Consider the following 51,040-nt stretch of genomic DNA (forward strand, 5'->3'; position numbering starts at 1 on the left):
CACTCGAATCCGGCGTCGTCAGCGACCCGGTTCGACCCAGCACGACGCCAGGTGATCGTCGACCATCCCGGTGGCCTGCATGAGCGCATATGCCGTGGTAGGACCCACGAAACGGAACCCTCGACGCTTCAGTTCCTTCGCCATCGCCGTGGACTCGGGTGTGACCGCCGGAACGTCGTCGACTCGGTCCAAGCGCCTGGCGCGCCGCGGCGGCGCGAAAGACCAGAGCAGCGTGTCGAGGTCCGTCCCGGACAGGTCGAGTACGGCGCGGGCGTTCCCGATCACCGCCTCGATCTTCGCGCGGTTGCGGACGATCCCGGCGTCATCCAACAACCGTTCGACGTCGGCGTCGGTGTAGGCGGCCACCCTCTCGGGGTCGAACCCCTCGAAGGCCTTTCGGAACGCTTCTCGCTTGCGCAGGATCGTGATCCACGACAACCCCGACTGGAACGCCTCGAGGCACAGGCGCTCGAACAGTTCGTCGCGGCCGTGCAGCGGCTGCCCCCACTCGAGGTCGTGGTAGTCCGTGTAGAGCCGCGAGCCGTCGGAGTCGACCGCCCACGGGCAGCGCGTCCGGTCGTCGGGCATCATCGTGACGCCTCCGAATCCCCGGGTGCGCCGGCGGCGCCGGCGCCCGCATCACGGACCGCCAATTGCGCTCGCAGCGAGTCGATTTCGCGCCCGAGCCGGTCGAGCGCCCAGTCGACCTCGCTGGCCTTGTAGCCGCGCAACGTCTGCTGGAACCGCAACGCCTTGACGTCCGCTCCGGTGACGTCCTCGGCAGGTAACTCCGTCGCGGTGGTTCCCGGCGGCAGCGGCGGCAATTCCTCGGAACGACCGAACACGGCGCTCGCGCCGAGGAACAGCAGGCCACCGACGAGCACCATGACCAACAGGTAGATCAGGACCGTCAGCATGCCCCGATCCTGTCACGAACCTCCGACAGCGGCCGTCAGGAGTGAGCGGTCAGGGCCGGACGGTGTTCATCGGCGGCCGGTCCGCCAGCGAGACGTCGGTGTGCGCGGGCACGAACGAGTCGCCGTCCACCAGGAACTGGGTCAGTCCGGCACCGGTGTCGTCGACGCCGCAGCGCCGCAGCATCGTGCCGATGATCTGCCGGCTCATCACCCCGAGTTCGGACAGCGGCCGGTTGCGGTGCTTGCGCACGCCGAGGTTGACCTGGCCGATCGCCCCGAGGCCGAGTCGGTCGTAGGTGTCGAGCAGCAGTCCGATCTCGACGCCGTAGCCGGGCGCGAACGGCACCGACGACAGCAGTTCCCGGGTGCCGGCGTACTCGCCGCCGAGCGGCTGCAGGACGCAGGTCAGTTCGGGGCGCAATGCCGCCAGCATGGGCCGCGCCACCAGTTCGGTGACGCGTCCGCCGCCGTTGGCGTCCTCGGTCCCGCTGACCCGCAGCGGCCGCCGGTAGTAGCCCTTGACCAGGTGGATGCCGTCGACCGTGAGCAGCGGACCCAGCAGCTTGGGCACGAACGCGGGATCGGGTTCGACGAGGTCGGAGTCGACGAACGCGATCAGGTCTCCGGTGCTCGCGGCGATCGACCGCCACAGCACCTCCCCCTTGCCGGCGACCGGGGACAGCCCGGGCACGGCGTCCTCGCGGCTGATCACGGTGGCACCTGCCGCGGCGGCGCGCTCGGCCGTCGCGTCGCACGAGCCGGAATCGAGCACGATCAGCTCGTCGACCAGTCCGCCCAGCAGCGGGTGGATGGTGTCGACGACACCGGCAACCGTCTTCTCCTCGTTGAGCGCGGGCAGCACCACCGAGACGGTGCGGCCGGCCTTCGCGCGCTCGAGTTCGGCGATGCTCCAGTCGGGGTGATCCCAACTGTTCGCGTCCGTCCAGGTGCGTGACGCTTCGGTGATGCTCATGCCAACCCCCGTACGGTGCGGACGGGCTGCCGTGTGCCCATGATCGCGGCGACCATGTCGACCACCCGACGGGTCGAGGCAACCTCGTGGACGCGGAACACGCGGGCGCCCCCGGCTGCCGCTAGTGCGGTAGCCGCCAGAGTGCCCTCCAACCTGTCGGCCAGTTCCACACCTAGAGTCTCCCCGACGAAATCCTTGTTGCTCAGGGCCATCAGCACAGGCCACCCGGTGTTAACGAGATCTTCCACACGGCGCAACAATTCGAGCCCGTGGAAGGTGTTCTTCCCGAAATCGTGGGTCGGATCGACCAGGATCGAGTCGGGCTTCACCCCCAGAGCGGTCGCGTGCTCGGCCGCCCGCATCACCTCGTCGACCACGTCGGCGACCACGTCGGCGTACCGGACCCGGTGCGGCCGCGTGCGCGGCACCGCTCCGCCGGTGTGCGAGCAGACGATCCCGGCGCCCAGTTCCGCGGCGACCTCCACCAGACCCGGATCGGCACCCGCCCAGGTGTCGTTGATCAGGTCGGCGCCCTCACCGCACGCGAGCCTCGCGACCTCGCTGCGCCACGTGTCGACACTGATGATGACGTCCGGGTACCGCGCCCGGATCGCCTCCACGAACGGAACCACCCGACGGGTCTCCTCGGCGGCGTCCACCAGCGTGCCCGGTCCCGCCTTCACCCCACCGATGTCGACGACATCGGCGCCCTCGGCGACCGCCCGGTCGACGGCCGCCATCGCTGCCTCGTCGGAGAAGGTCGCACCCTGGTCGTAGAAGGAGTCGGGGGTGCGGTTGACGATCGCCATCACGAGCGCACGATCGGTCGCGACGGGCCTGCCGCACAACGTGGGCAGGACGTGACCGGGTGCCCAGGGGGCCGAGGTCACCGAATCGTTGTCGGAGGCGGGGCGCGGTGCCATGCCCCCATGTTCGCATGACCGACGTCTCACTACGCTCCGGGAGCAGTCCCGTCGGCCACCGCGCGCGCGTAGCCGTCGTAGGCGGGCAGGTACCCGTCCCCGCGGCCGGCCAGCACGTACAGCCGGTCGACGTCGGAGGAGTAGGCCTCCTCCCGCAGTTCCACCTTGCGACTCTTGAACGTCGAGGTCGTCTCGAGCGAGTCGACGACCCGCACGAACAGCGGTACCGCGTACGACGGCAGCCTGCCGAACAGGTCCGCGGCCAGCTGAGCGCCGTCGAACTCGTGGCCCTCGCGAACCGTCACCGCAGCCATTCCGGCCTTGCCGTCGGCGCCCGGAACGGCGACGCCGTAGACCACCGACTGCTCGATCGCCGGGTGCGCCGACATCGCGCCCTCGACCTCGGTGGTCGCGACGTTCTCCCCCTTCCACCGGAAGGTGTCGCCCAACCGGTCGACGAACGCGACGTGCATGTAGCCCTGGTCCCGGACGAGGTCACCGGTGTCGAACCAGCAGTCGCCGTCCTTGAAAGCGTCTCGGACGAGCTTGCTTTCGCTGGCCTCGGGATCGGTGTAACCGTCGAACGGCGCCCGGTCGGTGACCTTGGACAGCAGCAGACCCACCCCGCCGACACCCACCCGGCGCAGCCGCCCGTCCGCCGCACGACGAGCCCGTCCGGTGTCGGGGTCGTACTCGACCACCGCGTACGGCAGCGGACACACGCCGGCGGTGCGCTCGACACCCAGCGCGTTGACGAACGCGATGTTGCACTCGCTGGCCCCGTAGAACTCGGCCACGCGGTCGATCCCGAAGCGCTCGGTGAACTCGGTCCAGATCTCCGGCCGCAGACCGTTTCCGACCATGAGCCGAATCCCGTTGTCGCGGTCCGACGGTCGCGCGGGCTGATTGAGCAGGTAGCGGCACACCTCGCCGATGTAGACGAAGGCGGTGGCACCGTTGAGCTTCGCGTCGTCCCAGAATCGCGACGCCGAGAAGCTGCGGGCGATCGCGAAGGTGGCCCCGGACGAGAGTACCGACGACAGCGAGACCGTCAGCGCGTTGTTGTGGTAGAGCGGCAGCGCGCAGTACAGGGTGTCGTTGCGGCGCAGCCGAACTCCCATCGCGCCGAGCCCGGACATGCTCTTGAGCCAGCGGAAGTGGCTCATCAGGCTCGCTTTGGGCAGCCCGGTTGTGCCGGACGTGAAGATGTAGAACGCCCGCTCCTTGGCCTGAATGCGCTCGCACACAGCCGGATTCGACGCGCTTGCACCCTCGGCGAGCTCGTCCAGCTTGCTTCCGGACAGCACGGTATCCGCGTGCGGCGCGCCGGGCAGCGACGCGATCGCCTCGTCGCACTCCTCCCCCACCACCAGGACGCGACTGCCGAGCAGTGACAGGCTGTGCGCGAGCACGTCGCCGCGCTGATTGTGGTTGAGCATGCCGGCGACGGCACCGAGTTTGACGGTCGCCAGCGTCAGCAACAGCGACTCCGGACGGTTCTTCATGAGGATCCCGACCACGTCGCCGCGCCGGACTCCCTGCTGGGCGAGCACGTCGGCGTACCGGTTCACCCGCGCGTTCGCTTCCCCGTAGCCGATCGAGGCTCCGTCGAACCGGATGAACGGCCGGTCCGGCTGCCGCCGTGCCAGTTCCTGGAAGACGCGGCCAATGGACTCGCGCGCCTCGGGCTTCCGGGCGAGGCCGAGCGCCCCGCGGGCCAGGCCCGGAATCTCCGTCGCCATGCGCGGCAGTTGCAGCGCCAACTGCACCAGACCGATCGTCGAAGCAGCGGCGTCAGAACTCATCGGCATCCTTGTCGGGAGGGGACGGGTCGTTTCTTACTCCACAGTAACCTTTGCGACCCGTCCCCGGAACCCCTAGAGCGGAACCGCTTTCACCCCGTGCACGCGTCCAGCGCCGCCTCGACGTCACCCGTGACGGTCAGCCCGTCCAGCGCGCGCTGCGCCACGAATCCCTGTGCCTTCAGACCCTCGAGCCAGTGCAGCAGACCACGGAAGTGGTCGACGGGGTCGAGCATCACCACCGGCTTCTCGTGCATCCCGAGGTAGCCGGCCGTCCACGTCTCGAACAGTTCCTCGAGCGTGCCGATGCCACCGGGCAGCGTGATGAACGCATCCGCCCGGTCCTCCATGATCTTCTTGCGCTCGCGCATCGTGTCGGTGACGATCAGTTCGTCGGCGTCGACGTCCGCAACCTCCTTGTGCACGAGCGCCTTCGGGATCACGCCGACGGTCCACGCCCCGGCCTCGCGCGCCGCCGTCGCGACCGCGCCCATCATCGAGACGTTGCCTCCGCCGGACACCAGTTGCCAGCCGCGACGACCGATCGCGGTGCCGACCTGGGACGCCAACTGCAGGAACTGCTCGTCCACCGGCCCCGACGCGCAGTACACGCACACGGCGAACTTCCCAGCGTTCTTCTCTTCGTTCACCATTCGTCCTCGTCTCCCAGAAGTGCCGCCTCGTCCACGCCCTGCTGCGACTCGACGACGATGCGGACCACCTCGTCGATGTCGTCGGTGACGTGGATGAGATCGATGTCGCCGGGCGAGATCTTGCCGGACTGCTCGAGGACGCCGTGCAGCCAGTCCAGCAGCCCGGACCAGAACTCCGTCCCGACCAGAATGATCGGGAACCGGGTGATCTTGCGTGTCTGGACCAGGGTGAGCGCCTCGAACAACTCGTCGAGGGTGCCGAACCCGCCCGGCAGGCAGATGAACGCCTGCGAGTACTTCACGAACATCGTCTTGCGTGCGAAGAAGTACCGGAAGTTGATGCCGAGGTCGACCCAGTCGTTGAGCCGCTGCTCGAACGGCAACTCGATGCCCAGCCCGATCGAATAGCCGCCGCTCTCGCTGGCCCCGCGATTGGCGGCCTCCATGACACCGGGGCCGCCGCCCGTGATGACCGCGAAGCCGGCCTCCACCAGCGCGGCGGCCAGATCGTGCGCCATCGCGTACTCGGTCGACTCCTCGGGCGTGCGGGCCGACCCGAACACCGTGACCGCACGCGGAACCTCCGCGAGCGCCCCGAAACCCTCGATGAACTCGCTCTGGATGCGCAGCACCCGCCATGGGTCGGTGTGCACCCAGTCGGTGGGCCCACGCTGATCGAGCAGCCTCCGGTCGGCGTTCGTCGACTCAGCCTTGCGATCGCGCCGCAGCATGACCGGACCGCGGTGCTTCACCGACGAACTGTTGGGCCGGGCGGAACCGGTCTTCCTGTCAGGTGCCATGCGGCCCAGGCTAGGCGCTCACGCGCTCAGGTACCCACGCAGCACGCGGGCCACCTCGGTGATCTGCTGCACCGGCACGTGCTCGTCGCGCTTGTGCGCCAGGTTCGGGTCGCCCGGGCCGTAGTTGACCGCCGGGATGCCCAGCGCCGAGAACCGGGAGACGTCGGTCCACCCGTACTTGGCACGGAACTGCCCGCCCGCTGCGGCGATGAGTGCGGCCGCGGCTGGGTTCGCCAGCCCCGGCAGCGCGCCGGGCGAGCTGTCGGTCACCTCGAACCCGAGTTCGAGACCACCCAGCGCCGACGGATCGAACACCTCACGCACGTGCGCGATCGCCTGCTCGACGCTGCGGTCGGGCGCGAACCGGAAGTTGACGTCCATCTCCGCGGCGTCGGGCACGACGTTGCCGGCCACCCCGCCCGAGATCCGCACCGCCGACAGTCCCTCGCGGTAGACGCAGCCGTCGATGTCCACGGACCGGGCCTCGTACGACGACAGTCTCTCGAGTACGGGGGCGAACTTGTGAATCGCGTTGTCGCCCAGCCACGACCGGGCCGAGTGTGCCCGCACGCCGGACGTGCTCAGCCGAACCCGGAGAGTGCCCTGGCAGCCCGCCTCGATGAGGCCACCGGTCGGCTCGCCGAGGATCGCGACGTCGGCGCGCAGCCACTCCGGGAGTTCCCGTTCGATCCGGCCGAGTCCGTTGTACTGCGCGGCGATCTCCTCGCAGTCGTAGAACACCAGTGTCAGGTCGTGCGCCGGATCGGAGACGGTCGCCGCGAGGTGCAGGAACACCGCGTCACCCGACTTCATGTCGACGGTGCCGCAGCCGTGGAGCAGATCACCGCGCTCGTCGACGGTGCGCCGGCTCGGGACGTTGTCGGCGATCGGCACGGTGTCCAGGTGCCCGGCGAGCATCACCCGGCTGGGCAGACCGCGATTCGTGCGTGCGAGGACGGCGTCGCCGTTGCGGATCACCTCGAACCCCGTCGTCTGCTCCCGTAGCGCCTCCTCGACCGCGTCGGCGATCGCGCGCTCGTCGTGCGACACGCTCGGAATGTCCACGAGCGCCGCGGTGAGGTCGATGGGGTCGGCATGCAGATCGAGGAGACTCACGTCTCCAGGTTAGGCGCTGCACTCCCCCGTCCCCCGACCGGTCGGAACGCGCGCGCGGTCACAATCGGACTCACCGGACAGGAAGGCTCGCCGTGACTCGCGTAACCTGTGCACCCGTGAGTGCACAGGGAGCATCTGCAGTAGGCGTCGCCAACGTGACCGAGTCGGGCACGGTCCTCGACACCTGGTACCCGGCCCCCGAACTGGGCGAGTACCAGGACAACGGAACCGTCGCGCTCGAGGGCACCGACATTCCGTCGGACCTCGCGCTGCTGGCGGGCCACGACGAGGCCCGCGAGGTCAAGCAGGTCGTGGTGCGCACCACGATCACCGATCTGTCCGCGCCGCCGGTCGACGCGCACGACGCCTACCTGCGCCTGCACCTGCTGTCGCACCGTCTGGTGCAGCCGCACGGCGTGAACCTGGACGGCGTCTTCGGACTGCTGGCCAACGTCGTGTGGACCAGCTACGGCCCCTGCGCCGTCGACGGCTTCGAGCTGGTCCGCTCGCGCCTGCGCATCCGCGGCCCGGTCACCGTCTTCGGTGTGGACAAGTTCCCCCGCATGGTCGACTACGTCGTCCCGTCGGGCGTGCGCATCGCGGACGCCGACCGTGTCCGCCTCGGCGCCCACCTGGCGAGCGGCACCACCGTCATGCACGAGGGCTTCGTGAACTTCAACGCCGGCACGCTGGGCTCCTCGATGGTCGAGGGCCGCATCTCGGCCGGTGTCGTCGTCGGTGACGGCTCCGACGTCGGCGGCGGCGCGTCGATCATGGGCACGCTGTCCGGTGGCGGCAAGCAGGTCATCTCCGTCGGTGAGCGCTGCCTGCTCGGCGCCAACGCCGGCCTCGGCATCTCCCTCGGGAACGACTGCGTCGTCGAGGCGGGTCTCTACATCACCGCCGGCACCAAGGTCACCGGACCGGACGGCACCGTCGTCAAGGCCGCCGATCTGAGCGGCCAGTCGAACATCCTGTTCCGCCGCAACTCCGTCTCCGGCGCCGTCGAGGTGGTGCCGTGGAAGGGCACCGGTGTGGAACTGAACGCCGCCCTGCACGCCAACGACTGATTCCAGGTTCTGTGAGCTCCACCGAAACTCCCGTTCGATTAGGCCACGGCCTCAAGGTCCGTCATCTCACGATGATGGGCCTGGGGTCGGCCATCGGCGCCGGCCTCTTCCTGGGGACCGGCGTCGGGATCGCGAAGGCAGGCCCCGCGGTCCTCATCTCCTACGTGATCGCCGGTTTCGTCGTCGTGTGCGTCATGCGCATGCTCGGCGAGATGGGTGCCGCTCTGCCTGCCAGCGGATCCTTCTCGCACTACGCGCGCATCGGTATCGGCGAATGGGCCGGCTTCGTCATGGGCTGGCTGTACTGGTTCATGCTGATCATGGTGCTCGGCGCCGAGATCACCGGCGCGTCCGCGATCGTCAACGACTGGCTACCCGGCGTCCCCCAATGGGTGATCGCGCTGGTGTTCGTCACCTTCTTCGCCGTCGTCAACCTCGCGAAGGTCAGCAACTTCGGCGAGTTCGAGTTCTGGTTCGCGGCCCTCAAGGTCGCCGCGATCATCGGCTTCCTCGTCGTCGGTGTCCTCCTGGTCTTCGGCCTCCTCCCGGACACCGACCCCGTCGGATTCACGAACCTGCTCGGTGAGGGCGGGTTCATGCCCAACGGGTTCAGCGGTATCGCGGCGGGCCTGCTGGTGGTCGCGTTCGCGTTCGGCGGCATCGAGATCGTCACCATCGCCGCGGCCGAGTCCGAGGATCCCGAGCGATCGATCGCCACCGCCGTCCGCACCGTCATGTGGCGGATCAGCGTCTTCTACATCGGCGCCATCGGCATCATGGTCCTGGTCCTGCCGTGGAACGATCCCGAACTGCAGGACGGACCGTTCGTCTCGGTGCTGGAGAAGGCGAACCTCCCGTACGTCTCCGGGCTGATGGAACTGGTCGTGGTGATCGCGCTGCTGTCCGCGTTCAACGCCAACGTCTACGGCACGTCGCGGATGGCGTTCTCCCTCGCCCGCCGCAACGACGGCCCGAAGGCCCTCGCGACGCTGTCCAAGACGGGCGTGCCGACCAATGCGGTGCTGCTGTCGGTGTTCTTCGGTTTCGTCAGCGTGCTGCTGAACTGGCTACTGCCCGACGACCTGCTCGGCATCCTGCTCAACGCCGTCGGCGCGGCCCTGCTGGTGATCTGGGTGTTCATCGTGATCGCGCACCTGCGGCTCCGCCCGAAGCTCGAGCGCGAGGGCAAGCTGACGGTCCGGATGTGGCTGTTCCCCTATCTGAGCTACCTGACGCTGGCGCTGCTGGCCGGGTTCGTGGTGCTGATGGCGTTCGACGCGGACGCGCGGGAACAGCTGATCTCGACCGCGGTGCTGTTCCTCGTGATCCTCGCCCTCGGGCTGATCACCTCGCGACGTCGGGCCCGCAAGACCGCGGCCGCGGTGGAGCCGGGCGCCAAGCCGTAGCCCCCCCGGAATCCATGGGCGAGGCCACCGTGGCGTCCCGCAAGAACGGGCACATCGGGCGCTCCTGCGGCGTAATGTCGGCGAAAATCGACCCGCACCGGTAGGAGATCCGTTGAGCTTCATCGTCGTCGAACGGCCGCGCGAGAACGTCGCGTTGGTGACCCTCAATCGTCCGGAACGGATGAACGCGATGGCGTTCGACGTCATGATTCCGTTCCGGGAAGCACTCGAGGCCATCAGCAACGACACCTCGGTACGCGCCGTCGTGATCACCGGCGCGGGCCGGGGCTTCTGCTCGGGCGCCGATCAGCGATCAGCCGGCCCGATCCCGCACATCGAGGGGCTCACCCGTCCGTCGATCGCGCTGCGCTCGATGGAACTGCTCGACGACGTCATCCTCACGCTGCGCCGCATGCACCAGCCGGTGATCGCGGCGGTCAACGGTGCCGCGATCGGCGGCGGACTGTGCCTGTCGCTGGCCGCGGACATCCGCCTCGCCGCCCCCGAGGCCTACTTCCGCGCGGCCGGGATCAACAACGGCCTGACGGCGAGCGAACTCGGCCTGAGCTACCTGCTGCCGCGGGCGATCGGATCGTCACGGGCGTTCGAGATCATGCTCACCGGCCGCGACGTCGACGCCGACGAGGCCGCACGCATCGGTCTGGTGTCCCGCGTCGTGGCGCAGGAGGATCTCCTCGATGAGGCGTTCGACATGGCGCAGCGGATCGCGATGTTCTCGCGGCCCGGTGTCGAACTCACCAAGCGCACCCTGTGGTCGAGCCTCGACGCATCGTCGATGGCGCAGCACATGAACCAGGAGGGACTCGGCCAGTTGATGATTCGACTGATGACCGACAACTTCGAGGAGGCCACCCTCGCGCGCAAGGAGAAGCGCGACCCGGTCTTCCGCGACGCCCGCTAGCCGGCCGCCCACACACAACCCGACCCACCCCCGCCCCACCTCTCTCGCGATAAGTGCGCGAAACGCGGGCGGGGGTGCCGGATTCTCGCGATAAGTGCGCAAAACGCGAGGGGACGGAAATCCGGGAAACCGTTGACAGCATTAAGGCCACGGCCTTAATGTCACCGATGTGATCCAGAACACGGCGCGACACGCGATGCTCGAGGCTGCCGAGCAGATCATCGCCGAACGGGGCATGCCCGCCCTGACGCTCAAGGACGTCCAGATCGCGGCCAACCAGTCCAACAAGTCGGCCGCGAAGTACCACTTCGGGTCCCGCGAGGGTCTCATCGAGGCGCTCGTCGAACTCCGCATGTCCCCCGTCAACGCACGGCGGCAGGAACTACTCGACGAGATGGAGCGGCTGGGCGGCGCGCCGAGCGCGCGACAGGCTGTGGAGGCTCTCGTCCGGCCACTCGCCGCCGAAACCCTCGGCCGACCCGACAGCCGGTACGCCCGCTTCCTCGTCCAGGCCCTGTTCGACCCCGCGTTGGCCGACGTGATCCAGAAGCATCTGCGAGCCGAAACCTACCGTCGCGTACACCGATTGCTCGTCGACCTCTGCCCGGCCCCGGGAGAGGTCGCGGAATGGCGCGCCGACAACATCGTCGTGCTCGGCATGACGACCCTCGCCGCACGGGAAGGGACACAGCGCACCACGGCACAGACCGCCGCGATCGTCGCGGACCTGGTCGACACGTGCGTTGCCGTACTCGAGGCCCCCACATCCGTTCCACACAGCACTCCAGATCCGACGGAACAGACCGATCCCCAAGGAGTTTCGCTATGACCGCTTCCGCCAATCCCGACATCTTCCGGACCTTCATCGAACCGCGGCCGACGGATCCGCTCTACGCCGTCGGCCCTCTCGTCGCACGACGTACCACCGAGAGCGCCGATGTCCGTCCCTACGAGCTGTTCTCACTCACGCCGAAGACCCCGACCATCGGCGCCGAGATCTCCGGGATCCGGCTGACCGGTGACCTGTCCGACGACGTGCTCGCCGAGCTCCGTCGCGCCCTGCTGGAGTGGAAAGTGCTGTTCTTCCGTGACCAGGACATCGACCGCGCCGACCATCGCGCGTTCGCCGCCCGCTGGGGCGAACTGGAGCAGCACCCGTTCTTCAAGTACACCCAGCCCGGGCAGAGCGACGCGGACGTCGCGACCCTCGCGAAGGACGCGATGGCGGTCGGGGTCGAGAACATGTGGCACAACGACGTCACGTGGCACGAATTCCCCTCTTTCGCAGCAGTTCTGCGGGGCGTCGAGGTACCCGACGTGGGTGGTGACACGCTGTGGGCCGACACCGGAGCGGCGTACGACCTGCTCCCCGAGGACCTCCGGGCGCGCATCGACCACCTCGAGGCCGAGCACGACTGGATCAACTCGTTCGGCCGCGGCATGCCGGCGGAGACCGTCGAGATGCTCCGCCCCGCGTTCCCCCCGGTGACGCATCCGGTCGTGCGCGTGATCCCGGAGACCGGACGCCGCGTGCTGTTCGTGAACTCCGTCTTCACGCAGCGCATTCTCGGTGTCTCCGAGGAGGAGTCGAACGAGATCCTGCGCGCGCTCTACCGGCACGTCCAGCGTCCCGAATTCCAGGTGCGACTGCAGTGGCAGCCCGACACCATCGCCTTCTGGGACAACCGCACCTGCCAGCACTACGCGTCGAGCGACTACTTCCCGGCCCGCCGGGTGATGGACCGCATCTCGATCGTCGGCGACAAGCCCGTCGGCGTCCAGGCCTGACCGTCAGCCGTCCTCGGGGCCGACCCGGACGACGAGTTTGCCGAAGTTCTTGCCGTGCAGCATTCCCAGGAACGCGGACGGCGCGTTGTCCAGTCCGTGCACGACGTCCTCCCGGTACTTCAGCCGTCCCTCGGCGATCCACCGGGAGGCGTCGCGTTCGAAGTCCGCGTACATCTCCGCGACGAACTCGGACTGGATGAATCCACGCACGGTCAGGCTCTTGGTGAGGATCAGGCCCATGAATCCCGGCAGCCGATCCGGTCCCTCCGGTGTCGTGGCCGCGTTGTACTGGGACACCAACCCGCACACCGGGATCCGGGCGTAGAGGTTGAGCAGTGGCAGCACGGCCGCGGTAACCGGTCCGCCGACGTTCTCGAAGTAGACGTCGATGCCGTCCGGGGCGGCTGACCGTAACTGCTCCGCGAAATCCGGTGCGCGGTGGTCGATCGCGGCGTCGAATCCGAGTTCGTCGCGCACGTACGCACACTTGTCGGGCCCGCCGGCGATCCCGACGGCGCGCGCGCCCTGGATCCTCGCGATCTGCCCGACGGCCGACCCCACCGGACCGGACGCCGCCGCCACCACGACGGTCTCCCCGGCCTGCGGGCGGCCGATCTTCAGCAGACCCGAGTATGCGGTGAAGCCGGGCATCCCGAGCACGCCGAGGGCGGTCGACAGCGGGGCACGGTCCGGGTCGAGTGGGCGCACGGTATTGCCGTCGACCACGGCGTGCGTCTGCCACCCGGTGTACCCGAGGACGTACGAGCCCGCCGCGATGCGCGGGTTGCGCGACTCCACCACCCGCGACACCGTCCCGCCGACCATGACGTCGCCCACCTCCACCGGGTCGGCGTACGATTCGGCGGCGCTCATCCTGCCGCGCATGTACGGATCGAGCGACAGGTAGACGGTGCGCAGCAGCACCTGGCCGTCGGACAGGTCCGGCAATTCGACTGTCTCCGTGCGGAAATTGTCCGCAGTCGGCTCACCGTGCGGTCGCGAAGCGAGAACGATGCGGGTGCTCGTGACGACGCTCATGCTCCCGACGGTACGCCCGCCCGGTCGGCCGGGGATATGGTCGAGAAGAGTCGGCCGTCGCCCGATTCGGCCGAACGGAAACCTGGAGGGTTCATGACGGACATTCGGAAGGTCACCGTGCTGGGCGCGGGAGTGCTCGGCTCCCAGATCGCCTTTCAGACGGCTTTCAAGGGATTCGAGGTCACCTCGTACGACATCGACGACAAAGCTCTCGACGCCGCGCGCGGTCGCTTCGCCGGCCTGGTCGACACGTATCGCCAGGACGTTCCCGGTGCCGACGACGGCAGCGCCGCCGCCACCCTGGACCGTCTCGCGCTGACGTCCGATCTCGACGCGGCGGTCGCCGACGCGGATCTCGTCATCGAGGCGATTCCGGAGATCCTGTCGCTCAAGCAGGACACGTACCGCCGGATCGGCGCTGCCGCGCCGGAGCGGACGATCTTCGCGACGAACTCGTCGACGCTGCTGCCGAGTGACCTCGCCGAGGCCACCGGCCGCCCCGACCGTTTCCTCGCGCTGCACTTCGCGAACCGGGTGTGGCGGTTCAACACCGCCGAGGTGATGGGCACCGAGCAGACCGACCCCGAGGTGTTCCGCACCGTCGTCGAGTTCGCGACCGAGATCGGCATGGTCCCGATCGAACTGCACAAGGAGAAGGCGGGTTACGTGCTGAACTCGCTGCTCGTGCCGTTCCTGAACTCGGCGGCGGCCCTCGCCGCCGGTGGCTACGCCGAACCGGAGGATGTCGACAAGACCTGGAAGATCGCCACCGGCGCACCGATGGGACCGTTCCAGATCTTCGACATCATCGGCCTCACCACGCCGTACAACATCATGGCGCACGGGGACGAGAACGCACAGAAGCTGGCGGTGTGGCTCAAGGAGAACTACATCGACAAGGGCAAGCTCGGCGTCGCGTCGGGCGAGGGCTTCTACCGCTACAAGGACTGACCACCTGATCTGACACGGATCGAGGGACAGGCGCACCGTTTGTCGGCACCTGTCCCCCGACATCCCGTCAGACCGAGACCGGCACCCGTTCCGGCTCGACCTCGAGCGGCTGCGTCCGGACGGGCCGGAACCGGTCGATGATCACGACGCAGAGCAGGGAGACGGCTCCCCAGATCACGAACGTGAGCAGGTGGCCCCCGACGGTGTCACCACCGAAGTACAGGATCGACCGCACCGACTCGACCGCCGCAGGCATCGGCAGGACGTCGTGCAGGAACCGGAAGATCGTGGGTTCCATGTAGATCGACAGCGCGCCACCGGACGCCGGGACCCCCAGGAACATGAGGACCGCAACGACCGGGAGTACGGCCAGCACACCGAGCAGACGCACGAAGACGGTGGTGAACAGCGCGACCGAGACGATCGCGACGATGCCGGTCCCCACCAGCGGCAGGAAATGGCCGTCCACCGCGCCGACGATCGGATCCGCGATCACCCACAACACCGTGGACATGAACACCGCGAATCCGGCCACGACGGGCACCAGCTTGCGTAGCGGCATCACCATCGGAGCGGCACCGAAGGCGACGACGACCACCATGAAGCCGGACATGATCCAGCCCATCGCGAGGTACAGGCTGACGGTGCCCATCGTGTCGCCGTCCCCGAGCGATGCCACGGTCTCCGTCTCGAGCGGCATGCCCTGCCCCGCGGACACCTGACCGAACACCTGCTGCACCACCTGCTGCTGACTCATCCCCGCGGCCTCGTTGGTGACGAGGGTGGCCGACGGGTTCTCGGCCGACGGTAGGACGTATGCCGCCACCAGGGTGCGGTCCTCGATCTGTTGCCGGGCGTCGTCGATCGAGCCGGACACGGTGAGGTCGAACAGCCCCGGCATGCTCCGCTCGAGCCCGTCCGCCATCTGCTGGGCCTGCTCGGTGCTCGCGGCGACGACCGCGACGGGCATGTCCTTCGGCGCGGGCTGGTACATCGCCCCCAGCATCAGCGACAGCATCATCACGACCATCGCGACGGGGAAGAACCCGAGGAGGGCGTAACGGACCCGGTTGCTGGTCGGGCGGGGTCCGGCGGTGATCGACGGCATCGTCACTTCGGGGTCGCCGGCCTCGGGGCTGCGGCGTCGCTTCAGCGCGTCGATGCCGAGCGTTGCCGCGAGCGCGACGAGTCCTCCGACGACGAGCACGGCCACGTGGGTGCCCACTCCGTTTCCACCGAAGTAGATGACCGACCGCAGGGCCTCACCGGTCGCCGGCGTCGGCAGGAAGTTGTGCAGCGTCGCGTACAGCGACGGCATCGTGTGCACGGACATACCCATGTTCGACGCGGGTACGCCGAGGACCATCAGGAAGAGCATGCCCGCCAGCACCGCCATCGGACCGAGGATGCGGGTGAGGAACAGTTGCACCAGGCCGACAGCGAAGACGGCGAGCCACGAAATGCCCAGGATCGCAGCGGTATTGCCGTCGAGGGCCCCCAGGATCGGTCCGGCGATCAGCCACACCAGCCCGGCCACCAGCGCAGCCCAGCCCGCGAGCAGCGGAACGAATCGACGCACCCGCAGCAGCTCCGGCGAATTCGACAGCATGATGCTCAGCGGCATGTAGCCGGCGAGCATCAACGCCGTGGTCATGAACATCGCGGCCAGACCGGCCGAGTCGCGTTCGGGGAGCGGTGCCAGGTCCTGGTTCTGCAGAGCGATCGCCTGCTCGAACGCCTGCGGCGCCACGAGCCCGGTGACCGTGGAGACCTGGGATGCGCCCGCAGCGCCGGCGGTGTACATCGTGGCGGTGCCGTCGCCGGTGCCGGACAGCACGACGGCGCCGGCGACCTCGCGGTCCAGCACCGCCTGGCGCGCATCGGCGTCGGAGCCGACCACCCGGACGTCCACGGCCGACGGATCGGCGGCGGTGAGCGCGTCGGCGAACTCCTGAGCCTGCTGCGCCGGACCCGCGACGGCGATCGGCATGTCGTGCGGGGTCGGGGCGTGCATCGACGCGAGATAGCCCGTGACCATCATGCCGACCATCAGGAACGGCATGAGCACGATCGCGACGTATCGGCCGATCCGCTCCTTCTTGGCCCGGGCCAGTTCTGCCGCGGAAGCCTCGGTGCTGTCGGGAGGGCCCTCGGTCGCCGTGGACGTTTCTGTCATCGATTGCACTCCTCGTTGCCATGCGTGAAACCCGCCGGTGAACCACCGACCACCCAAAATTTACGCCAGCTGACTTAAATAGGACAATGTCGAAGGGCGGTGAGATAGATCGCATCCGGATCCGCGGAACCGACGACCGTCGCATCCGGCCATGTCGAGAGGGAGACAATTGGGACAGCACAGTGACCGCGTTCGCCACTCACTGATGGATGCGGCCGAGGAACTGTTCGCGACACATGGCATCGACGCCGTGTCGAACCGGCGCATCGCCGAACATGCCGGCAACGCCAATCACTCCGCCGTGTCTTATCACTTCGGAGGGCACGACGAACTCGTCCACGCCCTACTTCTGCGCCAGTCCGAACGCATGCGGGCGCGCCGGGCCGAACTGGTCGGCGAACTCGGCGACGACCCCGGACTCGCCGACCTGCTCGCGAGCCTGATCGTGCCGTTCACCGACTACCTGGCGTCGGCGCCGGTTCCCAGTTGGCGGGCCCGTTTCCTGCAGCAACTGCGCACGGTCCCGTCGGCCGCGGCGACGGTGGCCGAGTCGATCACCGCCGATCCGCTGATCGACGACTTGGTCCAGCAGATCCGCGGGATCCTCGCGACGATTCCGGAACCGGTCCTGCGCGGCCGGTCCTGGATGATCGGCCGCATGACGATCGACGCGTCGGCCCAGTACGAGGCGCACATCCAGGACGGCGCCGCCCCCAACTGGACCGAGTTCGCGTACTTCCTCATCGACTCGTACGCCGGCATGCTGGCGGCGCCGGTGACACACCCTGGCGACTTCCTGGGGCAGTCGAAACTGTCGGATCTGCTGTAGCCGCTCAGGCGAGCAGCTTCTTCTGCACCTTCCCCATGGCGTTGCGCGGCAGCGACTCGACCAGGCGGACCTCGCGCGGCCGCTTGTGCACCGAGAGCTGCGATGCGACGTGGTCGATCAGCGCCCGCTCGTCGAGTCCGTCGCCGACGACGAACGCGACGATGCGCTGGCCGAGGTCGGCGTCGGGCAGACCGACGACCGCGGCCTCCTTGACGCCGGGGTGCCCGAGCAGCGCCGTCTCCACCTCACCGGCGCCGATGCGGTAGCCGCCGGACTTGATGAGGTCGGTGGACTCGCGGCCGACGATGCGGTGGAAGCCGCCGGCGTCGATCACCGCGACGTCACCGGTCTTGAACCAGCCGTCCTCGGTCCACGACTCGGCAGTCGCCTCCGGCCGGTTCAGGTAGCCGTCGAACAGCGTCGCGCCGCGAACCTGCAGGCCGCCGATGCTCTCGCCGTCGTGCGGCACCTCGCCGCCGTGCTCGTCGCGCAGCCGGGTCTCGACACCGCGGACCGGCAGGCCCACCCAGCCGGGGCGACGTTCGCCGTCGACGCGGGTGCTGATCGTCAGCATGGTCTCGCTCATGCCGTAGCGCTCGATCGGGGTGAGCCCGGTGAGTTCGCGCAGTCGCTCGAACACCGGCACGGGCAGCGGCGCGCTGCCCGACACCAGCAGCCGGGCACCGCTCAACGCGCGGGCCGAGTCCGCGTCGTCGGCGATCCGCGACCACACGGTGGGCACGCCGAAGTACAGCGAACCGTGCGCCTCGGCGTACGCCTGCGGTGTCGGCTTGACGGTGTGGATCAGCCGGCTGCCCACCCGCAGGGGGCCGAGGACGCCGAGGATCAAGCCGTGCACGTGGAACAGCGGAAGACCGTGCACCAGAACGTCCTTGGACGTCCAGTCCCACGCCTCGGCGAGCGCGTCGATGCCCGCGGCGATCGCGCGACGGCTCAGCAGCACGCCCTTCGGCGGACCCGTCGTGCCCGACGTGTAGAGCACGAACGCGGTCGACGACGGGTGCGGTTCGGGATGGCCGTGCCAGTCGCGCGCGTGCACGCGCACCGGCACCGCCGGCAGCGCGGATCCCTCCGGAGCCCGGCCGAGCCACGCCTGCGCACCGGAGTCGGACAGGATGTGCTCGAGTTCGGCGGGGCCCGAATCCGGCGGGACCGGGACGACCGTGACACCCGCGAGCAGGCAGCCGACGACGGCGATGATCGTCGCCGGGGTGGGCTCGGCCAGCACCGCGACCACGCGGGCGCCGGCAATACGCTTGGCCAGCGCCCCGGCCGCGCCGAGGATGTCGGTGCGCGAGAGCGCGGTGTCGCCGATCCGGACGGCGTCGGGCATGTCGTCGCCGCGCGCGACGGCGAGGGGATTGAGCGAACTGAGCAGCACGACGCTCACTGTCTCACATCGCGCGTCAGCCCCGGGAGAGCGTCGAGCGCAGGAAGAACCTGAGGTTCGACGGCCGCTCCGCCAACCGCCGCATGAAGTACCCGTACCACTGCACCCCGAACGGCACGTAGACCCGCACCCGACGGCCGGCATCGACCAACCGGGCCTGCTCGAGGTCGCGAATGCCGAACAGCATCTGGTGCTCGAAATCCTCTGCTCCCCGGCCGGTTTCCGCGAGCATGCCGTCCACCGCGGCGATCATCGCCGGGTCGTGGGTGGCCACCATCGGATAGCCGTCGCCCTTCATCAGGATGCTCAGACACCGCAGATACGACGCGTCGACCTCGGTGCGCGCCCGGTACGCCACCGACTCCGGTTCGCGGTACGCGCCCTTGCACAGCCGGATCCGCGATCCGGCGCCCGCAAGGTCCCGGCAGTCGCCCTCGGTCCGCCGCAGGTACGCCTGCAGTACCGTGCCGAGCCACGGGAAGTCGGCGCGCAGCTCGCGCACGATCGCCAGCGTGGAGTCGGTGCGGGTGTGGTCCTCGGCGTCGACCGTGACCCACACCCCGTGCTCGTGCGCCGCCGCGCAGATCGTCCGGGCGTGGTCGAGGGCGATCTTGTCGCCGTCGCCCGGCAGCCCCTGGCCCAGCGCGGACAGCTTCACCGACACCTCGAGCGGCCGTACTCCGCTCGCCCCGGACTGCGGCAGCCGCGCGAGTTCGGCGAGCAGTTCGAGGTACGCGACGACGGTGTCCCGGGCCTGTTCCACGTCGAGCGTGTCCTCACCCAGGTAGTCGATGCTCACCGACCGGCCCGCGACCAGCAGCGTCGACACCGCGGCCATCGCGTCGGCGAGCGACTCCCCCGCCACGAAGCGGCGCACGATCGACTTCGTGACCGGCGCCCGCGTGACCGCACTCTTGACCCGAGACGACCGCGCCGCGGCCAGGATCGCCGGCCGCAGCGGATTCGACAGGACGCTCGGCGTCATCGCCCCCGCTCCGGCCCCATGTGCGGGTAGCGGTGATCGGTCGGCGGGACGAACGTCTCCTTGATCGTGCGCGCCGACACCCAGCGCAGCAGGTTGAGCGGTGAGCCCGCCTTGTCGTTGGTGCCGGACGCCCGGGCGCCCCCGAACGGCTGCTGGCCCACCACGGCGCCGGTCGGCTTGTCGTTGACGTAGAAGTTTCCGGCCGTGTAACGCAGTGCGGCCGAGGCCTGTTCGATCGCGGCGCGGTCGGTGGCCACCACTGCGCCCGTCAGTGCGTACGCGGCCGCGGTGTCCACGGCGGTGAGTACGTCGGCGAACGCGTCGGGGGCGGAATCGTCGTAGACGTGGATCGAGAGGATCGGACCGAAGTACTCCTTCGCGAGCGCCTCGTCCCCCGGATCGTCGACCAGCAGGACGGTGGGCCGGACGAAGTAGCCGACGCTGTCGTCGTACTTGCCGCCCACCGTGATCTGTACGCCTTCGGCGCCGCGGGCCCGCTCGATCGCCGCGACGCTCTTGTCGTAGGCACGCCGGTCGATGAGCGCGCCGCCGAAGTTCTCCAGGTCGCCGACGTCGCCGTAGGAGAGGGCGTCGACCTCGGCGAGGAACTGGTCCCTCATCCCCGCCCACACCGAGCGCGGAATGTAGGCCCGCGACGCCGCCGAACACTTCTGGCCCTGGTACTCGTACGCCCCGCGGATCAGCGCGGTCGACAGCACCGCCGAATCGGCCGACGGGTGCGCGACCACGAAGTCCTTGCCGCCGGTCTCCCCCACCAGACGCGGGTAGCTGCGATAGTCCGCGATGTTCGCCCCTACCTCACGCCACAGGTGCTGGAACGTCGCCGTCGAACCTGTGAAGTGGATACCCGCCAACCGCGGATCACGCAGCGCCACATCGGAAACCGCGAGACCGTCGCCGGTCAGCAGATTGATCACGCCCGGTGGCAGGCCGGCCGCCTCGAGCACGCGCAACGTCCAGTACGCGGCGAGCGTCTGGGTGGGCGACGGCTTCCAGATCACCGTGTTACCCATCAGCGCGGGCGCGGTCGGCAGGTTCCCGGCAATCGCGGTGAAGTTGAACGGCGTGATCGCGTAGACGAAGCCCTCGAGTGGGCGGTACTCGAGCCGGTTCCACACCCCGGTCGACGACGTGGGCTGCTCGGCGAGGATGCCGCGCGCGAAGTGCACGTTGAACCGCCAGAAGTCGACGAGCTCGCACGGCGCGTCGATCTCGGCCTGTTGGACGGACTTGGACTGCCCCAGCATCGTCGCCGCAGCGATCTTCTCCCGCCACGGCCCGGACATCAGGTCCGCGGCCCGCAGCAGCACCGCGGCCCGCTCGTCGAACGGTAGTTCCCGCCAAGCCGGCGCCGCCGCCGTCGCGGCCTCGATCGCCGCCGACGCGTCGTCGTACGTCGCATTCGTGTAGGTGCCGAGGATCGCGGAATGCCGGTGCGGTTGAACCACTTCCATCGGTTCGCCGCTACCGTGACGATGCTCGCCGCCGATGACGTGCGGGATCTCGAGAACCGCGGACGAGTGCTCCGCCAGTGCCCTCGTCAGACGATCGCGCTCGGGGCTGCCCGGCGCGTAGGTGTGGACCGGCTCGTTGTACGGCGCCGGTACGTGCGTGACGGCATCCATGCTGCCCTCCTCAGCCAGAGCCAAGTTCCTGCAACCAAGCTCAGGCTACGCCCGACACCGCCTCCCGCGCCCCGCAACAAGTGCGCGAAGCGTCGGATCCCGAGCCCCCTCCCCGCGATAAGTGCGCAAAACGCGAGAACCCGGGCCCCACGCGCGCGACAAGTGCGCAAAACGCGGGAGACCCGGGTGCCCGGTGAGATCGGGACGGTGATCCGGACCGAGATCAGGCCAGGCGCGCTGCCGCGGCCGCGATCCGCTCGTCCGAGGCGGTCAGGGCGATCCGCACGTGCTTGGCGCCGCGGGGTCCGTAGAAGTCACCCGGAGCGACCAGGATGCCGCGTTCGGCGAACCAGTCGACCGTGGCGCGGCAGTCCTCGCCGCGGGTGGCCCACAGGTACAGCCCGGCCTCCGAGTCGTCGACGGTGAAGCCTGCACCCCGCACCGCGGCCAGCAGGATCTCGCGGCGCCGGCGGTACCGCTCGCGCTGCTCCTTCTCCTGCTCGTCGTCGGTGAGCGCAGCCGCCATCGCGGCCTGGATCGGCGTCGGCACCATCATGCCCGCGTGCTTGCGGACCTCGAGCAACTCGCCGATCAGCGCCGGATCGCCCGCGAGGAAGCCGGCCCGGTAGCTGGCCAGGTTCGACGTCTTCGACAGCGAGTGGATCGCGAGCAGACCGGTATGGTCGCCGCCGCACACCCGCGGGTCGAGGATCGATACGGCCTCGCCCTCCCAGGTCAGGCCCAGGTAGCACTCGTCGGACGCGACGATCGCGCCGCGCTCACGCGCGAACTCGACCACCTTGCGCAGATGCTCGACACCGAGCACCTTGCCGGTCGGGTTGGACGGCGAATTCACGAAGATCAGGGCCGGCTTCTCCGGGCCCAGCTGCGCGGTGCCGTCGGCGCGCAGCACCCGGGCCCCGGCGAGCAGCCCGCCCACCTCGTACGTCGGGTAGGCCACCTCGGGAATGACCACCAGGTCGTCGGCGCCGAGGCCGAGCAGGCTCGGCAGCCACGCGATGACCTCCTTGGTACCGATCACCGGCAGGATCGCCGCGGGATCGATCCCGGTCATGTTGTAGCGGCGGGCCAGCGATGCCGACGTCGCCTCACGCAGTGCGTCCGTCCCGTGCGTCGTCGGGTAGCCGGGCTCGGCCGACGCCGACGCCAGCGCGTCCCGAATGCCCGGTGCGACGGGGTCGACCGGGGTACCGACGGACAGGTTCACGATCCCGTCGGGATGCGACTGCGCCTTCTCCTTCGCCGACGCGAGGGAGTCCCACGGGAAATCGGGCAGGGACTGGGCCACGGGAATGCGAGGCAACGCCGGAACCCCTACCTACTCTTCGCCCATGGGCGGCAGCGCCTTGATGAACGGCGGGTCGAAGTCGACCTTGCCGAGCTTCGCCGCACCGCCGGGCGAACCGAGATCGTCGAAGAAGTCGACGTTGGCGGCGACGTAACCGGTCCACTGGTCCGGCACGTCGTCCTCGTAGAAGATGGCCTCGACGGGGCAGACCGGCTCACACGCACCGCAGTCCACGCACTCGTCCGGATGGATGTAGAGCATGCGACCACCCTCGTAGATGCAGTCGACCGGGCACTCCTCGATACATGCCTTGTCCATCACATCGACGCACGGTTCGGCAATCGTGTAGGTCACTGCTGCTCTCCCTGCCTTTCTGACACGGGCGCCAGGGCGCCTCGGCGAGCCGGCCGCCGGGCTCGCGCCCGACGAACATCCGGAAGGTCCAGTATGAATCGTTGCGGCCACGACAGTTCGGTAAGGGTGGCCTCATTTCTCGCGCGGCGACGGCGTCGTCACACCATCGGCAGGACCGTCGCCGGCTCGCGGAGCACGTAGCCCGTGGTCCGCTCCCGGGCCGGACGACCGATTCCCTCGGCGATCGACCGCAGTTCCTCGACCGTCTTCTCCGACCCGTGCTGTGAACCGGCCATCCGCGAGATGGTCTCCTCCATCAGCGTGCCGCCGAGGTCGTTGGCGCCGCCCTGGAGCATCGCCTGCGTGCCCGCGACGCCCAGCTTGACCCAGCTGGTCTGGATGTTGTCGATCCGGCCGTGCAGCATGATCCGCGCGAGCGCGTGCGCCGCCCGGTTGTCCCGCTGCGTCGGCCCCGGCCGGGACGCGCCCGCCAGGTACAGCGGCGCGCTCTGGTGCACGAACGGCAGCAGCACGAACTCGGTGAAACCGCCGGTCTTGTCCTGGATGCCGCGGAGCACCCGCAGGTGCCCCACCCAGTGCTTGGGGCTGTCCACGTGGCCGTACATCATCGTCGAGCTGGAGCGCAGCCCCACCTCGTGCGCGGTGGTGATGACGTCGATCCACGCCGACGCCGGCAGCTTGCCCTTGGTGAGCACCCAGCGGACCTCGTCGTCGAGGATCTCGGCGGCCGTGCCCGGAATGGTGTCGAGGCCCGCCTCGCGCAATTCGGTGAGCCAGTCGCGGATGCTCTGACCGCCCCGCGACGCGCCGTTGACGATCTCCATCGGGCTGAACGCGTGCACGTGCATGGACGGCACCCGGCGCTTCACGGCGCGCACCAGATCGGCGTAGCCGGTGACCGGCAGTTCGGGGTCGATGCCGCCCTGCATGCAGACCTCGGTGGCGCCGGCGACGTGCGCCTCCCACGCCCGGTCGGCGACTTCCTCCGCGGACAGCGTGAACGCGTCCGCGTCACCCTTGCGCTGTGCGAACGCGCAGAACCGGCAGCCGGTGTAGCAGATGTTGGTGAAGTTGATGTTCCGGTTCACCACGTACGTGACGTTGTCGCCGACGGCCTCCTTGCGCAGCGCGTCGGCGAGCGCGACGACCGCCTCCAGGCCGTCGCCGTCGGCGGTCGCGAGCGCGAGGTACTCGTCGTCGGACAGCCCGGCCGGATCCCGTTCGGCGGCGCGCAGCGCGGCCACCACGTCGGTGTCCACGCGCGTCGGCGCGGCGCGACCCAGTTCCAGGACCTGCTCGCGGACGGTCTCCCAGTCGCCGAACGCGCTACCGAGGTCGGAGCGGGTCTCGGTGTTGCGGCCGTCGGTGTCGATCTCGGTGTTGAGGTCCACGCGGCCCGACGACACCCACTCCTCGTCGGGTTCCTGCCACGGCAGGCCCGCGGGCTTCACGTCCGCCCGCGCCATGCCGGTCACCGGGTCTGCGAGGGCCCGCACGTGCGCCCCGATCCGAGGGTCGATCCACGGATGTCCGGCCAGAACGTACTGCGGTTGCGCGGCCGTCCGCTCGACGAGCGTGTACCCGGCCTGCGCGGTGATCTCCGCGAGCGAGTCCAGATTCGGCCACGGCCGTTCGGGATTCACGTGGTCGGGGGTCAGCGGCGAGACACCACCCCAGTCGTCGACGCCGGCCCCGATCAGCGCGACACACTCCGCCCCCGAGACCAGGTTCGGCGGCGACTGGATCCGCATGCCCGGCCCCAGCAGCAGTCGGGCGACCGCGATGGTTGCGAGGAACTCCTCGAGGTTCGCGTCCGGGGCGTCGCGCATCGCTGTGTCCGGCTTGGCCAGGAAGTTCTGCACGATCACTTCCTGCACGTGCCCGAACGCCTTGTGCAGCTTGCGGATCGCCATGATGGACTCGGCGCGCTCGGCGACCGTCTCGCCGATCCCGACGAGGATGCCGGTCGTGAACGGCACCGACAGGCGTCCGGCGTCGGTGAGCGTGCGCAGGCGCACCTCGGGATCCTTGTCGGGGCTGCCGTAGTGGCACTCCCCCTTGTCGGTGAACAGCCGCGTCGACGTGGTTTCGAGCATCATGCCCATCGACGGCGCCACCGGCTTGAGCCGGGAGATCTCCTCCCAGCTCATGACGCCCGGATTGAGGTGCGGCAGCAGGCCGGTCTCCTCGAGTACCCGGATCGCCATCGCCCGCACGTAGTCGAGGGTCGAGTCGTAGCCGCGCTCGTCGAGCCACTGCTTGGCCTCCGGCCAGCGATCCTCCGGCCGGTCACCGAGCGTGAACAGCGCCTCCTTGCAACCCAATTCGGCGCCCTGACGGGCGATGTCGAGGATCTCGTCCGGCTCCAGGTACATCCCGTGGCCCGCGGCGCGCAGCTTGCCGGGCACCGTGACGAACGTGCAGTAGTGGCACTTGTCGCGGCACAGGCGGGTGATCGGGATGAACACCTTGCGCGAGTACGACACGGTCTTCGGCCGGCCCGCCGCGACCAGTCCGGCGTCGCGCACCTTCGCGGCCGACGCGCACAGATCCTCGAGATCGGCGCCGCGCGCGTGCAGCAGCGTGGTGGCCTCGTCGACGTTGAGCGTCGCGCCGTCCCGGGCCCGGCGCAGGACACGCCGCATCGCACTCGCGGACGGGGCCTCGGAGGGAACCGGCGGAATCGGCAGGATCGTGGACCGGTCGGTGTCATCGCTCGAGTGACTCACCCGACGATCATGCGCCACCAACCGGTCTCGCTGCCACCGCGGGTCTCACCGGATCGGTCTATTCGTGCGGGTAATCCTCGTCCACCGGGACACTGCGCCGCTGCTCCGCGGCGTCCGCCGGATTCACCTCCAGCGGTGTCGGCGGGGGCGTCGACTCCTCGCGGTCGTCGTTCCCGTCGGCCGGCGTCAACTGTTCGACGAGATCGGCCTCCGGAACGTCGGCAGACCCCACGTCGTCCCCGGTGTCCTCGGCTTCGGTCGGAACCATGGCGACCACCTCCCGTCGACGGACTCGCACGGCCTGTGCGGCCACCTCCACCATAGGACGCCGCGCGCCGACTCGGGCAGGATGAGGTCGTGAGCATTCCTCCCGACCCGACGCGTGCGGCTCGCACGGTGGCGATGGCCGATCCCGCGTGGCGGCCGAGCACCAAGGCACCCGCCCTGTGGGCTACGACGGCGACTCTGGTCTGGCTGCCGGTCTTCGCCGCGCAGATCGTGTGGGCGGTCGTGGCCGGGCAGTGGACGACGTGGCCGCACGTGACGGTGTTCGTCGTGACGGCGGTCGTCGCGCTCGCCGACGTCCTGGTGGTGCCGCGGTGGCGGTACCGGGTGCACCGCTGGGAGATCAGCGACGACGCGGTCTACACCCGGACCGGCTGGTTCAACCAGGAACGCCGCATCGCCCCGATCACCCGCATCCAGACCGTCGACACCGAACGCGGACCGCTCGACCGGCTTTTCGGTCTCGCGACCGTCACCGTCACGACGGCGTCGTCGGCCGGCGCCGTCAAGATCACCGCGCTGGACCTCGAGGTTGCCGACCGCACCGTCGAACAGCTGACGGAGATCACCGCCCGCAATGCCGGGGACGCGACGTGAGCGTGCCCGCCGAGAAGACCGGCGCGACCGCCCTCGCCGCCGAGGAGGAGCAGCCGTGGCTGCGTCTCGACAAGCGGATGCTGCTGGTCCATCCCGTCAACGAGGTCGTGAAGCTGCTCCCGGTGATCGCGGTGTCGTGGATCGTCGGCAGCAGCAGCGGCAACCACTACTGGGGGCTGATCGCCGTGGCCGCGCTGGTCGCATACGGCGTGCTGCGCTGGTTCACCACGACGTACCGGATCGGCCCGGTGCACGTGCAACTGCGCCGCGGCGTGTTCCAGAAGAAGGTGCTGTCGGTACCCCGTAATCGGATCCGGTCCGTCGACGTCGAGGCCCGGGTGCTGCATCGGCTGCTCGGGCTCGCGGTGCTGCGGATCGGCACCGGACGGCACAGCGGCCGCGACGAGGAGAGGTTCGAACTCGACGCCCTCGACGCCTCGCTCGTCCCGGATCTGCGTGCGGCTCTGCTGTCGGGCAATGGGCAGCACGTCGACACGACCGACACCGGCAGTGTCACCGACCCGGTCGGGATCGAGATCGGTCACTGGACGCCGGCCTGGGTGCGGTACGCACCGTTCTCCGTCACCGGACTCATCGCGATCGGCGCGCTGGTCGGCGTCGTCTTCCAGTACGGCCTGGTGGACAGCATCGCGCGGTCGCCGGCGTTCGAGGAGGGCTTCGACTCCGCCCAGCAGGCCGGCGCGCTCGTCCTGGCGGTGCTCGGCCTGCTGGGACTGATCGGGCTGTTCGTCGCGGCGAGCGTGCTCGCGTGCGTCCGCTACCTCGTCGTCTACGGCCGGATGACCGTCACCGACACGGGCCGCACCCTGCACGTGAGCCACGGGCTGCTGCGGACCCGGCAGACCACGCTCGACCGGCAGCGCCTGCGGGGCACGACGCTCAAGGAGCCGCTGCTGCTCCGGTTGGCGGGTGGTGCCTCGCTCGACGCGATCATGACCGGGGTGTCCGCCGAACACCGCGAGTCGTCGCTGCTGCTGCCACAGAGCCCGCGGGCCGAGGCGACGCGCGTGATGGCGACGGTGCTCGGTGACAGCCGCCAGGCCGAGACGCCGCTCGCGATGCACGGCCCTGCCGCGCGGCGCCGCCGATACACCCGCGCGCTGTGGCCGGCCGCGATTGCGGTCGTCGTCGCGACCGGTTTCGCAGTCGCCGGACGCGACGTCCCGTGGCCGGTGTGGGCCGGCGTCGTCGCCCTTGCGGTCGCCGGAGCCGGACTCGCCTGGGACCGCTACCGCGGGCTGGGGCACGCCGTCCTGCCCGGCTGGCTGATCACCCGCAGCGGCTCGCTCGACCGCCGCCGCGACAGCCTCGCGGCCGACGGCATCATCGGATGGACGGTGCGACAGACGTTCTTCCAGCGGCGCGCCGGGGTCGCCACGGTGATCGCCGCGACGCCGGCCGGCACCGGCCGCTACGTCGTGCACGACCTCCCGGCCGAGCAGGCCTGGGCCCTCGTCGACGCCGTGACCCCCGGCGCGGGCGGGGTCTGGCTACGCGATCAGCGCTGAGCGGCCGCCACCAGCGACGACAGCCGGACCTGGAACAGGTACAGGCCCGCGGGGAGCAACGCCGCGACGAACAACAGCAGGGTGCGCCAGTCCTCGAACACCAGCACGTCGCCGCCCGGGCCGCCGATCGCGCAGAGACCGAATCCGAACAGCCAACCGAAGAGCGGCAACGCCGCCACCAGCGCACGATCGGTGAACTTCCGCGCCCCCAGCACCAGCAGCAGGTTGACCACGGCGGAGATCAGCACCGTGATCGGGAACGGCGTCGTCCCGATGTAGGCGGGCAGGAACAGCACCGACAGCACTGCGCACAGGAAGCCGTCGAAGGTGAGCAGGGCGAGTGTCGTGCGCGCCTCGGCGGGCGAGGCGGGCGGATCGACGGCGATGCTCGGGGCGGTCATGACTTCGATGGTCCGTCATCGACGCGGGCGCGGCGACATCGGGGTCCGGTCACGGCACCGGCGGATACCCCATCGTCGTCAGCAGGTCGCTCATCTGATGCGCGAACGCGTGGAGCGATCCGATGTAGAGGTCGTGGAAGTACGGCGCCATCGGCCGCAGACTGTCCACGAACGCCGTGATCGAATTCTGGAGTTCCCAGTTGTACATCCGCAGCGACCTCCCGTTCGACAGGGGCTGGTGCCGACGCACGGACCCCCACGAACGTGGCGTAGATCACAGCATACGGGGATAGGTCAGCTGATCCCGCCGAACAGGTCGTTCTCGCGACCGTCGGCACCGACCGGGCCTGATACGCCCCGGATCAGCGTGTAGTGCTCGACGGTGAGGATCGGCTGGATCACGTCGTTCGACAGCGCGAACTCGGTGCCCGACGGCGCGACGATCACCTGCGTCGCGTGCGCGCGCAGCGCCGCCCGCTTGGCGTCCAGCACCGGTGTGACGTCCACCGCGGCGGTGACCGTGGCGTCCGGCACGGTCGGGAGTTCGCCCGCCTCCGGCATCCGCCATACGGCCGGCACTTCGGTGATCGCGGCGACGCCCGCCTCGAGTGCGGACTGCTCGGTCACGGTCCAGTAGAACTTCGCGACGTCCCACGGCTGCCCGGCGTCCGGGAAGGCGTCGGTGCCGGCGGCCTCGACCGCCGCCGTCGTGAGCCGGTGCGCCCGAACATGATCGGGGTGTCCGTAGCCGCCGACCGGGTCGTAGGTGACCACCACGTGCGGACGCAGTTCCCGGATCACCGCGACGATCGCACCGATCGCCTCGTCGGGGTCGGCATTGACGAACGCCCGCGGGTTGCGAGCCGACGGCGTGCCTGCCATGCCCGAATCCCGCCAGCGACCGGCGCCGCCGAGGAAACGCGGCTCCGATGCGCCCAGCGCCTGCAGCGCGCGAGTCAGCTCCAGGATCCGGAAACCGCCCAACTGATCGGCCTCGCCCGCGACCAGCCCGGCCCACCGCCGCCCGATGACCTCGCCCTCCTCACCGAGGGTGCAGGTCAGCACCGTCACCTCGGCGCCCTCGGACGCATATCGGGCGATGGTGCCGCCCGTCGTGAGCGTCTCGTCGTCGGGATGGGCGTGCACGAACAGGATGCGTCGGGCGTTCATCTCACTCACTCACTTCGTCGTGCGGGTCCACACTCCGGCGTCGCCGAAGATGCCGACCGGGATCGGCCCGGTCAGCGACACGCCCTCCACGCCCGGACCGGCAACCACGATCGCGTTGTCCTGCAGCACCGGCAGGACCGCCGCCAGCTCCCACAGCCGGGGCTCGGCGTCGGCGATGACGCGGCCCGGATCGTCCTCGCCGCGCAGGGCCGCGTCGATCGCAGGCTGCAGGCTGGGGTCGCACAGACCGGACAGGTTGCTGGGCGACCGCACCGACGGCGCCGACGTGGCGGCGGGCGATGACGTGGGTGCCGGCGATGTGGTCTCTCGCGCCTTTTCCTGTCCCGACTCCGACGTGTCCAGCGGCAGGCAACCGAATCGGGACGCCAGCGACGTCGCAGGGTCCGATCCGGCGCGTTCCCAGCCGACGACGGCGTCGACGGCGCCCGACGTGAGGGCCTCGCCGTACAGGTCCTCGGCCTTGAGCGCGCGCACCGAGGCCGCGATGCCCGCGCCCCGCCACTGGTCGGCGACGGTGTTGGCGACGGCGATCGCGATGTCGTCGTTCTCGGGGGCACCGAGTACGAGCGCCAACTGCTCGTTGTCGCGCACGAGGCGTCCGAGGGTCACGGTCTCCGGGTCGTTTCCCTCGGCGAGCGTCGGAACCATCTGGAATCCGGCACCGGCGAGTACTCCGAACGCCTGCTCCCGCGTCGGGACCGGAGGGGCCGTCGGCGCGTATCCGGGATCGGACGGCGCCAGCACCTGGGCCCGCGCCGGGGTGGCGGACGATTCGCTGCCCGCACCGACCGTCGCCAGCAGGTTCGGATCGAGCAGGCCGAACAGCCCCTTGCGGACCGTGGGCTCGGCCAGCGCGGGAACGCGGCCGTTGAGGGTCACCGACAGCACCCGCGGCTGCAGTTCGGTGCCGGTACGCACGCTGGGAATGACCGACAGCTGCCCCAGGGTGGCGGCGCCGCCGTGCACCCGGGCCACCTGGGCGTCACCGGACCGGATCGAGTCCGCCAGCTGTGCCGGTGAGCCGCCGCGGCGCATCAGGATCTGATCCGCCTTGGCGGGGGTGCCCCAGAACCGGTCGTTGCGTTCGAGCACGATCTCGTCGCGGCCGCGATCGACCGACTTGATGTGGAACTGCGCCCCCGAGACCGGGATGCTGTCACCGAGTCCGCGAGCGAAGCCGCCCGGCGTGTCCTTGACCAGGTGCGACGGCAGCAGGTCGGTGAAGAGTTCGCGCCACGCGGGATACGGGGCGGTGAGAGTGACGGTGACCGTCTTCCCACCACCGGACGACTCGACGTCGTCGACGAGCCCGTAGCCGGCGGGATCCACGACGCCCGGCTGCGTGATCATCTGCTGCCACAGGTAGCGGAAGTCCTCGGCCGCGATCGGAGCACCGTCCGACCACTGCGCCTCGTTCCGCAGCTGGTAGGTGATCGTCGTCGGCGCCTCCGGGGGCACGGCGGTCGCCGACACCAGCACGGACGGGTCCGGCACCCACAGCGTCACGCCGGGGCGGGCCGGATCCACGGCCGGACGGAACGGGCTGGGCAGAACCAGCGCGCTCACCGCAGAGTTCACGGGCGACTGGTCCGCGAGGAGGTGCGGATTGAACCCGATACCGACGTCGTCGATCGCGACGGCGACGGTGTTCTTGGTCGGGACCGCGGTCGTCGGCTTGGGGCTGTCGGTGCTCTCCACCGGCGGCGGCGGGTTGGCCGTGCAGGCCGCCACCGCGAGTAGTGACGCCGCAGCCAGCGTTCTCAGACCGAATGCACGGAAAGCTCCGTGCCGTACGTGCGCCACTACCGGCCCTCCCGTCCGCGAGCGGCACCCCCGCCCGTGCGCGTTGCGCGAGGGTTCAGCCTCGCACAACGCGCACGGAACGCGTCACACACTTACAGCGCGGCCTTGTCACGCGACTTCGCGCGCGAACGCTCACGGGCGCGGTCGGTCTGCGACAGGTGCAGCTTGCGCACGCGGACGACCTCGGGAGTGACCTCGACGCACTCGTCGGCGGCGCAGAACTCCATGGCGGCCTCGAGCGTCAGCTCGATCGGCTTCGCGAGGGTCTCCGTGGCGTCGGCGGTCGCCGAGCGCATGTTGGTGAGCTTCTTCTCCTTGGTGACATTGATGTCGAGGTCCTCGGCGCGCGGGTTGATGCCCACGACCATGCCCTCGTAGGTGTCCGAGCCCGGATCCACGAAGAACGTGCCGCGGTCGGACAGCTGGATCATCGCGAACGGGGTCACCGAGCCGGTGCGGTCGGAGACCAGCGAGCCGGTGTGGCGGGCGCGGATCTCGCCGGCCCACGGCGCGTAGCCGTGCGAGACGGCGTTGGCGATGCCGGTGCCGCGGGTCTCGGTGAGGAAGTCGGTGCGGAAACCGATCAGGCCACGCGACGGGACGATGAACTCCATGCGAACCCAGCCGGTGCCGTGGTTCGTCATCTGGACCATCTTGCCCTTGCGGTTGGCCAGCAGCTGGGTGATCGCGCCGAGGTGCTCCTCGGGGGTGTCGATCGTGAGCTCCTCGAAGGGCTCGTGCAGCTTGCCGTCGACGTGCTTGGTGACGACCTGCGGCTTACCGACCGTGAGCTCGAAGCCCTCACGGCGCATCTGCTCGACGAGGATGGCCAGCGCCAGCTCGCCACGGCCCTGCACCTCCCACGCGTCGGGGCGGCCGATGTCGAGGACGCGCAGCGACACGTTGCCGATCAGCTCGGAGTCCAGGCGGGTCTTGACCATGCGGGCGGTGAGCTTGTGGCCCTTGACGCGGCCGACGAGCGGCGACGTGTTGGTGCCGATGACGACGGAGATCGCGGGCTCGTCGACGGTGATCGTCGGCAGGGCCACCGGGTTCTCGATGTCGGCGAGAGTGTCGCCGATCATGATCTCGGGGATACCGGCAACGGCGACGATGTCACCGGCGACGGCGACCTCGCCGGGCTCGCGGGCGACGCCCACCGTCTTCAGCAGCTCGGTGATCTTGACGTTCTTGACGCCGTCGGCGTGCATCCACGCGACGTTCTGGCCCTTACGCAGCTCGCCGTTGTGGATGCGGACCAGCGCGAGGCGACCGAGGAAGTCGGAGGCGTCGAGGTTGGTGACGTGGGCCTGCAGCGGTGCGGCGGAATCACCCTTGGGGGCCGGCACGTGCTCCATGAGGACGTTGAACAGGACGTCGAGGTTCTCGGTGTCGGGCGCCTGGCCGTCCTCGGGACGGTTCATCGACGCCTTGCCCTCACGGCCCGACGCGTACAGGACCGGCAGGTCCAGCAGCGCCTCGGCGGCCGCGGCAGCCTCGTCGTCGAGGTCGGACGCCAGGTCCAGGAGCAGGTCCTGTGCCTCGGTGACGACCTCTTCGATGCGGGCGTCGGGACGGTCCGTCTTGTTCACGACGATGATGACCGGCAGCGACGCGGCCAGCGCCTTGCGCAGCACGAAGCGGGTCTGCGGCAGCGGACCCTCGGACGCGTCGACGAGCAGAACGACGCCGTCGACCATCGACAGGCCGCGCTCGACCTCGCCACCGAAGTCGGCGTGACCGGGGGTGTCGATGACGTTGATGACGGTGACGGTGCCGTCCTGGTTGTGGCGGTGGACAGCGGTGTTCTTCGCGAGGATGGTGATGCCCTTCTCGCGTTCGAGGTCACCGGAGTCCATGACGCGGTCGACCAGCTCGGCGCGCTCGGCGAAGGCGCCGGACTGGCGCAGCATGGCGTCGACGAGGGTGGTCTTGCCATGGTCGACGTGCGCGACGATGGCGACGTTACGGAAATTGGTGGTGCTCACGCGGGGCGTTCTCCTGGCTGCTGACGGGGCCACACGAAGTTGCAGTCGTACGGCTTCTGGCTGCCGCTACGCGCATGCGTGATTCCCATTCGCGATCCCCCGGGCTCGGGACGCACCGAACGTCACGCGGAAAAGCGGAACGTGGTGCACCGACGGAGGGACTGCGGCCAGCGAATACCCTACCCGCCCGCGTCGTCGCACTCCGCATCGCGCCCCTGGTTCGAGGGCCCTGACCAGGCAATAGTGATATGCGCCACTCAGCTTTGTCGGCGACGCTTCCGGCGGCGGACACGCGTGCCGCCCGACACCGGGCCGCCGTCACCGCACGGGCGGATAAGGGTACGTTTACTGCGTGCGGGGGCGATCCAGGCACCGCACTCGGGAGGAAGGCCGGGTTCGCACATGGGCAAGGGAAAGGTGAAGGCCAGCAAGGTCTCTGGCCTCAAGCCCAAGAAGAAGTGCTGCCGGAAGAAGACGCGCTGCCTCAAGTGCCCGGTGGTGATCATGCGGATGAAGAAGCTCGAGAACGAGGGCGCGACCAAGAAGGAACTCAAGAAGGGGCTCAAGAAGGCGCGCGCCGCGTGAGCGACGGCGTCACTCGCCGAGCAGTGCCACCAGTTCCGGGAGCCAACCGCGGTCGTTGTCGACGAGCGCGATGTCGCCCAGTTCCCGCGCGTCCACCCAGCGCAGCGCCGCGTGATCGAGCGCCTGCGGCGTCCCACTGACCAACTCGGCACGGTAGGCGCGGAGCACGAGACCGCCGCGCAGCGGGACGTCGGCGCCGATCCGCTCCCCCGCCGTCACCTCGACGCCCAGTTCCTCACGCAGTTCTCGACGGACCGCGGCACTCGGCGATTCCCCGGGCTCGACCTTGCCGCCGGGCAGTTCCCACAGGCCGGCCAACTCGGGCGGCCGGGTGCGCTGCGCGAGCAGCAGGCGCCCGTCCCTGATGAGTGCGGCCGCGACGACCTCGCGTTCACCGGTCATTGCGGTCCCCTCGACATCGCACCATCATGAGGTATGGCCGAGCTGCTGTCCGACACAGAGATCGATACCGCACTCACTGATCTGCCGAACTGGCGCCGCGACGGCGCCGCGCTGGTCCGAACCGTCGAGTCGGCGAGCTTCCCCGCCGCGATCGCGCTGGTCGACCGGGTGGCGGAGGCTGCGGAGGCGATGAACCACCATCCGGACATGGACATCCGGTGGCGCAAGGTGACGTATTCGCTGTCGACGCATTCCGCCGGCGGGATCACCGGATCGGATCTGGAGCTGGCTCGGCAGATCGACGATCTGGCGGCGTCGCCGTAGCCGGGTGCCGTCGGCCCGCGTAGGCCACCCAGGCGAACAGGACCAGCGCGCCGACGATGTTGACGGTCCCCGCCCACGCGAGCGCGCCGGGACGGGAGATCGGCTCGTCCTCGATCTGCTTGAGGACCCACGGCACGCCGATCACGGTGACCGCGAGCCATCCGGCCGCGAGGATCCGTGATCCGAGCAGGCGTCCGTACGGGCCGTGCACCAGCCAGATCAGCATCGGCAACACCCACACCCAGTGGTGGACCCACGAGATCGGTGACACCAGCAGTCCGAAGAGCTGGACGATCACCAGCGTGCCCAACCGGTCGTCGCGGGCGAGGGCACGCCAGGCGAAGAACGCGAGCGCGGCGGAGACGACGACGGCCACGATCCACACCACACCGGATTCGACGTCGTGGCCGGCGAGGCGACTCAGGGCGCCGCGCAGCGACTGGTTCCAGGCCGATCCGACGGGTCCGATCCGGTCGGCGTCGCCGAACTTCGACGTGAAGTAGTCGCGGGCCTGCGCGCCGATCACCAGGTAGCTCACGGCGACGGTGCCGAAGAACGCAACGGCGGAGAAGATCGCGGCCCGCCAGCGACGCTGCGCCAGGAAGTACAGGCCGGTGACGGCCGGGGTCAGCTTGATGCCCGCGAGGACGCCGACGATGCCGCCGGACAGCCACCATCGCGTGCTGCGGACGGCGAGCATCGCACCCAGCACCAGGAACACGTTGACCTGGCCGTAGTCCAGGGTCGTCCGGACCGGTTCGGTCCACACCCCCAATGCAGTCCACACGGCCGCCACGTACTGCCAGTGCCGGTCGCGGGCGACGTCACCGAGCAGCAGTTCCAGGCTGATCCGGACGACCCAGAACAGGGCCAGGACGGTGCAGAGCTGCCAGAGGAGTCCGACCAGTCCGAACGGCAGGTAGTGCAGCGGCAGGAACACGAGCGCCGCGAAGGGCGGGTACGTGAACGGCAGCGGGAAGTCGGGCGTCTCCTCGGAGTACGTGAACGCGTACAGGTCGCCGCGCAGCAGCGCAGCCGAGCCGTCGACGTACACGTGGAGGTCGACGAAGTTCGCACCGTTCGGCGTCAGGTAGGTCCACAGCAGTCGGAGGATCACCGACAGGGCGAGGAGCAGCGGCGCCCACCGGAGAAGTCCGCGCTCGGCGACGGCCGCGCGAGGCCGTCGATCGGCACGTGAAAGCTGGGACACTGGCGGCGCTCTCCCGTGATCGTGTGCTGGCAGGACGCACCCAGTGTGGCGCGGGAGCGGGAAGGACCAGGTGTGGCGTCAGCCTAACTCGCCATCCCGATGCGCCGAAAATACCTTGCTCATCAGTAACAGTTGCATCAAGGTTCACATTTTCCGCATTCGTCACAGATATTGTCACCAGGCGATGGCAGTTACGTCACAGCTTGAATAGACTCCGCTGGGTTGTGGATCACGAATGCGACGTGCAGAACAGTCTGTACACATCGGGGGGTCGATCCATAGAGTGACCCGCGACGAACGACCCGCGACCACGGAGGCCGTGGCCGCCCGCGCGGCAGACCGACGCTGCACAGCATGCGTCTGAACGACAAGGATGGGGAAACCGTGATTCGTAACCGAGGAATGCGACGAGCAATCACTGCCTGCGCAGTCGTGGCCGCCGCTGCGCTCGCTGTCCCGGCCAACGCGGCCGCGCAGCCGACGCCTCCCGGCCTCCCCGAGGGCGTTCCCATCGATGCGCTGACGTCGCTGGCCCCCGCGATCCTCGGCGCCGCCGCGGCCCCCGCGGATCTGCAGGACGTCGACGCCAAGACCGATCTGCTCGCGCAGGCACGCATTCTGCTCGAGGGCGCGAACCTGCCGCCGGAGCTGAAGTCGACGCTCGAGCGCGTCATCACGTTCCTGGACGGCAGCGGTGGCGGCGGACCGGAGATCCCCCAGGACGGCCCGGTCATCGCACAGTTCCTGTACCCGACCGTCGGCCGGGGCTGCATCGCCCCGTCCGGTGACTCGGTCGGCACCGCACTCGCCGTCCCCGGCCCGGCACAGCTGCCCCCGCCGGGCCCCGGCGCCGGCCAGGCCGGCTTCGTCTTCACCGCGCTCGGCACCGAGAAGGCGGCCGAGAAGCAGGGCATGACGGTGTCGTGGATCAACGTCGACAACGGACGCCGCGAGACGCAAACCCTCACCACCGAGGCGCACATCAACCCGGACGGTCCGGCGACGCTGTCGGTGATCTCGAACACCGGTCCGGGTCGCGTGCTGGCCGTCATCTCCGGTGACCTCACCACCGAGCCCGAGGGTTCCGCGCCCATCACGTGCAACTTCCTGCCGACGATCGGAATGTTCACGGTCGCGTAGTCGCTCCCGTTCCACAGGGAAAGGCCCCACCGATTCGGTGGGGCCTTTCCCTGTTCACGGCACCGGTGCGCGTGGTAGACCGAGGAATGGCCGACACGACACAGTCGATCCGCTCGCGGCACTCCCGGCGGTCCATCCTGTCGATCCGATCGGAGGGATCGATCCTCTCGATCGGCAGCGTGGGCTCGATCCTGTCGATCGGATCCATCGGCTCGATCCTGTCGATCGGCTCTGTCGGGTCCGCAGGTTCGGCGCTCTCCTCGTTGTCGTTCGGGAGCGTCGGCTCGGCGCTGTCGGGGCTGTCCCGCTGGTCGCTGCTGTCCTGGCGCGGAGTCGGGCACGCACCCGACGAGCGTCCGACGCTGGTCGTCGTCCCGGACGAGCCGGACCTGGCCGAGTCGACGACGCGGCACGTCCAGTCCTAGCGGGACTCCGGCCGGGGCCACGGGCGCCCCTCGATCGATTCGACATCCCGGTTGAACCGCGCCAGCAGGCCGTGGAGCAGCACGATCTCGTCCGGGGCCCAGTCCTCGAGAACCCGTCCGGCGCCGTCGCGGTTGAGGTCGCGATCGGCGCCCATTCGCGCCAGGCCGGCCTTCGTGGGCCGGACCTTGCGGGCGACCCCGCCGTCCGGATCGGCGACGCGCTCGACCAGCCCGTGGCGCTCGAGCGCACCCACCTGTCGATTGATCGTGGAGATGTCGAGCAGGAACGCCTCGGCCAACTCCTTGAGGCTCATCAGACGATCGAGTTCGAGGCGCGCGAGGATCAGATACGCGGATCGATCGAGGGTCTGCCCGCCGCGCTGCCAGGACAGGGCGTGGTAGCGGGACAGCAGCATCAGCTCGTACTCGATACCTGCCACTGTCCCGTCGTCGTCGGCCAAACCCGGCTCCTTCCACCTCGAGTGCCCGCAATGTCCGCGTTGTGCGGTGCTGCGTGCGATGTGTACGGTACACATTCTTCCAATTTGGTCGCTCAGTAGTTATTTTGAGGAGTTTCCTTGTCCACACCCGTCGCATCCTCGACGGTGAAGACGACCCCATCCGTATCCGGCAACGCCATCGTCGCGGTTCTCGGTTTCTGCGGCATCGTCGTCTCGCTGATGCAAACGCTCGTCGTCCCAATCATTCCGCAACTGCCGCACCTGATTTCGGCATCACCTGCCGATGCGTCGTGGGCCGTCACCGCCACCCTCCTCGCGGCCGCCGTGGTCACGCCCATCAGCGGCCGGCTCGGCGACATGTTCGGCAAGAAGAAGATCCTCATCATCAGTCTGGGCCTCGTCGTGGCCGGATCCGTGGTGTGCGCCTTCGCCGACTCGTTGATCCCGCTCATCGTCGGACGCTCGCTGCAGGGCGCCTCCGTCGGCGTCATCCCCCTCGGCATCAGCATCCTGCGGGACGAGTTGCCGCCCAGGAAGGTGGCCGGAGCGATGGCGATCGTCAGCGCCACCCTCGGTGTCGGCGGCGCGATCGGACTGCCGATCGCCGCGGCCGTCGCCCAGGTCGCCGACTGGCACGTGCTGTTCTGGATGTCGGCCGGACTCGGCATCGTGTGCGCGGCCCTCGCCGCCGCGGTGATCCCGGAATCGACCGTCCGCAACCCGGGCCGGTTCGACTTCGTCGGCGCGATCGGCCTGTCCGCTGCGCTGATCCTGTTCCTGCTCCCCATCACCAAGGGTGGTACGTGGGGCTGGAGCGATCCACTCACCCTCGGCCTGCTCGCGGCGTCCCTGGCCGTGTTCCTGATCTGGGGTTTCCTCCAGCTCCGGACGGCCCGGCCCCTCGTGGACCTGCGGGTGTCGGCCCGCCCGCACGTGCTGTTCACCAACCTCGCGTCGATCGCCATCGGCTTCGCGATGTACGGCAACTCGCTCACGCTGCCCCAGCTGCTCATGGCCCCCGAGTCCACCGGCTACGGGCTCGGCCTGTCGATGGTCACGGCCGGCCTCGCGCTGGCGCCCGGCGGCATGGTGATGATGGCGCTCTCGCCCGTGTCCGCGAAGATCTCGGCCTGGCGCGGCCCGCGGTTCACCCTCATGGTGGGCTCGGTCGTCGTCGGCCTGGGCTACGCGTTCGTGTACTTCCTGTCGTCCTCGGTGTGGATGATCGTGGTCGGCGGCATGATCATCGGTGCGGGCGTCGGACTGTCGTACTCGTCGATGCCGGCCCTGATCATCGGCGCCGTGCCGGTCTCGGAGACCGCCGCCGCGAACGGCCTCAACTCCCTGATGCGGTCGATCGGAACATCCAGCGCCGCCGCCGTCATCAGCGTCGTCCTCGCCGGCATGACCGTCACCCTCGGCACCGCCACGATTCCGTCGTTCGACGCGTTCCGGGCAACGTTCGTCATCGCGATCGTCGCCGCCCTGGTGTCACTGGTGTTCGCGTTCTTCATCCCGAAGGGCCGCCCGGCGGCCGGCGTGCATCGCGCCTGACCGTTCCCGAAACACGGAAGGCCCGCACCGGCGATCCGGTGCGGGCCTTTCGAGGTTCTCGTGGCGCCTACTGCTGACCACCACTCGAGGATCCGTCAGAGGAACCCACGTACAGGTTCGCCGCGATGGTGTAGAGCAGGTTGATGAGGAAATCCACGAGAGCCTCCGAGTCGTAGGTGTTTTCGGACCGCTAACGGTAGCCGAACGGTCCGGCACCCGGACCATCACTCGGCATATCGGAACATCCGTCCAACTTGTTTCACCCCGGCATCGCGGTAGCGTTGAGGACGCATCGTGAAGTCACTCCAAGGAGTCACGACCATGAGCAGAGAGAAGTGGTGGGTGCTCGCCGGCCCGAACAGCGGGTGGTCGCTCGAGCAGCGGGCCAACGGGGATCACGTGGTCGTCAACACGTCCACCTCCGAGGAACACGTGCTCAACGGCTACCAGTGGATGCACGTCAAGCACGACGACGCCGCGACCGGCACGCCCGAGCACTCACTCAAGGTTCTCGGGGAGGGTCCGCCACCGTTCGGTAGCTGGACCGAACTGCACGGAACCTGACCACCCACCCGATTCCGACAAATAACTGAAACACGTTCCAGTCGTGCGTTAGGTTGCAGGTGAGTCCGCGAGCAAGGCGGGCCACCGACCCGACCACGAGGAGCGCTGCCATGCCGTGGACCCGCGAGGAACTCGAGGGAGCCTTCGAGAACTATCAGAAGACCGTCGTGCGAGCGACCCAGACCCGCGACTGGAATCTCTTCGCCGACATGTTCACCGAGGACGCCACGTATCTCGAGCACGCATTCGGCCAATTCGAAGGCCGCGAGGAGATCCGTCGTTGGGTGACCCGCACGATGGGGGCATTCCCGGGCAACCGTATGCCCGAGTTCCCCGCCTCCTGGCACGTCATCGACGTCGAGCGCGGCTGGGTGATCTGCGAGATCCAGAACCCGATGGAGGACCCGGGCGACGGGACCGAGCACGGCGCCGCGAACATCACGATCCTCCACTACGCGGGCGACAACCTCTGGTCGCACGAGGAGGACGCCTACAACCCGATGAACTTCTTCGCGATGGCCCGGAAATGGTGCAAGCACGCCGAGGCCGCGGGCAATCTGCCTGAGGACGCGCGCGTGTGGCTCGAGAAGATGGCCCGCGTGCCCGGCTGATCTCCGCCGAAACGAAAACGGGCGCCCTCCTTGCCGGAGGGCGCCCGTTCTCGTGTTCGACGTGTTCGTCAGTAGCTGGTCCAGAGCACCGCGATGAGCGCGTTCACGATCGCGAGGATGCCGACGATGTGTGCGAAGTTCGGGTTGCCCTCGCCGCGCTTCTGGCGGGCGCGACCGATCTCGGCGACGGCGACGATGACGAGCGTGATGAGCAGCTTGACGCCGATCTTGGACATGTTGTAGTCCTTGCCGAGCGAGTCGACGGACTCGCCCAGACCGACGATCACGATGCCCGACAGCAGCTGAATCCGGGCGCCCCAGACCATCACCTCGCTGATCTTCGGGGCCTTCAGGACCGAGAGGTAACCACCGACGATCGCGGCCATGCCCAGCAGGTGCACGGCGACGAGGATGTTGTAGACGACAGACATGCCATTACCTTAGCTTTACGTGTCCGGTGGCTTCACAATTCCGCGGACAAAATCCATCCTTGGATGGATTCCATCTGCAGTCGGCACCTTCGACTATGACAGGAAGAACGGCTTCTGCGCCGACCATTGACCGTACTGCGGCTTGAGGATCGAGTTGAGATCGATGCCGATGCCCTCGATCTGCCGCTTGTCGATCTCGAACTGGTGCAGGTGCGCGGCGGGGTGCACGTAGCCCGCCGGTGATCCCCAGTTGTGCTGCCAGAACAGTCCACCGAGTCCGGCCCGCAGGCAGCGGTCGATGGTCGGCGTGTTCGCGTAGACGCCGACGTTGCGACGGCCGAGGACGTCCTCCCAGCCGCGCAGGTACGGCGCGATGAGGTTGTCGAACTCCCACGCCGACGGATTGTCGTCGATGGACGCGTAGATCGGGCAGTTCTCGGGGCCACCCGCGGCCCGGTGGAGTTCGAGTCCACGCTGTGCGTGGCGGATGCCGGCGTCGTATCCGCCGCGCCAGTCCGACGTCTGTCCCTTGCCGAACTGGTAGCAGGAGACGATCTGCAGGCCGAAGGCCGCCATCGCGGCGGCCTCGCCGAACTGCATCGGCTTTCCGAGCATCCACTCGGCGCCGGGTCGCCGGTCGGACACGTAGCGGATCGCGCCCACGTGGCCGGCCGCGCGGATTCCCAGCGGGGACGGCACACCCGCCGAGAAATCGATCAAGGTCGCGGGCCCGGCGTTCGCGATCGACGGTCCCGCGAGCGCCGCGAGTCCCGCCGCCGCGGTGCCTGCCGCCGCGTATTTGAACAGTTCTCGCCTCGAAACCTGCACAGCAAAACCTCGCATCACCGGAGAAGTCCGGCATCGCCGGGATGGGTGCCGCGACGTATTCGACGCCGGCACTTGTCGATTCGAGGCTTATTCCACCACAGTCACTCTGGTTCCGTCAGTCACATCGGTGACTTCGGCACCACTAGCTCGACTCGAGGCCCGCGAAGAATCCGGCGTTGACGGCGACGTCCTCGACGACGCGCGTCCGGGTCTGCACGCCCAACCCGTGTTCCTTGAGCAGTTCGCAGAGCCGGTCCCCGTCGATGAGATCCACGGGCGGCGCGCCGTCGCGCCGCGATTCGGCCCGGGCCTCGCTCGTGAACGTGCCTGTCGTGATCAGTAAGCCCTTCTCGCCCCGGCCTGCCATCGCTCCGCGCAGATCCCGAACCGCACCGGCCCCGACGCTGCCGCTGACGCGCTTGCACTGGAAGGCGACGGGGAAGCTCAGCAGCGATATCTGGCACATGCCGAGGCCGTCGATGCCACCGTCCGCAGTCCGTCCGGTGATGGTGGCCGACGAGAACCCCGCTTCGCGGAGCAGCCGCTGCGTCAGACGCTCGAACGCCGTGGAGGACATGGCGAGCACCGCCTCGAGCACCGTCGACTTCCAGGCGGCCGTGTCCGCATCACTGTAGGCCGGATCCGACGCGACATCGGCCTCGGTGTCGGTGAGCGGAAGAGCCTGTGCGTCAGGCGTATTGGCCTTGCGGCTGAGCCGTTGCCGCCGCTTGTCGGCGGTGAAGGCCAGCAGCAGCGGCCGCAACTCGGGTTCGGTGACCGCCCGCCCCTGCTTGGTGACGCTCCACACCGCACGCCGACTGTTGGCGAGCAACCCCATGCCCTTGAGATAGGTTCGCGCCCAAGCCAACCGATACTCGACTTCGGTTCCGGGCCCCTCTCCGTGCAGGATGCCCTGCAACTCCGGGGACCAGCCCTGGCGCTCCACCACGGCACCGTCGAGCTCGTTGTTCGATGCCGATCCGCCCAGCGCGATGAGCGCCTGGAGCGTGGGCCACAGCAGTTCGGTGTAGGGCGGCAGCTGAGCAATCAGCTCCTGCTGACCGGCGACGCCGTCACGCCGTGGCTCCTGTTCCTGCACACCCGCTCCCATCCGCGCCGTCCATCGGTGGCCGCTCGACACGGGATCGGCCAGCCGACCTGGATGTTATCGGGTATCGCGCCCTCCCCCGAATCCGGTGGCTCCGCCGGAGCGGCGAAACCACCGGCTCACGGTCAGACGCGGGCTGCGGCGTCGCGGCCGGCCACTCGGCCGAACGCGAGAGCGTCGCCGATGTGGAATCCGCCGTCCTTGCGCCAGCTGTAGGTCGAGCTCACCTCGCCGGCGGCGTACAGGCCGTCGATGACCTCGCCCCGAGTGTCGAGGACGCGGGCTCGCCCGTCGCGACGCGGGCCACCGTTGCTCCAGCCCAGCAACGGCGTGACCTCGAGAACGTAGAACGGCGCCTGCGCCACCGCACCCAGCATCTGCGGGTCGCGACCGAAGTGGTCGTCCCGGCCCGCGGCGCAGGCCGCGTTGTACTGCTCGACGGTGCGTTCGAGGGTGAGGGCATCCACTCCGATGATCGCGGCGAGTTCGGCGATCGAGTCGGCGCGCCGGATCCAGCCCTTCTCGATCTCCGCACTGTTGTCGACGCTCCAGCGGCTCCCGTTCATCAGTAGGTTCCAGCCCACCGGGAGCACGTCGGGCGTCGGACTCAGCGGGCCCGCGTTGCGCATCTGCTCGTCGAAGATCAGATGGAAGGGACGCAGCGGGAACAGTTCGTACGCACCGCCGCGAGCGGTGTGGCCATGCTTGGGTTCGGCGGCCTCGTCGGTGAACCGGCGTCCGTCGCCGGACACCCACAGGTAGTTGTGCGCGTTCCACAGCGCCAGGTAGTGCCCGAACTCGTCGTCGCCGCGCACCCCGGTGATGGTCATCATGTTGTCCATGTGCCACAGGTCGGCGCCCACCGCCTGCGCCATGCGGTGACCGTCGCCGGTCGAGGCCGGCGATCCCCACAGCACGTGATCCTCGACGCGCAGGTAGTCACGCACCATTTGCGGGTCGGCCGCGAATCCGCCGGTGGCCAGCACGACGCCGCCCCGGGCGCCGATCCGTCGGCGCCCACCGGCACCCTCGACGACGACGCCGACGACCGCCCCCTCGTCGGTGACCAACTCGACGGCGGGCGTGCCGAACCGCGTCTCGATGCCACGCTCGGCGAGGGCACGGCGCAGGAAGTCGTGCAGCAGTCCGTTGCCCATTCGGCCGCCGACGGTGTCCATCCCGGCGTAACAGTCGGCGCCCTCGAGCTCCAGATATTCGGGCTCCGTGTGGTATTCGCCGCTCATTGCGACATCGGCACCGAGTTCCTTGAGCCACGACGAGATCTCGGCGGTCTCGGTGGCCCACGCGTCGACGACGTCGTCGGCGACGGGGAACGGGCCGTTCAGCGACCGCAGGAACGTGCGCGCCCGTTCCGGGTCGCGGTTGACCCACCAACCACTGCCCGAGACTCGCGTGTTGCCGCCCGCGGTCGCCTCGTCGCACTTGTCGACCACCAGAACCCCGGCACCGGCCTGGTGAGCCGCGAGCGCGGCCGCCGAACCGGCCGCTCCCGAGCCCACCACCACGATGTCGTATTCCTCGTCGAAGCCCGCAACACCCACGTCTACCCCTCTCGATCGATGTGACCCGGATCGCCATCGATACCCGATGTGATCCACGCCATCCTTGTCGGCGGAGGGGGTCGGGCGCGTCGGACGTCCCGCCCAACGGGAGGGTCGTTCCGGTCAGCTGTCGACGAGGACCTGTAGGGCGGCGCCGTAGCGCTCGACGATGTCGTCGATCGGCGCGGCCCGTAGCCACGGACTCTCCATCACGTACAGCGCCGCCATCAATCCGGACAGTTGCGCGGCGAGCAGGTGAGCACGCAGTTCGGCGTCGTCACCCGGCAGTCGCGGCGCCAGCGGCGCGACGATCATCTGATCGATCGCCTCCTGCAGGTGCTCACGGACGACGGGGCGATCGGACGCGCGCACCAGGGCGGCATAGACCGCGGTGGGCTTGTCCGCCTGCCGCCGACGCGTCCTTCGGACGACGAAATCCACCAGCGCCCGGCCCAGCCCGTCCAGCGGACCCTCGACGACCTCGACGAAGGCGTCGGACATCGTCATCGTCCGGACGAAGAGCTTCTCCTTGGACCCGAAGTAGCGGATCACGAGCGCCGGGTCGACGCCGGCATGCCGGGCGATGTCGCGCACGCCGGTGGCAGCGAATCCCTGCTCGGCGAACAGCTCCGCGGCGGCGGCCTGCACCGCCTCGCGGTTCTGCGCGCTACTCGCGCGGGCGTGGGGTTCGGGTGTCTCGACGGTCATCGATCGTCCTTCGCTCGGAGTGTCCGATTCCAACCTTGCCGCACACCCTACGTCAACAGTGTTGACAACTCGCCGTCAACAATGTTGACTAGTCGACTTGTCAACAGTGTTGACGTTTCGACGATTCAGAAAGGGCGATGCGGATGTCCGACACCACCGATCAGCGCCACCAGGACTGGGACCGGGCCATCGAGGCCGACACCGAAGCGGTCGCTCCCGCTCTCCACCTCGACCACGGCGCACCCGACGACCCCGCCGGCGGTAGGACGCCGTGGCGCACCGTCGTCGAATCGATGGTGTTCCCGCTGTTCTTCGCGGTGATGTTCGCGCTCTGCTACGTCAGCGCGTTCCACAGCCCGACGCCGCGCGACGTCGAGGTCGTCGTCGTCGGACCCGAGTCCGCCACCACCGCGCTGGTGGAGCGGCTCGCCCCGACCGTCGGCGACAAGTTCGCGCTCGAGACCGCCACGGACGCCACGGACGCGATCGATCGCCTGCAGAACCGCGAGATCGCCGGCGTGATCGAGCTGGGTCCGACGATGAATCTGCACATCGCGTCCGCCGAGGGCACCATGCGCGTGCAGGCCGCCGAGGGACTCGCGCAGCCACTCGCCGCCGCCCAGGGCGTGGACTTGAACGTCGTAGACCATGCGCCGCTCGCCGCGGACGATCCGACGGGCACCGGCCTGTTCTACCTCGTCATGGTGTCGACGATCGTCGGCTACCTCACGATCACCGTGCTGTCCCAGGTGGCACCGCGGATGCGGTTGCGCCAGCAGCTCGGCGTGCTGGGCGTCATGTCGATCGTCGGCGTGCTCGCGGCATACCTGGTCTCGGCGATCTTCGTCGGTTTCTACGGGGCGTCGTTCGCGGCGAGCCTCGCGTTGCTCGCGGTGGTCGTGGCCTACACGATCGTCGTGGGGTTGGTCAGCATCCTCGTCAATCGGGTGTTCGGCAAGGCGGCGATCATGGTCGTGATGGTTCTGATGATCTTCGTGAACTTCCCGAGTGCCGGCGGCGCCTTCCCCGCCGACTTCCTGCCCGGATTCTGGTCGGCGCTCAGCCACTTCTGGATCGGCGCGGGCGCCGTCGACGCGGCCCGCTCGATCGTCTACTTCGGTGGCACCGGCGTGGGCCACGGCCTACTCGTCATCGCCGGCTGGTTCGTCGTCGCGGCGGCGCTGCTGGGCCTGACCCAGCTCCGCAAGCCGAAGGCCGACGCACCGCAGCAACTGGCGGGCTGACCGCACTCCCCCGCCGCACGGCTCCGAGGAAGAACACCGCCCGGGATTCCCGGGCGGTGTTCTTTTTCGTCAGCTCTTCGTCAGTTCAGGCTGCCGTACACCGTCGTCCCCGCGAACACCGTGGCCCGCACCTCGATGTCCGCGAGCCGCTCGGGATCCACCGCGAGCGGATTCGCCGACAGCACCACCAGGTCGGCATGCATCCCCGGCTTCAGCGCTCCGATGGAGTCGTCGCTGAACAGCTGCCAGGCCGCGTTGACGGTCTGCGCGCGCAGCGCCGCCTCCACCGGGATGCGCTCCTCCGGTGCGAGCACCCGCCCGCCACGGGAGCGCCGGTTGACGGCGTCCGAGATGTTGCGCAGCGGATTCGTCGGGGTGACCGGGCCGTCGTTGTGGAACGAGATCCGGTGGCCGGCGGCCAGCGCCGAACCCGCCGCGGCCCAGTGCCCGCCGTGCTCGCGGCCGAACAGGTCGTCGACCAGGACGTCGCCCCAGTAGTAGAGGTGGTCGACGAACAGGCTGCACGTCACACCCAGGTCGGCGGCGCGCCGGAACTGGTCTGGGCGCATCGCGCCGACGTGTTCGAGGCGCAGTCGGTGATCGTCGCGCGGGTTCGCCGCGAGCATCTTCTCCCACGCGTCGAGGACCATCGTGATCGCGTCGTCGCCGTGCGCATGGCACGCGATCTGCCAGCCCTGCTCGTAGTACGGGGTGCTGATCTCGAGGATCTGCTCGCCCGTGTAGTTGGCTTCGCCGTGGCTGCAGGCCATGCCGAGGGCGCGCGTCGCGGGGGTGTCCAGGTAGGTGAAGCTGAGCGCGATGTTCCCGATCCACGGGGAACCGTCCGACCAGATCTTGATCCCGACCTGCCGCACCAGGTCGTCGCCGGCGCCCGATTCGAGGTCCGATCCGCGCTTCGGGCCCGACATCTCGTACAGCCGCAATCGCGTGGTGAGCGCCCCGGCCTGGGCGGCCGCGGCGAGCGGGGCGCGCATCGCCGGGTCGAACGCCATCTCGCTGATGGTGGTGACGCCGGCCGCGTTCAGGCGCGCGGACTCGGCCGCGATCAGTTCGGGGAAGCGTCCGGCCGCCGACGCGAGCACCGGACCCGCGATCGCGATGACGGCCGCCGACTCGTAGGCGACACCGGTGAGCTCACCGGTCTCGTCGTCGCGCCCGAAACGGGCACCCTCCGGGTCGGGGGTGTCCCGGGTGACTCCCACGGCGGCCGCGGCGGTCGTGTTGAAGTAGGCGGCATGCCCCGAGTTGTGCAGGATGATCAACGGCTTGTGCGGCGACTGACCGTTCATCCACTGCAGCGTGGGCTCGTCGAGTCCCTTCTGCAACAGCGGATCCCACCCGTTGAGGACCGCACCCTCGGGGCCGGCGGCGGCGACGGCCTCCGCGATCGCGGCGAGGACGCCGTCCGCGTCGGGGATGGTGACGGGCCGGATGTCGACGACGGGGTCGCCCAGCAGGACGGCCTCGTTCAGCGGATGACCGTGCGCCTCGATGAATCCCGGCATGATGCAGGCGTTTCCGACGTCGTGCACGACGGTTGCGGGGCCGATGAGGTCGGCGACGTCGGCATCGGACCCGACCGCAACGATGCGCCCGCCCTCGACGGCGACGGCGGTCGCCCGGGGATTTGCATCGTCCATCGTCAGTACGTCACCGAACAACACCAGGTCAGCCATCGGTTCTCCCCGCTTCGTACCCGGCTTTCGGTGGCCGGTTCTCGCCCGACAGGCTACAGACCGACCGTTCTCTCCGCGCGCCGTACGCGTGTGGCCCGACCTGGCCGTGTCGCCTTCCGGTAGGAAGGAACCAGGGCGTCCGAGCGATGAGGACGTCAACCTGTGGATGCGGAAGGGAAGACCCATGGCGAAGCGGAAGTGGGCGGAGTTGAGCCCGGTCCAGCGTGCGGTGATCATTACGGCTGGCTCGGTCCAGTTGAGTCTGGCGGCGAGTGCGTGGGCGGATCTCGCGACCCGACGCCGCGACGAGGTCAACGGCAGCAAGGGCAAGTGGGCCGCGATCATCGCCGTGAACTTCATCGGCCCGCTGTCGTACTTCCGGTGGGGACGCCGTAAGTCCGCGTGATCACTGCGGGCCCGTAGGCGACGACGGACGCTGCTCGACGAGATCGGCGAAGACGACGGTGTTGTCGCGGTAACTGCGTGCCGCCGTGTCGAATTCGCCGCCGCACGTGATCAACCGGAGTCCCGGGTGGTCGATGTTGCCGTAGACCGCGGCGGTCGGGAACTCCGCTTTCGCGTAGCGGTCGACCCTCGTCACGCGGAACACGGCGGTGACCCCGTCGGACCGGACGGCGTGGACCAGGTCCCCCGGCGCCAGTTCGTGGAGGCGAAGGAACACGCCGGGTTCACCGTCCCAGTCGACGTGTCCGGCGAGGATTGCTGGCCCGAGTTCTCCGGGAACCGGTGAGCCGGAATACCATCCGGCCGGGAATGCTCCCGGTGGCACCTGCAGTGCGCCGCTCGGCTCCAGCCCGAGATCGACCAGGTCGGTATCGACCCCGATGGCCGGGATGACGAGTCGGTCGGGGCGCAGCACTGTGCTCACCGGTGCGGTGTTCACGGGAGCGATGTCGTCCGAGGCGGCGGCCGACGGCGCCTGGACCGGCACCGGTGCCGGCTGCGGCTGGTTTTCGGATTCCGTTGCGGTGCATCCGGTCAGGAGGATGCCGATCGCGAGGAGCGCGGCGAGAGCGGCCGACAGGCCGGTGCCGGATGATCTCCGGTACCGGCCTGTCGGGTGTTCGTTCACCGTCTGATCCAATGCCTACTGCTTACGGCGGTGCCGCCCGGTGGCCGCGGCCGTTCCGGCCGTGGCGGCGAGGAGCAGCGCGGTACCGAGGAGCAGCCCGCGCCCCGCGGTGTCGCTCGGATCGCCCTGGTCACCGGCTTCGACGCCGCCGACCGGCACCGCGGAGATCTGAGCGCCTGCCTGCTCCGGAGCGGGTGCAGCTCCGGGTGCGCTGATGTTCTGCGCGGCAGCGGCCTCGACGGCGATCGGCTGGGCGATATTGCCCATGCCTTCGCCCTCGGCTTCGGCGCCCGCGCCACTGCCGGCGTTGCCGTTCGCGGCGAGGGTACTGCCGAGTGCGGCTCCTCCTGCGAGGGCACTTCCGAGTGCGGCGCTGCCGAGGGTTCCGCCACCGGCGACGGTGCTGCCGAGGGTCAACCCGCCGACCACGGCACTTCCGAGGACTGCACTGCCGACGTCGGAGCTACCGGCCTCGCCGCCACCGGCGCTACCGGCGTCACCCGTTCCGTTCGAACCGGTTTCACCGCTGCCGTTGACCGCTACGCTGCCGAGGCCCAGAGCCGCGCTGCCGAGCACGGGAAGGACAAGGCTGCCGAGATCGCCGCCGGCGCTACCGTTCTCGGAGCTGCCGGCCTCGGTTTCGCCGGTGCTGCCCAGTCCGAGGCTGCCCAGCGCGAGATCGGTCAGGCTGCCCAGATCCAGATCACCACTGCCCGCAGTCAGCTCACCGCTGCCGGAATCGCCGCCCGAACCGAGATCGGCCAAGCTGCCCAGATCCGAGCTACCCGCGTCCGTGCCACCCGCGCTGCCGGCGTCGCCGGTCGAGCCGAGTGCGGCCGCGCTACCGACAACCGGGAGGGCCAGGCTGCCGAACGGAAGCGCCAAGCTACCCAACGCGGCCTCACCCAGGCTGCCCAAGTCGAGATCGCCACTTCCCGCGGTCAGCTCACCGCTGCCGGTGTCGCCACTGCCCGTGTCGCTACCGGAATCGCTGCCCGAACCCAGGTCCGAGAGGCTCCCGGCATCCAGCCCCAAGCTGCCCAGCACAAGCTCGCCCAGGCTGCCTAAGTCGAGATCGCCACTGCCCGCTGTCAGCTCACCGCTGCCGGTGTCGCCGCTCCCCGTGTCGCTGCCCGACCCGAGGTCCGCAAGGCTACCCAGATCCAGTCCCGAGCTACCCGAGTCCGTGCCGCCCGCGCTGCCCGCGTCACCCGTGGACCCAAGGGCAGCCGCGCTACCGACAACCGGGAGAGCCAGGCTGCCGAACGGAAGCGCCAAGCTACCCAGAGCCGCCTGACCGAGGCTGCCCAGATCCAGATCACCACTGCCGGCCGTCAGCTCACCGCTGCCGGTGTCGCCACTGCCGGCCGTCAGCTCACCGCTGCCGGTGTCGCCACTGCCCGTGTCGCTGCCCGAATCGCTGCCGGATCCGAGGTCCGCGAGGCTCCCGAGGTCCAAGTTCGAGCTACCCACCTCGCTC

The 51,040-nt window shown here is 69.2% G+C and carries 51 protein-coding genes; 18 read left to right on the top strand and 33 right to left on the bottom strand.

What is annotated here, in order from left to right; genetic code table 11:
* Positions 1–18: 18 nt before the first annotated feature.
* The 8 genes from LCL87_RS00535 to dapE form a co-directional block, all read right to left on the bottom strand.
* The gene (locus LCL87_RS00535; protein ID WP_510850671.1) at positions 19–591 is read right to left on the bottom strand and encodes a DNA-3-methyladenine glycosylase I; all 573 of its coding nucleotides are present in this window, start codon (positions 589–591) and stop codon (positions 19–21) included.
* Complete coding sequence (locus LCL87_RS00540; RefSeq protein ID WP_225015469.1) at positions 588–917, bottom strand: DivIVA domain-containing protein; 330 nt, start codon at positions 915–917, stop codon at positions 588–590. Before LCL87_RS00540 ends, LCL87_RS00535 begins: the two co-directional genes overlap by 4 nt.
* 49 nt (positions 918–966) lie before the next feature.
* Positions 967–1,890 carry a glucosyl-3-phosphoglycerate synthase gene (locus tag LCL87_RS00545; protein WP_225015471.1) on the bottom strand — a complete coding sequence of 308 codons (924 nt, stop codon included), beginning with the start codon at positions 1,888–1,890 and terminating at the stop codon, positions 967–969.
* The gene (folP, locus tag LCL87_RS00550) at positions 1,887–2,813 is read right to left on the bottom strand and encodes a dihydropteroate synthase (RefSeq protein ID WP_510850672.1); all 927 of its coding nucleotides are present in this window, start codon (positions 2,811–2,813) and stop codon (positions 1,887–1,889) included. The genes LCL87_RS00545 and folP overlap by 4 nt, the downstream gene beginning before the upstream one ends.
* A gap of 29 nt (positions 2,814–2,842) precedes the next feature.
* Positions 2,843–4,624: a long-chain-acyl-CoA synthetase gene (locus LCL87_RS00555; RefSeq protein ID WP_510850673.1), complete on the bottom strand. Its 1,782-nt coding sequence runs from the start codon at positions 4,622–4,624 to the stop codon at positions 2,843–2,845.
* A gap of 83 nt (positions 4,625–4,707) precedes the next feature.
* On the bottom strand, positions 4,708–5,268 hold the full coding sequence (gene log / locus LCL87_RS00560; protein ID WP_225015475.1) for a cytokinin riboside 5'-monophosphate phosphoribohydrolase: 561 nt from the start codon (positions 5,266–5,268) through the stop codon (positions 4,708–4,710).
* The gene (locus LCL87_RS00565; protein ID WP_225015484.1) at positions 5,262–6,068 is read right to left on the bottom strand and encodes an LOG family protein; all 807 of its coding nucleotides are present in this window, start codon (positions 6,066–6,068) and stop codon (positions 5,262–5,264) included. The genes log and LCL87_RS00565 overlap by 7 nt, the downstream gene beginning before the upstream one ends.
* Positions 6,069–6,086: 18 nt before the next feature.
* On the bottom strand, positions 6,087–7,184 hold the full coding sequence (gene dapE, locus LCL87_RS00570; RefSeq protein ID WP_225015487.1) for a succinyl-diaminopimelate desuccinylase: 1,098 nt from the start codon (positions 7,182–7,184) through the stop codon (positions 6,087–6,089).
* A 116-nt stretch (positions 7,185–7,300) separates the two neighbouring features.
* On the opposite strand from dapE, the gene dapD reads away from it, so the two are divergent.
* From dapD to LCL87_RS00595, 5 genes are all read left to right on the top strand, one after another.
* A complete protein-coding gene (dapD, locus tag LCL87_RS00575; RefSeq protein ID WP_225015488.1) occupies positions 7,301–8,254 on the top strand; it encodes a 2,3,4,5-tetrahydropyridine-2,6-dicarboxylate N-succinyltransferase in 954 nt (317 codons plus the stop codon).
* A gap of 71 nt (positions 8,255–8,325) precedes the next feature.
* Positions 8,326–9,660, top strand: a complete 1,335-nt coding sequence (locus tag LCL87_RS00580; protein ID WP_225015582.1) for an amino acid permease — start codon at positions 8,326–8,328, stop codon at positions 9,658–9,660.
* A gap of 112 nt (positions 9,661–9,772) precedes the next feature.
* Positions 9,773–10,582: an enoyl-CoA hydratase gene (locus LCL87_RS00585; protein WP_225015491.1), complete on the top strand. Its 810-nt coding sequence runs from the start codon at positions 9,773–9,775 to the stop codon at positions 10,580–10,582.
* A gap of 169 nt (positions 10,583–10,751) precedes the next feature.
* Positions 10,752–11,411 (top strand): TetR family transcriptional regulator, encoded by a 660-nt coding sequence (locus LCL87_RS00590; protein ID WP_225015494.1) that lies wholly within the window; start codon positions 10,752–10,754, stop codon positions 11,409–11,411.
* Positions 11,408–12,370 carry a TauD/TfdA family dioxygenase gene (locus tag LCL87_RS00595; RefSeq protein WP_225015496.1) on the top strand — a complete coding sequence of 321 codons (963 nt, stop codon included), beginning with the start codon at positions 11,408–11,410 and terminating at the stop codon, positions 12,368–12,370. The genes LCL87_RS00590 and LCL87_RS00595 overlap by 4 nt, the downstream gene beginning before the upstream one ends.
* 3 nt (positions 12,371–12,373) lie before the next feature.
* Here LCL87_RS00595 and curA read toward each other — a convergent pair whose 3' ends face one another.
* Positions 12,374–13,408 carry an NADPH-dependent curcumin/dihydrocurcumin reductase gene (gene curA / locus LCL87_RS00600; protein ID WP_225015498.1) on the bottom strand — a complete coding sequence of 345 codons (1,035 nt, stop codon included), beginning with the start codon at positions 13,406–13,408 and terminating at the stop codon, positions 12,374–12,376.
* A 93-nt stretch (positions 13,409–13,501) separates the two neighbouring features.
* Here curA and LCL87_RS00605 point away from each other — a divergent pair, with 93 nt between their 5' ends.
* Positions 13,502–14,359 (top strand): 3-hydroxyacyl-CoA dehydrogenase, encoded by an 858-nt coding sequence (locus tag LCL87_RS00605; RefSeq protein ID WP_031939955.1) that lies wholly within the window; start codon positions 13,502–13,504, stop codon positions 14,357–14,359.
* Between the two features lie 67 nt (positions 14,360–14,426).
* Here the strand turns inward: LCL87_RS00605 and LCL87_RS00610 are convergent, their stop codons facing one another.
* Positions 14,427–16,535, bottom strand: coding sequence for an ABC transporter permease (locus LCL87_RS00610; RefSeq protein ID WP_225015500.1), 2,109 nt, complete (start codon positions 16,533–16,535; stop codon positions 14,427–14,429).
* Between the two features lie 169 nt (positions 16,536–16,704).
* Between LCL87_RS00610 and LCL87_RS00615 the strand changes: the two genes are divergently transcribed.
* Positions 16,705–17,364 carry a TetR/AcrR family transcriptional regulator gene (locus LCL87_RS00615; protein WP_225015502.1) on the top strand — a complete coding sequence of 220 codons (660 nt, stop codon included), beginning with the start codon at positions 16,705–16,707 and terminating at the stop codon, positions 17,362–17,364.
* A 4-nt stretch (positions 17,365–17,368) separates the two neighbouring features.
* On the opposite strand, the gene LCL87_RS00620 is transcribed toward LCL87_RS00615, so the two are convergent.
* The 7 genes from LCL87_RS00620 to LCL87_RS00650 all read right to left on the bottom strand — a co-directional run bounded on the left by LCL87_RS00620 (position 17,369) and on the right by LCL87_RS00650 (position 26,087).
* On the bottom strand, positions 17,369–18,766 hold the full coding sequence (locus tag LCL87_RS00620; RefSeq protein ID WP_225015505.1) for an acyl-CoA synthetase: 1,398 nt from the start codon (positions 18,764–18,766) through the stop codon (positions 17,369–17,371).
* Positions 18,767–18,791: 25 nt separating this feature from the next.
* The gene (locus LCL87_RS00625; RefSeq protein ID WP_225015506.1) at positions 18,792–19,760 is read right to left on the bottom strand and encodes a proline dehydrogenase family protein; all 969 of its coding nucleotides are present in this window, start codon (positions 19,758–19,760) and stop codon (positions 18,792–18,794) included.
* Positions 19,757–21,406, bottom strand: a complete 1,650-nt coding sequence (pruA, locus tag LCL87_RS00630; RefSeq protein ID WP_225015508.1) for an L-glutamate gamma-semialdehyde dehydrogenase — start codon at positions 21,404–21,406, stop codon at positions 19,757–19,759. The genes LCL87_RS00625 and pruA overlap by 4 nt, the downstream gene beginning before the upstream one ends.
* 223 nt (positions 21,407–21,629) lie before the next feature.
* Positions 21,630–22,730, bottom strand: coding sequence for a succinyldiaminopimelate transaminase (gene dapC, locus LCL87_RS00635; protein ID WP_225015511.1), 1,101 nt, complete (start codon positions 22,728–22,730; stop codon positions 21,630–21,632).
* Between the two features lie 15 nt (positions 22,731–22,745).
* Positions 22,746–23,069, bottom strand: coding sequence for a ferredoxin (gene fdxA / locus LCL87_RS00640; RefSeq protein WP_225015513.1), 324 nt, complete (start codon positions 23,067–23,069; stop codon positions 22,746–22,748).
* A 158-nt stretch (positions 23,070–23,227) separates the two neighbouring features.
* Positions 23,228–25,837 carry a bifunctional FO biosynthesis protein CofGH gene (locus LCL87_RS00645; protein WP_225015515.1) on the bottom strand — a complete coding sequence of 870 codons (2,610 nt, stop codon included), beginning with the start codon at positions 25,835–25,837 and terminating at the stop codon, positions 23,228–23,230.
* A gap of 40 nt (positions 25,838–25,877) precedes the next feature.
* Positions 25,878–26,087: an Rv3202a family protein gene (locus LCL87_RS00650; protein WP_225015517.1), complete on the bottom strand. Its 210-nt coding sequence runs from the start codon at positions 26,085–26,087 to the stop codon at positions 25,878–25,880.
* A 134-nt stretch (positions 26,088–26,221) separates the two neighbouring features.
* Between LCL87_RS00650 and LCL87_RS00655 the strand changes: the two genes are divergently transcribed.
* Both LCL87_RS00655 and LCL87_RS00660 read left to right on the top strand, forming a co-directional pair.
* A complete protein-coding gene (locus tag LCL87_RS00655) occupies positions 26,222–26,701 on the top strand; it encodes a PH domain-containing protein (protein ID WP_225015584.1) in 480 nt (159 codons plus the stop codon).
* On the top strand, positions 26,698–28,230 hold the full coding sequence (locus tag LCL87_RS00660; RefSeq protein WP_225015519.1) for a PH domain-containing protein: 1,533 nt from the start codon (positions 26,698–26,700) through the stop codon (positions 28,228–28,230). Before LCL87_RS00655 ends, LCL87_RS00660 begins: the two co-directional genes overlap by 4 nt.
* Here the strand turns inward: LCL87_RS00660 and LCL87_RS00665 are convergent.
* The 5 genes from LCL87_RS00665 to typA form a co-directional block, all read right to left on the bottom strand.
* Positions 28,221–28,631 (bottom strand): hypothetical protein, encoded by a 411-nt coding sequence (locus LCL87_RS00665; RefSeq protein WP_225015521.1) that lies wholly within the window; start codon positions 28,629–28,631, stop codon positions 28,221–28,223. The two genes, LCL87_RS00660 and LCL87_RS00665, sit on opposite strands and share 10 nt — an antisense overlap.
* A 49-nt stretch (positions 28,632–28,680) precedes the next feature.
* Entirely contained in the window at positions 28,681–28,839 is a 159-nt protein-coding gene (locus tag LCL87_RS00670; RefSeq protein WP_225015523.1) for a hypothetical protein, read from the bottom strand.
* An 86-nt stretch (positions 28,840–28,925) separates the two neighbouring features.
* Positions 28,926–29,801: an N-acetyl-1-D-myo-inositol-2-amino-2-deoxy-alpha-D-glucopyranoside deacetylase gene (gene mshB / locus LCL87_RS00675; protein WP_225015586.1), complete on the bottom strand. Its 876-nt coding sequence runs from the start codon at positions 29,799–29,801 to the stop codon at positions 28,926–28,928.
* 9 nt (positions 29,802–29,810) lie between these two features.
* A complete protein-coding gene (locus tag LCL87_RS00680; RefSeq protein ID WP_225015525.1) occupies positions 29,811–31,625 on the bottom strand; it encodes an ABC transporter family substrate-binding protein in 1,815 nt (604 codons plus the stop codon).
* Positions 31,626–31,717: 92 nt separating this feature from the next.
* Positions 31,718–33,613: a translational GTPase TypA gene (gene typA, locus LCL87_RS00685; protein ID WP_225015527.1), complete on the bottom strand. Its 1,896-nt coding sequence runs from the start codon at positions 33,611–33,613 to the stop codon at positions 31,718–31,720.
* A 402-nt stretch (positions 33,614–34,015) separates the two neighbouring features.
* Here typA and LCL87_RS00690 point away from each other — a divergent pair, with 402 nt between their 5' ends.
* On the top strand, positions 34,016–34,198 hold the full coding sequence (locus LCL87_RS00690) for a hypothetical protein (RefSeq protein WP_005514508.1): 183 nt from the start codon (positions 34,016–34,018) through the stop codon (positions 34,196–34,198).
* 9 nt (positions 34,199–34,207) lie between these two features.
* Here LCL87_RS00690 and LCL87_RS00695 read toward each other — a convergent pair whose 3' ends face one another.
* Positions 34,208–34,600, bottom strand: a complete 393-nt coding sequence (locus LCL87_RS00695) for a (deoxy)nucleoside triphosphate pyrophosphohydrolase (RefSeq protein ID WP_225015529.1) — start codon at positions 34,598–34,600, stop codon at positions 34,208–34,210.
* Between the two features lie 33 nt (positions 34,601–34,633).
* On the opposite strand from LCL87_RS00695, the gene LCL87_RS00700 reads away from it, so the two are divergent.
* A complete protein-coding gene (locus tag LCL87_RS00700; RefSeq protein WP_225015531.1) occupies positions 34,634–34,924 on the top strand; it encodes a 4a-hydroxytetrahydrobiopterin dehydratase in 291 nt (96 codons plus the stop codon).
* Here LCL87_RS00700 and LCL87_RS00705 read toward each other — a convergent pair.
* Positions 34,866–36,134: a mannosyltransferase gene (locus tag LCL87_RS00705; RefSeq protein ID WP_225015533.1), complete on the bottom strand. Its 1,269-nt coding sequence runs from the start codon at positions 36,132–36,134 to the stop codon at positions 34,866–34,868. The two genes, LCL87_RS00700 and LCL87_RS00705, sit on opposite strands and share 59 nt — an antisense overlap.
* Before the next feature lie 402 nt (positions 36,135–36,536).
* On the opposite strand from LCL87_RS00705, the gene LCL87_RS00710 reads away from it, so the two are divergent.
* Together LCL87_RS00710 and LCL87_RS00715 are read left to right on the top strand one after the other, a co-directional pair.
* A complete protein-coding gene (locus LCL87_RS00710; protein ID WP_225015535.1) occupies positions 36,537–37,274 on the top strand; it encodes an Rv1157c family protein in 738 nt (245 codons plus the stop codon).
* An 86-nt stretch (positions 37,275–37,360) separates the two neighbouring features.
* Positions 37,361–37,699 carry a hypothetical protein gene (locus tag LCL87_RS00715; protein WP_225015537.1) on the top strand — a complete coding sequence of 113 codons (339 nt, stop codon included), beginning with the start codon at positions 37,361–37,363 and terminating at the stop codon, positions 37,697–37,699.
* On the opposite strand, the gene LCL87_RS00720 is transcribed toward LCL87_RS00715, so the two are convergent.
* Positions 37,696–38,160 carry a MarR family winged helix-turn-helix transcriptional regulator gene (locus LCL87_RS00720; protein ID WP_225015538.1) on the bottom strand — a complete coding sequence of 155 codons (465 nt, stop codon included), beginning with the start codon at positions 38,158–38,160 and terminating at the stop codon, positions 37,696–37,698. The genes LCL87_RS00715 and LCL87_RS00720 overlap by 4 nt on opposite strands.
* Before the next feature lie 144 nt (positions 38,161–38,304).
* Between LCL87_RS00720 and LCL87_RS00725 the strand changes: the two genes are divergently transcribed.
* The 3 genes from LCL87_RS00725 (at position 38,305) to LCL87_RS00735 (ending at position 40,889) form a co-directional block, all read left to right on the top strand.
* Entirely contained in the window at positions 38,305–39,714 is a 1,410-nt protein-coding gene (locus LCL87_RS00725; protein ID WP_510850674.1) for an MFS transporter, read from the top strand.
* A gap of 321 nt (positions 39,715–40,035) precedes the next feature.
* Positions 40,036–40,278 carry a maltose regulon activator MalT gene (locus tag LCL87_RS00730; RefSeq protein WP_225015543.1) on the top strand — a complete coding sequence of 81 codons (243 nt, stop codon included), beginning with the start codon at positions 40,036–40,038 and terminating at the stop codon, positions 40,276–40,278.
* Positions 40,279–40,388: 110 nt separating this feature from the next.
* Complete coding sequence (locus tag LCL87_RS00735; RefSeq protein ID WP_225015545.1) at positions 40,389–40,889, top strand: nuclear transport factor 2 family protein; 501 nt, start codon at positions 40,389–40,391, stop codon at positions 40,887–40,889.
* 68 nt (positions 40,890–40,957) lie between these two features.
* Here LCL87_RS00735 and LCL87_RS00740 read toward each other — a convergent pair whose 3' ends face one another.
* The 5 genes from LCL87_RS00740 to LCL87_RS00760 form a co-directional block, all read right to left on the bottom strand.
* A complete protein-coding gene (locus LCL87_RS00740; RefSeq protein ID WP_225015547.1) occupies positions 40,958–41,320 on the bottom strand; it encodes a hypothetical protein in 363 nt (120 codons plus the stop codon).
* A 93-nt stretch (positions 41,321–41,413) separates the two neighbouring features.
* Positions 41,414–42,163, bottom strand: a complete 750-nt coding sequence (locus LCL87_RS00745; RefSeq protein WP_225015549.1) for a DUF1906 domain-containing protein — start codon at positions 42,161–42,163, stop codon at positions 41,414–41,416.
* A gap of 127 nt (positions 42,164–42,290) precedes the next feature.
* The gene (locus LCL87_RS00750) at positions 42,291–43,247 is read right to left on the bottom strand and encodes a restriction endonuclease (protein WP_225015551.1); all 957 of its coding nucleotides are present in this window, start codon (positions 43,245–43,247) and stop codon (positions 42,291–42,293) included.
* A 134-nt stretch (positions 43,248–43,381) separates the two neighbouring features.
* A complete protein-coding gene (locus LCL87_RS00755; protein WP_225015553.1) occupies positions 43,382–44,818 on the bottom strand; it encodes an FAD-dependent oxidoreductase in 1,437 nt (478 codons plus the stop codon).
* Positions 44,819–44,941: 123 nt separating this feature from the next.
* Complete coding sequence (locus LCL87_RS00760; protein WP_225015555.1) at positions 44,942–45,526, bottom strand: TetR/AcrR family transcriptional regulator; 585 nt, start codon at positions 45,524–45,526, stop codon at positions 44,942–44,944.
* 143 nt (positions 45,527–45,669) lie between these two features.
* Between LCL87_RS00760 and LCL87_RS00765 the strand changes: the two genes are divergently transcribed.
* Positions 45,670–46,770: an ABC transporter permease gene (locus tag LCL87_RS00765; RefSeq protein ID WP_225015557.1), complete on the top strand. Its 1,101-nt coding sequence runs from the start codon at positions 45,670–45,672 to the stop codon at positions 46,768–46,770.
* Positions 46,771–46,850: 80 nt separating this feature from the next.
* Here the strand turns inward: LCL87_RS00765 and LCL87_RS00770 are convergent, their stop codons facing one another.
* Positions 46,851–48,467, bottom strand: coding sequence for an amidohydrolase (locus LCL87_RS00770; RefSeq protein WP_225015559.1), 1,617 nt, complete (start codon positions 48,465–48,467; stop codon positions 46,851–46,853).
* 184 nt (positions 48,468–48,651) lie between these two features.
* On the opposite strand from LCL87_RS00770, the gene LCL87_RS00775 reads away from it, so the two are divergent.
* Entirely contained in the window at positions 48,652–48,873 is a 222-nt protein-coding gene (locus LCL87_RS00775) for a PLDc N-terminal domain-containing protein (protein WP_225015561.1), read from the top strand.
* Here LCL87_RS00775 and LCL87_RS00780 read toward each other — a convergent pair whose 3' ends face one another.
* Both LCL87_RS00780 and LCL87_RS00785 read right to left on the bottom strand, forming a co-directional pair.
* Positions 48,874–49,560, bottom strand: coding sequence for a class F sortase (locus tag LCL87_RS00780; protein ID WP_225015563.1), 687 nt, complete (start codon positions 49,558–49,560; stop codon positions 48,874–48,876). It lies immediately after the preceding gene.
* Positions 49,561–49,575: 15 nt separating this feature from the next.
* Positions 49,576–51,040: hypothetical protein (locus LCL87_RS00785; protein WP_225015565.1), on the bottom strand; the 1,465-nt coding region annotated here is incomplete at its 5' end.

It is taken from the genome of Prescottella equi (genome assembly GCF_020171745.1).
Lineage (GTDB): Bacteria > Actinomycetota > Actinomycetes > Mycobacteriales > Mycobacteriaceae > Prescottella > Prescottella equi_A.

Excerpts from the sequence above, each read along its gene's own strand:
- mshB (WP_225015586.1), bottom strand. The coding sequence starts at position 29,801 with ATGAACGCCCGACGCATCCTGTTCGTGCACGCCCATCCCGACGACGAG.
- LCL87_RS00690 (WP_005514508.1), top strand. The coding sequence starts at position 34,016 with ATGGGCAAGGGAAAGGTGAAGGCCAGCAAGGTCTCTGGCCTCAAGCCC.
- LCL87_RS00740 (WP_225015547.1), bottom strand. The coding sequence starts at position 41,320 with ATGTCTGTCGTCTACAACATCCTCGTCGCCGTGCACCTGCTGGGCATG.
- curA (WP_225015498.1), bottom strand. The coding sequence starts at position 13,408 with ATGAGCGTCGTCACGAGCACCCGCATCGTTCTCGCTTCGCGACCGCAC.
- pruA (WP_225015508.1), bottom strand. The coding sequence starts at position 21,406 with ATGGATGCCGTCACGCACGTACCGGCGCCGTACAACGAGCCGGTCCAC.
- LCL87_RS00605 (WP_031939955.1), top strand. The coding sequence starts at position 13,502 with ATGACGGACATTCGGAAGGTCACCGTGCTGGGCGCGGGAGTGCTCGGC.
- LCL87_RS00665 (WP_225015521.1), bottom strand. The coding sequence starts at position 28,631 with ATGACCGCCCCGAGCATCGCCGTCGATCCGCCCGCCTCGCCCGCCGAG.
- LCL87_RS00735 (WP_225015545.1), top strand. The coding sequence starts at position 40,389 with ATGCCGTGGACCCGCGAGGAACTCGAGGGAGCCTTCGAGAACTATCAG.
- LCL87_RS00730 (WP_225015543.1), top strand. The coding sequence starts at position 40,036 with ATGAGCAGAGAGAAGTGGTGGGTGCTCGCCGGCCCGAACAGCGGGTGG.
- LCL87_RS00565 (WP_225015484.1), bottom strand. The coding sequence starts at position 6,068 with ATGGCACCTGACAGGAAGACCGGTTCCGCCCGGCCCAACAGTTCGTCG.
- log (WP_225015475.1), bottom strand. The coding sequence starts at position 5,268 with ATGGTGAACGAAGAGAAGAACGCTGGGAAGTTCGCCGTGTGCGTGTAC.
- LCL87_RS00625 (WP_225015506.1), bottom strand. The coding sequence starts at position 19,760 with ATGACGCCGAGCGTCCTGTCGAATCCGCTGCGGCCGGCGATCCTGGCC.
- LCL87_RS00545 (WP_225015471.1), bottom strand. The coding sequence starts at position 1,890 with ATGAGCATCACCGAAGCGTCACGCACCTGGACGGACGCGAACAGTTGG.
- folP (WP_510850672.1), bottom strand. The coding sequence starts at position 2,813 with ATGGCACCGCGCCCCGCCTCCGACAACGATTCGGTGACCTCGGCCCCC.
- LCL87_RS00770 (WP_225015559.1), bottom strand. The coding sequence starts at position 48,467 with ATGGCTGACCTGGTGTTGTTCGGTGACGTACTGACGATGGACGATGCA.
- LCL87_RS00670 (WP_225015523.1), bottom strand. The coding sequence starts at position 28,839 with ATGTACAACTGGGAACTCCAGAATTCGATCACGGCGTTCGTGGACAGT.
- LCL87_RS00580 (WP_225015582.1), top strand. The coding sequence starts at position 8,326 with ATGATGGGCCTGGGGTCGGCCATCGGCGCCGGCCTCTTCCTGGGGACC.
- LCL87_RS00540 (WP_225015469.1), bottom strand. The coding sequence starts at position 917 with ATGCTGACGGTCCTGATCTACCTGTTGGTCATGGTGCTCGTCGGTGGC.
- LCL87_RS00650 (WP_225015517.1), bottom strand. The coding sequence starts at position 26,087 with ATGGTTCCGACCGAAGCCGAGGACACCGGGGACGACGTGGGGTCTGCC.
- LCL87_RS00655 (WP_225015584.1), top strand. The coding sequence starts at position 26,222 with ATGGCCGATCCCGCGTGGCGGCCGAGCACCAAGGCACCCGCCCTGTGG.
- LCL87_RS00700 (WP_225015531.1), top strand. The coding sequence starts at position 34,634 with ATGGCCGAGCTGCTGTCCGACACAGAGATCGATACCGCACTCACTGAT.
- LCL87_RS00710 (WP_225015535.1), top strand. The coding sequence starts at position 36,537 with ATGCGACGAGCAATCACTGCCTGCGCAGTCGTGGCCGCCGCTGCGCTC.
- LCL87_RS00610 (WP_225015500.1), bottom strand. The coding sequence starts at position 16,535 with ATGACAGAAACGTCCACGGCGACCGAGGGCCCTCCCGACAGCACCGAG.
- LCL87_RS00775 (WP_225015561.1), top strand. The coding sequence starts at position 48,652 with ATGGCGAAGCGGAAGTGGGCGGAGTTGAGCCCGGTCCAGCGTGCGGTG.
- LCL87_RS00535 (WP_510850671.1), bottom strand. The coding sequence starts at position 591 with ATGATGCCCGACGACCGGACGCGCTGCCCGTGGGCGGTCGACTCCGAC.
- LCL87_RS00745 (WP_225015549.1), bottom strand. The coding sequence starts at position 42,163 with ATGCGAGGTTTTGCTGTGCAGGTTTCGAGGCGAGAACTGTTCAAATAC.
- LCL87_RS00595 (WP_225015496.1), top strand. The coding sequence starts at position 11,408 with ATGACCGCTTCCGCCAATCCCGACATCTTCCGGACCTTCATCGAACCG.
- LCL87_RS00760 (WP_225015555.1), bottom strand. The coding sequence starts at position 45,526 with ATGACCGTCGAGACACCCGAACCCCACGCCCGCGCGAGTAGCGCGCAG.
- LCL87_RS00765 (WP_225015557.1), top strand. The coding sequence starts at position 45,670 with ATGTCCGACACCACCGATCAGCGCCACCAGGACTGGGACCGGGCCATC.
- LCL87_RS00715 (WP_225015537.1), top strand. The coding sequence starts at position 37,361 with ATGGCCGACACGACACAGTCGATCCGCTCGCGGCACTCCCGGCGGTCC.
- LCL87_RS00695 (WP_225015529.1), bottom strand. The coding sequence starts at position 34,600 with ATGACCGGTGAACGCGAGGTCGTCGCGGCCGCACTCATCAGGGACGGG.
- LCL87_RS00555 (WP_510850673.1), bottom strand. The coding sequence starts at position 4,624 with ATGCCGATGAGTTCTGACGCCGCTGCTTCGACGATCGGTCTGGTGCAG.